Raw genomic sequence first — 55920 nt, forward strand, 5'->3', positions numbered from 1 at the left:
GGCCGGGGCGCTCGAGCTGGCGGACGAGCCGGTGTCGCTGCTGCCACACGCGGTCAGGGTGAGGGCGGCGGCCGCGGTCAGGCCGATACCGGCAATACGAAGCTTGTTCACAAAAATCACTCCAGTGAATGCGGATTTCAGTTCGCTGCGGGGACTCCGCGGAACTCGTTCTCTCGATGGGTATTCGGGGCTCGGGGAGAACCGGATTGGTCCTTCCCGAAGTTTTTCTCAGGCCGCGGTGAACGTGACGTTGTGCCAGCCAGTCGCGCCGTCGGGCACGGTTCCCGCACGCATGTCCGTCTGGGTGTAGCCGGACTTGTCGGTCGCGCGGCAGAACACCTGGTGCACCCCGGTGGGCAGGTCGACCTCGGTCCACCACATCCGCCAGGTGTTCAGGTTGACCTCCTGCGACAGCATGGTTTCCTGCCACGGGCCCTGGTCCACGCGCACCTCGACCTTTTCGATCCCGGTGTGCTGCGCCCAGGCGACCCCGGCGACCCGCGTCTTTCCCTGGGGAACGCTGGCGAACCCGCGGTGCGAGTCGAACCGCGACTCCGTCTTGATCGGCGCTTCCTTGCTCCAGCCCCGCTTGAGCCAGTACGCCTGGCGCGCGGCCCACGTCGTGACCTCGATGTCGACGACCCACTTCGTCGCCGAGACGTACCCGAACAGACCGGGCGTGACGAGACGCGCCGGGAACCCGTGTTCCAGCGGCAGCGGTTCGCCGTTCATCCCGATCGCGAGCATCGCGCCGCGGCCCCGATCCTGGGCCGCCGCGACCGGCGTCCCGGACGTCCAGCCGTCCACGCTCGTGCAGAACAGCTGCTCGGCGCCGGGTTTCACGCCGGCCTCGGCCAGCAGGTCGGCCAGGTCGACGCCGATGAAGTTCGACGTCGACACGTAGTCGCCGCCGACCTCGTTGGACACGCACGTCATCGTGACGGTGCGCTCGACCAGCGGGCGGTTGCGGATGTCGTTGTAGCTGAAGCGGACTTCACGATCGACCATGCCGTGCAGGCGCAGGCTCCAGTCCTCGGTCCGCACCTGCGGCACCGACAACGCCGTGTCCACGCGGTAGAACTTGTCGTTCGGCGTCAGGAACGGCGGGGTGCCGAGCTTCGAGAAGTCGGCGTCGGCCGGGATCATCGGCGCGGTCCGCGCCGGGATCAGCTTGCCGACCGCTGCGCGGGACGCCGTGGCGTCGCGCGACGAGCTGATCAGCTGGCCGCCCAGGCCGGCCGCGCCGGCTCCGACGACCACTCCGGCGCCGCCGAGCAGGAACGCCCGCCGTGACGTGCCGGTCTTCTCGTCCGTGTCCGGCTCACGCCACACGCGTGGCGCGATCCGGTGCAGCAGAAGGAAAACCGCGACGCCCACGACCAAGCTGGCGATCGGGGCCAGCAGCGCGACGACCGTCAGGTCCGGCCGCTGGTACACGGCGAACGCGCCGACCAGGCCGAACAACGCGATGAGCACGGTGCCCGGCACCGGCGACCGTCGCGAAAGGACACCCGCGAGCGCCGCCACCCCCACCATGACCACGGCCATGCTGCCCAGCAGCACCAGCTTGTCGTAGGTGCCGAACGTGCGGACGGCGAAGTCCTTCAGCTCGATCGGGGTGAGGTCGATGGCGCCGTTGCCCACCGCGAGGTAGGGCGAGGCGTTGATGCTGATGAACCCCGCGACCAGGTGCCCGGCCGCCAGCGCGGCGGCGAGCGCGAGGACGCCGGTGAACGCGGCCGCGAAGAACCGCAGCCGGGTCCGCTGCGGCGGAGCAGGACTCTCGGGCGGAGTGGTCAATTTTGTCGCGGCCATGAACAGCATTCGGCGCGGCGTGGCCACCGTATTGGCTCCGACACCTCGCCGAGACCCAAGTCACCCGTTCCGGTGACAGCGGCCACCGGCGGGAAACTCGGACCAATACGCCGGGCGCCGACCGACGAAACACTCGTGACAGCCCGCCAGGCAGCGCACTCCGCCCGCTGCGGAGCGCGGGCTCGGCTTCGGCCGGGAAGGACTCACCATGGCCGCCGCGCGAGCCACACTAACCGCTCTCCGACCACCACCCCACGGCGCCCCCGCCGCACCTCCGACGCCCGAAGAACTCATCGGCCGGGCCGCCCTCGGCGACGAACAGGCTTTCGCCGCGCTCTACGACCAGCTCGCGAGCCCGATCTTTGGCACCGTGATGCAGGTCCTGCGCTCCCGCGCGCAGTCCGAAGAGGTCACGCAGGAGGTCCTGCTCGAGATCTGGCGCAAGGCCGCGCAGTTCGACCCGGCCCGCGCCAAGGTCACCACCTGGGCCCTGACCATCGCGCACCGCCGCGCCATCGACCGCGTCCGCTCCGAGCAGTCCGCCCGCGACCGTGAGGACCGCGTCGAACTGCTGGACTTCCACCGGCCCTACGACGACGTCGCCGAAGCCGCACTGTCCACAGAGGAGCACCACCTCGTCCGCGAGGCCCTGGCCACGCTCACCGAACTGCAGCGGGAATCCATCCTGCTCGCCTACTTCCACGGACTCACCTGCCGAGAGGTCGCCGAAAAGCTCGGCGTCGCCATCGGCACCGTCAAAACCCGCATGCGCGACGGCCTCGTCCGCCTGCGGGACGCCTTAGGAGCAACCCGATGACCACCGCCGAAGTCCACACCCTGACCGGTGCGTACGTCCTCGACGCGGTGACCGACCTCGAGCGCGCCGATTTCGCCCGGCACCTGGCCGAGTGCCCGACCTGCGCCGGCGAAGTCGCCGAGTTCCGCGAAACCGCCGCCAAGCTCGGGGCGGCGATGACCGCCGACCCCGGCAACCGCCTGCGCAGCAGGGTGCTCACCGAAATCGCCACCACCCGGCAGACACCACCCACGGTCCGCAGCGAAACCCGTACACCCCGCTCGTGGCGCACCCGCACCGCCGGCATCGTGGCGGGCGTCGCAGCCGCGGCGGCGGTCCTCGTCGGCGGAATCAGCATCGGCTCCCTGCAGTCGGAACCGGCACCGGCGGCCCAGGTCGCCGTCTCGGACGCACCGGACGCGAACGTGCTCCGCGCGGACGGCACAGCCGGGGGTTCCGCGGTGGTGACCATCTCGCGCCAACGAGGCGAGGCGCTCATCGCCACGCAGAACCTGCCCCCACTCGACGCCGGCCACGCCTACCAGGTCTGGGTCATCGGTTCCCGCGGCGCCCAGTCCGCCGGCCTGCTGCACGCCGGCTCCGGCATCCTCACCGTGCCCCTCCCCGCCGACGCCAACCGCATCGGCATCACCACCGAACCCGCAACCGGCTCACCCCAGCCCACAGCACCAGCCGTCGTCCGGGTCCCCCTCGCCTGAGACAGGACGCGGGGCCGGCCGGCGCCGGTAGACTGGGCGTTCGGCACCGGACGAGGGGCGGCGGGCGTGGACTACGGCGACAAGCTCTTCTGGCTCTCGGTCCTGATCCAGCGGCGGTACGCGCAGATCTGCGCCGAGTACGACCTGACCTCCCTGCAGGCCACGCTGCTGTGCGCGATCAAGGACGAGCCGCGGCAGATGGCGTACCTCGCCGCCGCGCTCGGCATGACCAAGAACGCGCTGAGCCAGCTCGTCGACCGCACCGAGCGGCGCGACCTGGTCAGCCGGGCGAGTTCGGAGCAGGACCGGCGGGTCATCATGCTCAGCGTGACGCCCACGGGGAAGGTGCTCGCCGAGGCCGTGTTCGCCGAGACCACCAAGCGCCTGCCCGACGTCGCGGAGAACCTCGACGCCGACGACCAGCGCGACCTCGAACGTCTCGCCACCGCCATCGTGGACGCCTCGGGCGTCTCGGCGTCCACCTCGTCCTGACCTGCCGCGCGGCCCTCCTCGGCACCCCCCAGGCCTTGCATTGGTTCACGCCATGAACTAATATGGTTCACGGCATGAACCAATGAGAGGTGGACGACATGGTCACGCGGGAAACAGGTGCGATCGCGGTCTTCGGCGCGACGGGACAGCAGGGCGGGGCGGTCGTCGACGCGCTGCTGACCCGGGGAGCGCGGGTGCGGGCCCTCGTCCGCACCCCCGGGTCCGATCGAGCGCAGGCGCTTGCTGCCCGAGGCGTCGAGCTGGCGACCGTGCGGATCGACGACCCGGCGTCGACCGTCGCCGCGCTGGAAGCGGTCGACGCTTTCTATTTCATGACCCCGGAGGCGAACAGCCTCGAGGAGATCGAGGAGGAGGTCCGGGTGGGCACCGCCCTCGTCGACGCGGCGGCCGCGGCGCGCGTCCCCCACGTCGTGTTCAACTCGGTCTTCGGAGCGGATCGCGAAACGGGCGTCCCGCACCACGACTCGAAGCACCGGATCGAGGAACACCTGAAGCTGTCCGGCCTGAGGGCCACGATGGTTCGCCCGACCGCGTTCATGGAGAACTTCGCGACCGTGATGGCGCCGAGCCTGGAGGACGGCACGATCGTGGTGAGGCTGCCGCTGCCGGACGACATCGCCCTGAAGATGATCTCGATCAAGGACATCGGCCAGGTCGCCGCCGCGATCCTGCTCGGCACCGCGGACGTGCCCGGCGGAGCCATCGAGGTCATCGGCGACGAGCCGACGGGCCCCCAGATCGCCGCCGCCTTCGGCGCGCGCGCCGGGCTGCCGTCACGCTACGAGGCCCTGCCGCTGAGCGTCCTCGGCAACGACCTCGACAAGGCGATGTTCCGCCAGTTCGCCGAGGCGTCCGCACACCCGTCGGACCTCGCGGCGGTGAAGGCGATCGAGCCGACCACCCGGGACCTGGCCGAGTGGATCCGCTCCACCGGCTGGACCGCACCCGCGGACCGGGTCCGTTCCTGAGCGCTGCACGCCTGCGGCGGACGGTTCGTACACCCACCGCGCCGAGCTTCCCTTCACGACCGCCGCCGGGTCCGGACCTCCGGTGGGCTCAGACTCATCGGCGCGTCGCCACCGAACCGACCCTCCAGCGCGGGTCGGTCACCAAGACTGGCGCTTCCGGACAAATCGAACGCTCGATCCGGCCCACAAGGAACTATTCGGGCAACACCGTGGATCACACGCGCGGCGGTGACCTCCGCTGCTAGCGTGCCGACGTGAGCAACCCGTTGATCGCGCAGACCCAGGACTCGACGAAGGCCTACTCCGGCATCTCGCTCCTGGAGTCCGCCGCCGACCTGAAGTCCGCGATCGAGAGCGGTGACTGGGCCTCGGTGGCGATGGGCGCGGTCGGCACGGCGCTCGACGCCCTGTCGATGGCCATGGACCCGTTCGGGGCGATCCTCGCCGCCGGCGTCAGCTGGCTGATGGAGCACGTCGGCCCGCTCAAGGACGCGCTCAACGCGCTCACCGGCAACGCCGACGAGATCAAGGCCCAGTCCGAGACCTGGGCGAACGTCGCCAAGGAACTCGGCAGCGTCTCCTCGGACCTGACCGACGCCATCAAAGCCGACCTGCAGTCGTGGTCCGGGCCGGCCTCGGACACCTACCGGCAGCGCGGACAGGACGTGGCCACGACCCTGCAAGCGGCGCAGAAAGGCTGCGAAGGGGCTTCCAGCGGCGTCAAGACCGCCGGCGAGGTCGTGGCCGCGGTCCGCACACTGGTGCGCGACATCATCTCCGAACTCGTCGGCCACCTGATCAGCTGGGCGCTGCAGGTCATCTTCACCCTCGGCATCGGCCTCACCTGGGTCGTCCCCCAGGTCGTCACCGCCGTCGCGAAAACCGCCTCGAAGATCACCGACCTGGTCACCAAGCTCGTCAAGGCACTCAAGGCCCTGGTGCCGCTGCTGAAGAGGGCGGGCACGCTCTTCGAGGACGCGGGCAAGGCGCTCAAGAACATCAAGGTCGGCAAGACCGCCCCGCCGCCCAAGGTCGGCGACATCGGCGGGACCCCGAAGGCGCCACCGGGGAAGACCCCCGGTGGCGACGGCGGCGGCGCCCCCAAGGACCACACGCCACCCCCCGGGAAGCCGGCCGGCGACGACAGCACGTCGGCCTCAGGCGACCACAGCACCCCGAAGGACCCCCCGCCGCCGCCCGGCAAGACCGGTGGCGACGACTCCGTGAAGACCTCGGGCGACCACGGCACCCCGCCGCCCCCCGCGAAGGGCGACCCGCCCGGAGGCGGCGGTGGCGGCGCCAAGGGGCCGGCGGACACGCCGCCGCCCACCCCCAAGCCGGACAACCCCCGCGACACCGCGGTCGGCAAGGACAACCTGGTCTGCAAGTCCGACCCGGTCGACGTCGTGCGCGGCGCCGTCGTGCTGGAGCAGGTGGACCTGCGCCTGCCCGACCCGCTGGTGCTGGAGCGGCTGCACCTCTCGACCTACCGCGCGGGGCAGTGGTTCGGCCCGACCTGGACGTCCACTGTGGACCAGCGCCTCGAACTCGACGCGCGCACCGCGACCTTCTACTGCGCCGACGGCACGGTCCTCGTCTACCCGCTCCCCGCGGCCGGTTCCCCGGTACAGCCGGCGGAGGGTCCGCGCCGCCCGCTGAGCGTCGGCGAAGACGGCACGTACTCGATCACGGATCCCCTGCGGGGCACGGAGTTGCGGTTCGGCCCGCTTCCGGGCCGGGGCGGCGAAACCCTTCCGGTGTCGGCGATGATCGGCGCCGGGCGCGACCGGGTCGACGTGGAGTACGACCGGTTCGGCGCGCCGAAGCTCCTCAGGCACACGGGCGGCTACCTGGTCGAGCTCGACTCGGCCGCCGGGCGGATCACGGCGATCCGGGTGGTCGACCCGAAGAAGAACCTCACCGTGCTCGCCCGCACCTTCGGCTACGACGAGCGCGGCCGCTTGACCCGGGTGATCAACTCCTCGGGCCTGGCCGAGACCTACGACTACGACGCGGAAGGCCGGATCACCGGCTGGCGTGACCGCAACGGCGTCTGGTACCGCTACGTCTACGACGCCGAAGGCCGCTGCGTGCGGACCGTGGGCGACCGTGGGTTCTACGACGGCCAGTTCGCCTACGACCGCGAAAACCGCGTCACCACCTACACCGACTCCCTCGGCCACCGCACCGAGTTCCACCTCAACGAGGCCGACCAGGTCGTGCGCGAGGTCGGCCCGCTCGGCGAGACGACGGTGTCCACGTGGGACCGCTACGACCGCCTCCTGTCCCGCACCGACGCGCTCGGCCGCACCACGGCGTTCGAGTACACCGCGGAAGGCCTGCTCACGGCGATCGTGCGGCCGGACGGGACCCGCGCCGACGTCGAGTCCGGAGTGGACGGTTCACTGACGCTCACGGTCACCGAGGGCGCCCGTACTCACCGGCGGGTGTACCCGGCCGGGACCGCACCCGACCTGCTCGCGGTGCGCTCCACGGCGGACGCCGAGTTCCGGCAGGACCGGCAGTGGCGCGCGGAGGTCGCGCCGGCCCCGGTCGCGGACCCGGTGGAGCGGGACCTGTTCGGCCGTCCGCGCGTGGTCACCGACGCCTCCGGGGCCCGGACCCGGCTCGACTGGACCGTCGAGGGCCGCCGCGCCCTCCGGATCGGGCCGACGGGCCGGCAGGACAAGTGGCGCTACGACGCCGAGGGCAACGTCGTCGAGCACGGCGGCGACCGCTACGAGTACGGTCCGTTCGACCTGACCGTCGCGAAGGTCGACGCCACCGGAGCCCGGACCGCCTACGAGTACGACACCGAGCTGCGCCTGACGCGCGTCACGAACCCCGCGGGCCTGAGCTGGTCCTACACCTACGACGCCGCCGGGCGCACGGTCTCCGAGACCGACTTCGACGGCCGCGTGCTGCGCTTCGAGTACGACGGCGCCGGCCAGCTCGTGAAGTCGGTCGACGGCCTCGGCGCGGCCACGACGTTCACCTACGACGCCCTGGGCAACGTGGTCGAGCGCCACACCGCCGCGGGCGTGACCACCTACACCTACGACCCGGTCGGTTTCCTCGTGCGCGCCACCGAAGGCGACAGCGTGGTGGAGATCGACCGGGACGAGTTCGGCCGCGTCGTGCGGGAAACCGTCGACGGCCGGGCGATCGCCTACGCCTACGACGGGATGAACGTCCGGCGCCGCACTCCGTCCGGAGTGGACAGTGCGTGGAACTACGACGCCGACGGCACCCCGGTGTCGCTGCTCGTCGCCGGGCAGGTGGTCTCGTTCCGCCACGACGAGGCCGGCCGGGAGATCGAGCGCACCACCGGCGCCGGCGCCACCCTGACCCAGGCGTTCGACGCCGAGCACCAGCTGACGCAGCAGACCGTGACCGCGCGCGACACCGCCCGCGTGGTCCAGCAGCGCGGCTACCGCTACCAGCCCGACGGCGGCCTCGTCGGCGTCGACGACGCCCTCTCCGGGCCGGTGCGGTTCCGGCTCGACCCGGCCGGTCGCGTCACCGACGTCGCCGCGCGAAGCGGAACCGAGAGCTACCGCTACGACGCGGCCGGCAACATCGCCGACGCGCAGCTGCCGGCCATCGAGTACGGACCGCGCCGCTACACCGGCAACACGCTGGCCGCCGCGGGCGCCGTCCGGTTCGGCTACGACGCGCAGGGCCGCCTGACCACCCGCAGCGACCCGGGCGGCACCTGGACCTACCGCTGGGGCCCGCTCGACCGCCTCCTCGGCGTCCGGACGCCCCAGGGCGCCGAGTGGCGCTACCGCTACGACCCGCTCGGCCGTCGCACCGCGAAGCAGCGCCTGGCGCCGGACGGCAGCGTGGCCGAAGAAGTCACGTTCGCCTGGAGCGGCCAGCTGCTCGTGGAGCAGGTGCACCGCGACGCCCACGGCCGCGAGCTCGTGCTGACCTGGGACCACTACCCCGCCAGCACGCGCCCGGTCACGCAGACCGAACACCTCGGGACCGGGGTGCGGTTCTTCTCGTTCGTCACCGACCAGATCGGCACGCCGGTCGACATGATCGACGCCCACGGGGTCGTGGCCTGGCACGCCACCACGTCGCTGTGGGGCCGCGTGACGCCCGGTCGCCCGGGCGGCGCGTCGACGCCGCTGCGGTTCCCCGGCCAGTACGCCGACGACGAGACGGGCTTGCACTACAACGTCTTCCGCTACTACGACCCGGGCACCGGGCGGTACCTCAGCCAGGACCCGCTGGGGCTCACCCCGGCGCCGAACCCGATCGCCTACGTGCCCAACCCGTTGCTCGAGGCCGACCCGCTCGGCCTCGGCTGCACCAGCAGCAAGCTGGCCGACGACACCGACACCCCCGCACCACAACCTCACCCGGCGCCGCCGCCGCACGCCAACGCCGGCAACGACGCCACCCACGTCCAGAACTCCAACCCGTCGCCACCACCGCCTCCCCCGCCGCCCCCAGGGCACGGCTCGACCAGCGCACCGCCTCCCCCGCCGGGCCACGGCGACACCGGCGCACCACCGCCACCGCCTCCCCCACCGGGTCACGGAACCGGCGCACCGCCGCCCCCGCCGGGCCACGGCACCACCAGCCCACCGCCGCCTCCCCCGCCACCGCCGGGCCACGGCACCGGTGCGCCCGGCGGCGACCACACCGGCGGTCACAGCGGCACCGGCGGCGACCAGTCGCACTCCGGTGGCAGCCAGAACCAGCACACGCCCGTCGACTACGAGCCCGCGGGCCCCGACCACCCCGGGCACAACCGGCCGCCGAACGACGACCGGCCGTTCGGGGACAAGTACGACGGCTACAAGAACGAGCTGGGGATCGACGGGCCGCAGAAGACCCTGAAGATCCCGGACGACCCGAACGTCAAGCTGAACACCAAGATCGAAGACCTGCCGCCCGGCGTGGCACACGGTTTCGGCCCGGCCGACCACGGCAAGACGGTCGGCCACTACATGGGCTACGACGAGAACGCCGTCGCCGGGGAGTTCGGGCACAACAAGGCCCACGACGCCCTCGACCTCCAGGGCGGCGGCGGGTACAACCACCAGTCCGGCACGATCAACCTCGGTGCGGGCCAGCCCGACAAGACCCTGTACCACGAGATGGGCCACATCAAGCAGGACCAGCTCGGCTACAACGGCTCCAACACCAACCAGTCGGTCATCGAGTACCACAACGTGCTGCACCACGAGAACAAGTTCAACCTGAACGATCCGCCGCGGACCTCGTACACCCTCGACGACATCCCCGGCAAGGCGAACAAGACGAAGCACAGCTGGGAGGATTTCCAGAACGACGTCAACAACCTGCCCGCCGACCACCCGAAGAAGACGCAAACCCAGAACGCGGTCCAGGACATCGAGAACGTCCTGAACACCGACCCGCGTTATGCCGGGCTCTCCGACCAGATCAAGAAGAACCTGGCCAACGAGTACTTCTGGGGCAAGAAGCAAGGGCGGGGTTGAGCGGCACGGCAGCCGAGCGGGTGGCCCGCGATGCGAACGCGGGCCACCCGGGGTTCACGCTTGGTCGAGACGATCCCGGACCGCGCGCTCGACCAGCACCGGCAGGAAGCTGCGAACCTCGGCCTCGTCGAGCCGGCGTCGCTCCGCGGCGACCGCCGCCTCCACATCGTCGCGTCGCCCGGGCCCGTACTCGTCGATGAGCCGCGAAGCCAGCGCTTCGAAGCTCTCGTCCTCGCCCTTGGTGGTCAGTTCGTCCATGTCGGGGTGGTGCGCCATGCCACAGCCTCCGTGCGTCGACGAAACCTGTCCATGGACTGCCCGGCGAGCCCGCGGCTCAAACTCTGGGGAACTCAACGACGCCGCGGCCGGATCCAAAGGTCAGCCCCGGGACGCTCCGAGGAACCGCAGCACGGCCAGGACGCGGCGGTGGTCCGCGTCGACCACGGGCAGGTCGAGCTTGGCGAAGATGCTGTTGATGTGCTTCGCCACGGCGCTCTCGCTGACCACCAGCGCCTGCGCGATACCGGCGTTGGAGCGCCCCTCGGCCATCAGGCCGAGCACCTCTCGTTCGCGCGGGGTCAGCCGCGCGAACGGGTCGCTCTCGCGCCGCAGCAGCAACTGGGCGACGACCTGCGGGTCCAGGGCCGTGCCCCCGTCCGCCACCCGCCGGACCGCCGCCACGAAGTCGGCGACATCGGCCACCCGCTGCTTGAGCAGGTAGCCCACACCGCTGGTGTTCGCCGACAGCAGGTCAGCCGCGTACCGCTCCTCCACGTACTGCGAAAGCAGCACCACCGGCGTCCCCGGCCAGCGCCGGCGGATCTCCATCGCCGCCCGCACCCCCTCATCGGTGAAGCTGGGCGGCATCCGGACGTCGATCAAGGCAAGTGCGGGCCGGTGCTCCGCCACCGCCGCCAACAGCCCCTCCGCGTCGCCGGTTTCCGCCGCGACCTGGAACCCGCCCGTCTCCAGCACCTGGATCAGGCCGACCCGCAACAACACCGAATCCTCGGCGATCACCGCACGCACGGCAGCTCCGCGGTGACGGTGGTGGGCCCGCCGACAGGGCTGCTGACGTGGAAGGCCCCGTCGAGGGAGCCGACCCGCTTGGCCAGCCCGGTCAGCCCCGTGCCGCCGGCGGCGTCGGCACCGCCCAGCCCGTCGTCGGTCACGCGCACTCGCAGCACCTCCCCGACCTGACGGACCATCACCTCCGCACGCATCGCGTTGGCGTGCTTGGTCGCATTGGTCAGCGCCTCAGAGATCACGAAGTACGCGACCGACTCCACGTTGGGCGCCACCCGCTCCTCGAGATCGACCCTCAACCGCACCGGCAGGGGCGTGCGGGCGGCCAGCCCGGACAACGCCGCGTCGAGACCCCGGTCATCGAGCACGGCCGGGTGCAGCCCCCGCACCAGGTCGTTGAGTTCGGCGATCGCCTCCTTCGCCTCGGAGTGCGCTCTCGCGATCACCTCGCGGGCATCACCCGGGAGATCCGGACGGGTGGCCATGGCCAGGCCCAGGTTGACCGCGAGGGACACCAGCCGCTGCTGGGTGCCGTCGTGCAGGTCGCGCTCGATCCGGCGGCGCTCCGCGTCGACGGCCTCGATCAAGTCGGTCCGGCTCACGGCCAGCTGGTCGACCCGCTCCTGAAGCCGCTGTTCTCGGCTGGGCCCGAGCAGGCCTGCCGCGAGCCGCGCCTCGGCCCGGGCAACCGCCCGGACGGTCCAGGGCAGGACGCACAGGACGAGGAGTCCAGCCGCGGTGTAAGCCGGCAGCTGGGTCAGGTAGCCGAACCAGTCCTGGCGGATTCCGGTCGGCAGCGCCCAAGACCAGGCGTAAGCGCTGACGCCCGCCAGGCACGCGGCCGTCACCGTGAGCACCAGCAGCTCCAACAGCGCGAGCAGCGGGCCCAGCAGGAGGTGGTAGCCGATCTTGCGCCACGGCCGCGTCGCCGCGAGCCACCGGGCGGTCGAAGCCCACGTCCATCGTCCCGGCGCGGTGGGGGTGAGCCGGGGGACGTCCACCCCGATGAGGACCCGGTAGCGAGCCCGCTGAACGGCCGTCAGCGCCGGGGTGCCGAGCAGGACCAGGACGGCCGAGAGGGAAACCGTGAAGAGCCAGTTCCCCGTCCTGGCGGTCGTCGTCGCCGCCCACGCCCACACGGGCATCAGCCCCAGGTGCGGCAGCACACCGGCGGCCAGGAAGCCGGTGTCCCGCCGCGCCCGGAGGACCGTGCGTCCCAGTCCGGCCGGAATCGTCATGGCACGACGCTAGGGCACCGGAGGCGGACGGTGCCATGAAGCCTGCACCCGGACCGGTGCGGTAACAGGCACCACCACGAAGTCGGAACCACGGGCTACCGACCTCGGCCGGTTCCGGCGGCAAAGTTCTGCCGCAAGGCTGCCCGACGTTCAGTGGAGGAATTCATGACCGTTCAGACGATGCCCTTGCTGCCCTGCCCGGCGACGTCGCCGGGTGCCCGGCCCAGGTGGGTGCCCGGCGTGCTGGGCGCGGTGGCGGCGGGCCTGGTGCCGTGGGTGTTCGTGCTGGGCCGGACCCTGCCCGAGACCACCCAGGTGCGGCACTGGCCGGCCGTGTGGATCGGACTCGACCTGGCCATGGCGCTCGGCTGCGCGACCACCGCACGGTGGTACCACCGGGGCGACGCCCGCGCCCGCCTGTCGGCCTCGGCGGTCGCGGCACTCGCGGGGATGGACGCCTGGTTCGACGTCCTCACCGCCCTGCCCGGCACCGAATTCACCCAGGCCCTCGTCTGCGCGGTCCCGGAACTGACCCTGGCCGGACTGTGCACCTGGCTCGCCCTGCGCGATACGGAAAGGCTGTCGTGAAACGAGAACTTCGGCGAGGTGACGGACGGCCGTCAACTGCTCGGTGAGGTCTGCGGTGGCAGCGCGAGCCAGTCCTGCCAGGTGATGTCGCGCCCCAGGAAGCGGGGCCGGCGGAAGGGCCAGTCGGCGGAGATCCACTGTGGCACCAACGTGTCGAGCGCACGCTCCGCTTCGCTGCCGACGAGGTCGTCCACCACCCACCACGCCACCTCGCCGTCGGAACCGGTGCGCTCGGGCGGGTCGATGTACACGCAGCCGAGGATCGCGGTCTCCGCTTCGTCCAGCAGCGCATAGTTGAACGACTGGTGCGCGGCTATCTCCTTCTCGTGCCGCAACAGGTCGACGCGGTCCTCCTCGTACGTCATCGTCTCCCTGGGCCAAGACCAGGCCGGACCGAAGATTCCCCACAAGCGCTCCCGGGAGCCCATCACAGCGGGGTAATCGAGAGCGGTGTCCGACTCCCGGATCGGCCGCAGGTGAAGCCCGGTGCCGGGCACGGGCGCGTGGACGGGGTGGACGAAGTCGTCGGGCAGCCAGCTCATAGCCACCAACGCTACACACCTGATCACCGTGTCAACTGCGCGATCATCACACGCGCTCATGCCGCGATGAGGGTCGTGGCCGATCCCCAGGTAAGCTGGAACCTGGCCAGGACCCGGCACAATCGGAGGTTCTCCAGGTGAGTGGTGCGCTGGTGAAGCGAGCCGCGAACGTGGCCGGCGCGCTGGCCATCACCTGGGGTACCTGTTTTCTGATGACCTTGCCGTTCGGTCTCAGTGATCTCGGGTTTTCCCTGATCTTCGCGACCGCACTGACGGCGGCGATCCACCTCGTCGTCGGCGCCGGAATACTGGTCAAGCGAGGCTGGGACGCGCTGAAGAGGCGATGGGCAGCCACCAGCTGACCTACGCACAGGACCGGCCGCGCCTCGTCGTGAGTGTCCGGTCGACTTCCGGCCCGACCGAACCCTCACGACCCCACCCGATGAACCTGGTGGCCACGACACTAAGCGGTCTTGCCCAGCTCTTCGGCTTCGTCGATCAAAGACCCAGCAGTCGTCTCGTAGCGGCTCGCGAACAGTGGCGGGTGGGCCGCCCGGATGCCCTCGACCACCAGCTCGTACGGGAAGTCGTCGAAGTCGCCGTAGTCGTGCAGGAACTCCATGTACCGGCGGCCCTTGCTGTCGTACGGGTGCGACATGCTGTCCGCCGTGCCGTCGAACTCGAGGGGGGTGATGCCGTACAGCCGGCACAGCAGCTTGTTGAACACCGGCGTGGCGCGGACCCACTTGCCGTCCAGGTACACCGAGTTCAGCGCGTGGAAGCGGAACACGTCCCCGCCCACCAGCTCGCGCAGCCTCGGGGAGGCCAGGTGGTTGCGGACGTCCGTCAGCGCGATGCGGCTCGGGACGCCCACCGCCCGGCAGACCGCGGCGTACACGATCGACTTGTGCACGCAGAAACCCCGGCCACGGCTGATGATCGCGCTGGCCTTGAGGCCGGAGCGGCTCAGTGCCGCGCCGTAGACCTCGTAGTGCAGCTTGTCGCGGACCGCGTAGTACAGCGCCACCGCCTTCTCGGTCCGGGTGCGCTCGACGTCGCCGAGCGCCTGCTCGACGAACTCCTGCACGACCGGGTGGTGGTGGTCGAGGAACTGCGTTACCCCGAGCAGGTCTTGCGGAGGCGTCTCGGCCGCCATGTCGTCCTTCTTCCGGTTTCCGGCGCTGTCAGCGCACTCCGAGCATTCTGGCGACCTTGTCCCGCTGGACCTCCGACGTGCCCGAGTAGATCGTGCCGCCGGTGGCGTCGCGCAGTTCCTTCTCGATCCCGAACTCGCTGAGGTAGCCGCGACCGCCGAAGATCTGCACGGCGTTGGTCGCGGACCGGACGTTGGCCTCGCTGGCCAGCACCTTCGCCATGGCCACGTCGACCATCACGTCCTCGCCGGCCTCGAACCGCCGCGCGGTGTCGTAGAACCAGTTGCGGGTGGTCTCCAGGTCGATCTTCATTTCCACGATCTTGGCCGCGATCAGCTGGCAGGACGCGATCGGCGCCCCGAACTGCTTGCGGGTCTTCGCGTAGTCGATGCTCTGCTCCAGGCGGAACTCCATGGCTCCCAGGCTGATCGCGAAGGACAGGAGCACCTCCCACTTCATCACGTGGTCGAGCAGCAGGAAGCCCTTGCCCCGGCGGCCGACCATGTTCGCCGCGGGCACCACGCAGTCGGTGAACGTCAGGTTCCCCAGTGGCGACGTGCGCAGGCCCATCTTGTCGACCGCCGGGCCGGCCTCGAACCCCGGCGTGCCCCGCTCGACGGCGAACACGCTGATGCCGAGCGGGCCGGTGCCCGGCGACGTCCGGGCGTACACCAGGACGACGTCGGCGACGGGGCCGTTGGTGATGAAGCACTTCCGGCCGTTGACGACGTAGTCGTCGCCGCGGCGCTCCGCCGTGGTCTGCATGGCGGCCGCGTCGGAGCCACCGTGCGGCTCGGTGATCGCGTGCGCGCAGATCACCGAGCCGTCGACCACCCGCGGCAGGAACCGGTCCTTGACCTCCTGGCTCCCGAAGCGCTGGATCGGCACGCCGGTGCTGACCAGCTGGGTCGAGATGGAGAAGTTCAGCCCGCCGTCGCGGCAGTGGTAGCCGAGGCCTTCCAGCGCGTGCATGGTGGTCGGCAGGTCGTGCCCGCCGCCACCGTGCTCGGTGCCGAAGGGCAGGCCGAACAGCCCCGACGCGCCGATCTCCGGCCAGAGCCCGCCGGCGAACTCCGCCTCGCGGTCGCGCCGGAGGTGGTCGGCGCCCCACGCCCGGAAGACTTCGGTGTAGCCGTCCCGCAGCGCCCGCTGCTTGTCGGTCCACTGCTGCATCGGGGGAGCTCCGGGTCAGTAGTTGGAGTACTCGGACTCGAGGTCGTGCGATTCGTCGCCGATCAGGGCCGGCGTGAACATGCAGACCAGCACCATGTCCTCGTGCGGCGAGGCGATCAGGTGGTGCGGGTCGTGCTTGTCGAGAGCGTAGATCGTGCCGACCTCGATGACGTGCTCGTCACCCGCGGAGTCGATGACCTTGCCGCTGCCGCCGATGCAGTAACACGCCTCGAGGTGGTTCCGGTACTCCAGAGCCGAGTCGGTGCCGGCCCGTACGACGGTGTGGGTGACGGTGTAGCCCATGCCGTCGCGCAGCGTGAGGAAGCGGTGGCTCAGGCCGTTGCCCCACTCGACGCCTTCGGTCTCGGAAAGTTTACGAATGATCACGGTTCAGGCCGCCTTTCCCAGAGAGTCCACATCGGACCGGCCGGCCGCCGAGTGCCGCTCGACGAACCGGGTGATCGAGGTGAGGGTGGTGAAGTCCTGCTCGACGAGCTCGACCTCGTCCATCGGGATCTCGAACTCGGCCTCCAGCCAGGTGATCACCCGCAGCAGGCCCAGGCTGTCGATCACGCCGTTGGCGCGCAGGTCGTAGTCGGCCTCCAGCTCCTCGGGGCCGACGCCCGGCAGGAACTCGTCGAGGACGTAGTGCTTGATCCGTTCGGAACAGCTCATGTCAGCTCCCGTTCAACAGGTCTCGGAGGACGGCTTTGCGGTCGGTCTTGCCCGTCGACGTCGTGGGCAGCGGGTCGTCGACCACGCGGATCGTGGTGGGCAGCGCGGCCCGCACCAGCCGCTGACGGCAGAACTGCCGCAGCGCGAGCACCCCGAGCGGCTCGGTCGTGTCGCGGCGGACGACCGCGTGGATGACGAGCCCCGCGACGTCGTCGGGCACCGCGACCACCGCCGCGCCGGCGATCCGCTCGTGGCCGAGCAGGACCTGCTCGATCTCCTCGAGGTTGACGCGCACGCCGCGGACCTTGACCTGGGAGTCGTTGCGCCCCACGAGGGTGAACACGCCGTCGGCGTCGCGGTGGACGAGGTCACCCGACCGGAAGTAGACCCGGCCGTCGGCGCGTTCGACGAACTTGTCCGCGCCGCCGCCGACGGCGTACCCGGCCGTCTGGAACGGCGTCGACACGAGCAGCTCACCGGTGGCCGGGCCGTCGGCGGCCACGCCGTCGGCGTCGAGCACGAGCGCCTCGACGCCGGGAAGCGGACGGCCGATCGGCAGCGGGCCCGCGGCGGTCAGGTCGCCGGTGATCTCGTGGATGAAGCTGTCGTTGGTCTCGGTGGCGCCGTAGACGTTGTGGTACCGGGCGTTCGGGAACAGCCGCGGCAGCTCCGGCAGCAGCTTCGCCGGCATCTTGTCCCCCGTCACGATCACGTGCCTCACCGTCTCGAACGGCTCGCCGTCGTAGGCGTCGGCCAGGAGCCGGTAGAGCATCGGGACGGACTGGACGACCTCGACGGACTCGGTGCGGATCAGCTCCGCGAGGTACTTGCCGTTGGTCGCCCGCTCGGGCTCGACCAGCACCGCCGTACCGCCGGCCTTGAACGTCGCGCGCAGGTCGAGCAGGCACAGGTCGAAGTTGAACGGCGCGTAGTTCAGCACCACGGTGCCCGGCCGGAGGCGGAACTTCGTGATCGCCCACTCGGTGAACCGTTCCACCGCCTGAAAGCTCAGCGGCACCACCTTCGGCAGCCCGGTGGAGCCGGAAGTCGTGAAGATGAACGACGTCGCGTCGGGGCTGACGTCGGGACCGGTGATGCCGTCGAGCCCGCCGAGGTCGCCGTCCGGCGGGACGGTGGCGGTGTCGATCTTGTGCACCCGCAGCCTGCCGGCGTCCGCGCCGGGCTCCGTGGTCAGCACGTCGGTGCAGTCCGCCTTCTCCAGCAGCTCCTGCAGCGCCGTCGTCCCGAGTTCCGTGGAGGGCAGCATGAACGGGCGGCGCGCGAGCAGGCAGGCGACGATCAGCGCGACGGTGCGCGGTGTCTTCGCGGCGTGCAGCGCGACGCGGGCGTCGGACGGCAGCTGCAGCGCCGTGAGCCCGTTGTAGGCCGACATCGTCATGGCGCACAGTTCGGCGTTCGACACCCGGTCGCCGCCCATGACCAGCGCGGTCGACTCCGGCCGGTTGCGGGCGAAGTCGGCCAGACAGCCGAGCAGCGAACGCGAGTACGGCACCATGGTCTCCAACTCAACCGGGCGCCCAGCGACCACCATCGCGCGCCAACCAGTCACCCCAGCTCCCCCACGGGGAGTCCACTTCGAACTCCGGCGGTGCCCGGCCCGGGCACCGCGTGGACACCACCGTAGCTTCGGGCCGGAGTGAGTGGCTTCTCGCGCAGTGCGGCTCCACTCGGCCCGGTGAAGTCCCGTGCAGACAAGGAGCCTTCTCCCGCGTTGCCGATCCGGAAGAGCACGTATTGAGACGGCTGCCACAAACAGGCGGAGCACTCTGGTGGTCGACGAGCTCTACGCGAGCCCAGGACAGAAACCAGCGGCAAGACGGAGCACGATGACTGAGCCAGGTGAGTTCCCGTCCAACGCGATCGACGCGCCGGCATGGCGCGACGCGTTGTCGGAGTCGATCGAAGACGTCGTCGCGACGCAGGTCGCCGATCTGCGGGAGGGATTCGACACCTGCCTGCGGGAGCTGCGTGCCACCCGGCGGGAGCTCGAGGACCACGCCGCTTACTGCGCGCAGAACGAGCTGCCGGTGGACGGTCTGGCCCTCGCGCACATGACGACGTCCGCGGAGCAGGTCTGGCTGCGGCTCACCAGAGCGCAACGCATACTGGACGAAGTGTCCATTGCGGACTCGGCGGCGCAGCTGTCGGCCGCCGAGGCGGTGCTGCGGTTCGGCCTGTCCACGCTTTCCTACGTGCGCAACGGTCTAGAGTGGACGGCCAAGTCCTACGGCCAGTCGCGGCAGGTGCAGTTCTTCGGGACCCAGCAGGAGTCCTGGCCCACGATGAACTACGACCGCAACGGCGCGCACGCGTCGGTCACCCGGGTGGAGCGCCAGCTGCTGGGCGTGCTCGGCCTGTCGGGCGAGGACCACGGCATCGGCGTGACGTCGTCCGGCATGGCGGCGTACACCTGGATCGAGGCGTTCCTGCTGCGTTACCGGCTGAACGCCGGCGACAGCATCCTCCTGGCGCCCTACATCTACTACGAAGTGGCACAACAGCTGACCGCGCTGCCGCACATCAGGTCGGAGCGGGCCGGCGGCTACCTGGTCGAGGAGATCGTCGCCGACGTCGTGCGCCACCGGCCCAAGGTGGTCTTCGTCGACCCGCTGGCCAACAACGTGCGGCAGCGGATGTTCGACCTGCCGGAGCTCTACCGGCGCCTGCGCGAGGTGGTGACCGATCGCCTCACGGTCGTCGTCGACGGCACGATGATCGGCGCGTCACTGCAGACGGAGCTCTTCGCGAGCGACGACCGGCTCGAGATCATCTACTACGAGAGCTGCACCAAGTACCTCCAGCTGGGCATGGACTTCGCCCTCGGCGGGCTCGTGGTATACCCGGCGGAGCTGACCGAGCTGTTCGACATGCTCCGCCGCAACACCGGCGCGGTTCTGGCGCGGCACAACGCCGAGCTGTTCCCCCGGTACGAGACCGCCCTGCACCGGCGCCGGATGCGCCGGATCTGGGCGAACGCCGAGCACCTGGCCGAGTTGCTGCTGGCCGACCCCCGGGTCGCCGCGGCGGGTGAGGTGCACCATCCCGCGCTGGCGCACCACCCGGACGTGCGGCTCGCGCACAGCCTGCCCTACGGCAGCGGGATCGTGACGTTCCTCTACCACGAGCGGGACCGCAACGACTGGAACAACCTCAACGCGGTGGTCGACCAGATCCTCGTGCACGCGGAGAAGTCCGGGGTGCAGGTCACCAAGGGTGTCAGCTTCGGGTACTCCGTGCCGCGCGTCTGGGCGCAGGACGTGGGAACGACCGCGGCGGAGCGCAAGTACGTGCCGGCGACGGACGACGAACCGCTGTTCCTCCGGCTCTACATCGGCGACCGGGCCATCCAGCTCGAGGGCCTGGCCGACGCCATCGCTTCGGCGATCGCCGGCTGAGCAGCCGATGCCCGCGGGCGCCGGGCGCACCCGCGCCCGGCGCCCGCCCGCGCCGATGCCGCGAGGTGACGTTCCAGGGGACGTTCCTCAACCTGCCGTGGTCGTGGGGGTCGTGAGGTCAGGCGTGCATGTCATCGGTATCGCCTCGGCGACGCCGCTACCCCTCCGACCGCACCGAAGCGGAGTGGGCGCTGCTGCTGCCTTTGCTGCCCCGGCGCGTCGACTGGCGTGGCGGCCGCAAGGGCCTGGGTGGCCGCCCGGAGAAACACTGCCGCCGGATTGTCGTCGACGCCATCCGCTACCTGGTCAAAGAAGGCATCACCTGGCGAGCCCTGCCCGCCGACTTCCCACCCTGGTCCACCGTCTACAAGTACTTCCAACGCTGGGCGGACCTGCTCGCCCTCGACGACCTGCACGACCGGGTCCGGATGACCGACGACCGGCCACCGTGGCCGACCGCAGCGATCATCGATTCGCAATCGGTGAAAGCCGCCGAAACCGTTCGTGATCGTCACCGACGCCTCGGTCCAGGACCGCGACGCCGCCCGCCCGCTGCTGCGGCTGCCGGGCAACCTGTTCGACCACATCAGCCTGATCTGGGCTGATGGTGGCTACGGCGGTGTGCCCTCCAGGGCGGTCAGGCGTCGACGGGCTCGCGGGTGGCGAGGAGCCTGCTCGGCAGGTTGCGCAGCAGGACGACGCACACGACCGCGACGGCCGCGACCACGGCCATGACGAGGAACGCGGACGTGCCGAGGCCGGCGTACGCGACGGCGCCCAGCACCGGCCCGACGATGAACCCGATGTCGGACACCAGGCCGAAGGCGCCGAACGCGCGCCCGAGCTGGTGCCTCGGCACCAGGTTCACGCCCTGCCGGGCCACCAGGTACAGCACGGGCTCGGCCGTCATGAACAGCAGCAGTCCGGCGCACATCGCCACCACGCCGTCGAACAACCCGACCGCGGTCAGCCCGATCGCCTCGGCGCCGAACGCGTACGCCGAGATCACCAGCAGCGGCCGGGACTCCACGAACCGGGCGCACGTCATGGCCACGGCCATGAACACCGCCAGCCCGGCGGTGTAGATCACCGACGTGTAGGCGACGCCGTTGCCCGTCACGTCGTCGAGGTGCAGGGGAACCACCGGCTCGAGTGCCGCGAACAACGCGTTGTTGACCAGGTCGACGACCGCGAACAGGCCGACCAGCACCACCAGCGTCCGCACGGCGCGACCACGGCCGGCCGGCACCGGCGGCGACGCCACGGGCTCCGGGGCGACCCGCAGGCCCAGCAACAGCACGCCACCGGTCATGGTCACCGCCGCGCCGGCCAGGAAGACGCCCGTGAAGCCCAGGAACGGGTGCAGCAGGCCGACGACCGCGGGCCCCAGCACCATCCCGGCCGTGCAGCAGCCGCCGAACCAGCCCATGACCCTGGCCGTGCCGAACCGCGACTTGGCGCCCAGTGAGCTGGCCAGCTGGTACAGCACCGGCATGGTGATGCCCTCCGCCACGCCCCACGCGAGCCGCCAGCTCAGCACCTGCCAGCCCGAGGTGGCGAAGGCCAGGCCGACCACCGTCACGGCCGTCAGGGTCAGGCCGACGAAGCCGATGACCTGCGGCCGGGACGCGCGGTCGACCAGGATGCCGCCGATGGGCTGCGCCAGCGCCTTGGCCAGCGCGAACCCGCTGAACGCCGCGGCCACCTCCAGCGCCGACATCTGGAACCGGCCGGTCAGTTCGGGCACCAGCGGCACCAGCATCGTGTACGCGACGTTCATCATCCCCGCGGACAGCAGCAGGGCCGCGATTCCGGACTGCCGCGGGGCGGTCACGGACACTGCGCCAGCCCTTCGTATCCGGCCACGGTGACCAGGCCGTCGTGCACGGCCGTCAGCCGTGGGCCGTAGACCTCGGCGTCGCCCGGCTCGGCCGAGTACCACAGGCCCCACAGGTGGAGGCCGCCGAAGCCGTGCTGCTTCTTGAACCGGTCGTTGCCCCGGCCGAACTCGACGATGTCCCAGCCGCGGTCGACGCCCTGCGCGAGGATCTCGTACAACATGAACGGGTACGCGCTGACCTCGCCGTACACGGACGGGTCCGTGCCGCCGGCCCACAGGTACAGCCGGCGGTCGTACTCCAGCGCGACGAACGCGCCGATCGTCGCGCCCTCCCACTCGGCGCGGATCACGCTGGCGTACGGCGTGGCCAGCACGGCCGCCAGCGTCGGGGCGTCGTACAGCCCGGGCCAGCCGTGCTTGACCGCCGAGCCGTTGCACAGCTCGAGCACCCGGTCGATGTGCGCGGCCGCGGCGGGGCCGGTCTCCTCGACCAGCTTGACGTTCTTCTCCGTGGCCCGGCGCCAGCGGCGGCGCCAGTCGGTGCGCTTCCGGCGCGGCACCTCGCCCATCACCGGGTCCGGGCCGCTGCCCGGGTTCTTGTAGTACGCGGTGTCCAGCCGCGCGAAGACGTCCGGCCGGCGGACGGCGGCCCACTGGCGGGCCGGCTCGGGCGGCAGGTTGAACACCAGCACGCCGGCCGCGCCCAGGTCCCGTGCCTGCGCGCGGGCGTCGTCGACCAGGGTCGCCACGGCGGCGCTGTCGCCGGCCAGGTACGCGGGGCCGTAGACCGAGTAGACGGAGCCGATCGTGAGGACCGGGCGGTCGAACACCGGCCCGCTCTCGGTCTCGTCCTCGTAGCCCTGCCAGAACGGGGAGTGCTCGAGCAGGTAACGCGGTGCGCGGCCGGGGTCGATCACGCGCTGCCGCTCGATGGTCGCCCGCGTCCACGCGTCCAGCCACTCTTCGGTGTCGAACACCGTGCGCGGATAGGGCTGGGCCCCCAGGTTCCGGGCGAGCGTCATCGAAGCTCCTCCGTGCGGTGAACATTCCTCACCCGACGGTAGGCCCGCCCGGCATCCCGGGCGAGGGTTGACCACCAGGAGTGCATTCTCGGAGAAGCGACGACGACCCGCACGGCTGAAGATGCCCAGCAGATCGGTGGCCTGCGACGCTGGGCGCATGACGCGCTCCATAGCCTGGCAGGACGGTGCCATCACGGCCGTCGACCAGTGCGCGCTGCCGCACGAGTACCGGATGCTGCGACTGTCCACTGTGGATGAAGTCATCGACGCGATCCAGCGCCTGGCGATCCGTGGCGCGCCCGCCATCGGCGTGGCCGGCGCCCTTGCCGTGGCGCTCTCGGCCCGTGCGCACACCCGCGACGGCGTCTGCGACGAGATCGCGGTCCGGGCCGAGGCACGGCGGATCGCCGACGCGCGGCCGACCGCGGTCAACCTGAGCTGGGCGGTGCGCCGGGTCCTCGGCAAGCTCGACGGCGGCGCGGACGCCGTGCTCGCCGAGGCCGGCACCATCCTCGTCGAGGACGAGGAACGCAACCGTGCCGCGGCGGGCGAGGCCGCGAACCTCGTGCGGCGGTTGTGCGGGCCGGAGCCGCTGCGGCTGCTGACCCACTGCAACACCGGCCGGCTGGCCACGGTCGCCTGGGGCACCGCGCTGGGCGCCATTCGCCTGCTGGCCGGTGAAGGACACGTGACCGAGGTGCTGTTCGGCGAGACCCGGCCGCTGCTGCAGGGCGCGCGGCTCACGGCGTGGGAGCTGGCCGAGGCGGGCATCCCGCACCGGATGCTGGTCGACTCCGCCGGGCCGGCCGCGCTGGCCGCCGGCATGGTCGACTGCGTGCTGGTCGGCGCCGACCGCGTGTGCGCCAACGGCGATGTCGCCAACAAGATCGGCACCTACTCGCTGGCGCTGGCCGCGTCGCGGGCCGGGGTGCCGTTCGTGGTCGTGGCCCCGGAGTCCACTCTGGACACGACGTTGCGGAGCGGCGCGGACATCGTCATCGAGGAGCGCTCCCCGGCCGAGGTCACCGCGTTCGGCGGCGTCGAGGTCGCCCCGCCGGGCACCCGGGTCTTCAACCCCGCGTTCGACGTCACGCCGGCCGAGCTGGTGACCGCCGTGGTCACCGAGTCCGGCCTGTTCCGTCCTAACGGGACGGTCGAGGAGCGGGCCTCATGAGCGGCGCGGAGCTTGCCGGGACCGCGGCCGGACTCTACGCGCGCGGCTGGCTGGAAGGGACCGCCGGGAACCTGTCGGTCCGGCTGTCCGGTGACAGCGCGTTGATCACCGCCAGCGGCGTCAGCAAGGGAAGGATCACCGCGGCCGACGTGGTCGAGGTCGGCATCGCCGACTCGCGGCCGGTGCGCGAAGGCGCGCCGCGCCCGTCCGCCGAGACCACGATCCACACCGCGCTGTACCGGTTGTCGCCCGGCTCGCACGCCGTCGTGCACGCGCATCCGCCCTACGCCACCGCGATCGCGATCCTGTCCGCGCGGCGCGGCGCCGACACCGTGACGTTCACCGACCTCGAGATCATCAAGGGCCTCGGGCTGACCGACCCGTCCAAGGTGGTCGTCCCGGTGTTCGAGAACCACGCGCACGTGCCCGCCATCGCCGACGACGTCACCGAGCGGCTCACGGCCGACGCGCCACCCGTCATGCTCATCGGCAACCACGGCGCGACCACGTGGGGGCCGACGCTGGAGATCGCCCGCAACCGCATGGAGTGCCTGGAAGCGTTGTGCCAGCTGACGTTGCTGGTCGACCGGACCGCTGCCTGACAAGGAGAACACGATGACCCTGCTCCAGGTCATGCCGGCGAACGACGCCGCGAACGTGCTGGTGCGCACCGAGGACCTCGCCGAGATCGCCGCGGAGCTCGCCCCGCACGGCATCCGGCTCGAGCGGTGGGCGACCGTGCCGCTCGCGGACGGGGCCGGGCAGGAGGAGGTGCTCGCCGCCTACGCGTCCGAAGTGGAGCGTGTGTCGGCGGAGGGCTCGTACCCGCTCGTCGACGTCGTGCGGATGGTGCCGGACGACGCCGACCCGGACTGGCCCGCCAAGGCCGAGGCGGCCAGGACGAAGTTCCTCGACGAGCACACCCACGACGAGGACGAGGTGCGGTTCTTCGTCGAGGGCAGCGGGTGCTTCTACCTGCACCTGGCCGGCAAGGTGTACGCCGTGGTCTGCACCGCCGGCGACCTGATGTCCGTGCCGGCCGGCACGACGCACTGGTTCGACATGGGCACCAAGCCGTACTTCTGCGCCATCCGGTTCTTCCAGGAGGAGGACGGCTGGGTCGCCGGCTTCACCGGCAACCCGATCTCCGCCGGGATGCCGACGCTCGAAGAGCTCGTCGCACCGGAGCCGAGCTCGTGACCCTGGCGGTCGTCCTCGACATCGAGGGCACGGTCAGCCCGCTGTCGGCCGTGCACGACGTGCTGTTTCCCTATGCGCGCGAACGTCTCGAGAGCTGGGTACGCCAGGAGCGGCCCGGCACGCCGGACGTCGTCGACGGTGTGCGGGCGACGCTGGGCGGGCACGCCGGTCTCGACGACGTGGTGCGGACCCTGCTCGAGTGGCACGACGGCAACGCGAAGCACAGTCCACTCAAGACACTGCACGGACTCGTCTGGGAACGGGGTTTTCTCGACGGCGAGCTGTCCGGTGTGGTGTACCCGGACGTGCCACCGGCGCTGGCCGAATGGCGCCGGCGCGGGACACGGTGCTGGATCTACTCCTCCGGCTCGGTGCTCGCCCAGCGGCTGTGGTTCTCCCGCAGCGACCACGGGGATCTCCGGGGTTACCTGGACGGCCACTTCGACACCCTGACCGGCGGACCGAAGCGGGATCCCCTTTCCTACCAGCGCATCGGGCGGGCGATCGGCACGCCGGCCCGCGACGTCCGCTTCCTGTCCGACAGCCGGGCCGAGCTGGACGCCGCCAGGACCGCGGGCTGGGAGACCATCGGCGTGCGCCGGCCGGGCTGCACCACCGACTTCGGCACGCACCGGGCGATCGCCGACTTCACCGAGTTCGGCCCCGCACGGGAGGTGGCCTGATGAGCGAGGACCCGCTCGTCGGAAAGTTCGCCCCGTTCCGCAGCACGATCTTCGCCGAGATGACCGCGCTCGCCCACCGCACCGGCGCGATCAACCTCGGCCAGGGGTTCCCGGACAGCGACGGGCCGCCGGAGCTGCTCTCCGCCGCCGCGGAGGCGGTGCTCTCCGGGCACAACCAGTACCCGCCGCTGCCCGGGGTGCCCGCGCTGCGCACCGCCATCGCCGAGCAGCGTGCCGCCGACTACGGCACGCCGTACGACCCCGACACCGAGATCCTCGTGACCGCGGGCGCGACCGAGGCGATCGCCGCCGCCGTCGCCGCGCTGGTCCCGGCCGGTGACGAGGTGCTGGTCTTCGAGCCGTACTACGACTCCTACGGCGCGGCCATCGCGCTCGCCGGCGCCGTCCGCCGGACCGTGCGGCTGCACCCGGTCGGCGACCGGTTCACGTTCGACCCCGGCGAGCTGGCCGCCGCGGTGACGCCGCGTACGCGGGCGTTCCTGGTGAACACCCCGCACAACCCGACCGGAACGGTGCTGTCGGCCGCCGAGCTGGCGGTCATCGCCGAGATCTGCGAGCGGCACGACCTGATCGCCATCACCGACGAGGTCTACGAGCACCTCGTCTTCGACGGGGTCCGGCACATCCCGCTGGCCTCGCTGCCCGGGATGGCGTCACGGACGCTCACGATCTCCTCCGCCGGCAAGACCTTCAACGCCACCGGCTGGAAGGTCGGCTGGGTCTGCGGGCCGGCGCCGATGGTCGCGGCCGTGCGAACGGTGAAGCAGTACCTCACGTTCGCCGGTGGCACGCCGTTCCAGCACGCCGTCGCGGCCGTGCTACCCGACCGGCACCGGTGGCTGGACGGCCTGCGTACCCGGCTGACCGCCGCCCGCGACACCCTGCGGGACGCGCTCACCTCGACCGGCTGGCGGTGCTTCGCGTGCCAGGGGACGTACTTCCTGCAGGTGGACGCCAGGTCGGTCGGTTACGGCGACGGCACGGCACTGTGTCACGACCTGGCCACCCGGGCCGGGGTGGTCGCCATCCCCAGCGGGGCGTTCTACGCCGACCCGGCGAGCGGCCGGGAGCTCGTTCGCTTCGCGTTCTGCAAGAGTCCCGCGGTGATCGCCACCGCGGCCGGCAGGCTGGCCGGATTCGCCGCCGGCGCACATCGGGAAGGAGCGGCGTGATGGGCAACTCACCAGTCGGGGTGATCGGTGGCAGCGGACTGTACGAACTGCTGGAGGACGCCTCGTACGTCGACGTCTCGACGCCTTACGGTGAGCCGTCCGATTCGCTGGTGCGCGGGGCGGTCGGCGGCCGTGAGGTGGTGTTCCTGCCCCGGCACGGCCGCGGCCACCGGCATCCGGCGCACGTGATCAACTACCGGGCCAACATGTGGGCGTTGCGGTCGCTCGGGGTGCGGCAGGTGCTCGGGCCCTGTGCCGTCGGATCGCTCCGGGCCTCGCTCGGCCCGGGGACCTTCGTCGTGCCGGACCAGGTGGTCGACCGGACTTCCGGGCGGGTCTCGACGTACTTCGACACCGGCGCGGTGCACGTCGGGTTCGCCGACCCGTACTGCCCCGACGGGCGTGCGGCCGTGCTGAAGACCGCCGGGGAGCTGGACCAGGCCGTTGTCGACGGCGGAACCATGGTGGTGATCAACGGGCCGCGGTTCTCCACCCGCGCGGAGTCGGTCTACTACGCTCGGCAGGAGTGGGCGTTGATCAACATGACCGGGTTGCCCGAGGCCGCGCTGGCGCGTGAGCTGGCCATGTGCTACACGTCCATCGCGCTCGTCACCGATCTGGACGCCGGGCTCGACGAGGGGAGCGCGGTGGAGCAGGAGTCGGTGTTCCGCGTGTTCTCGGAGAACATCTCGCGGCTGCGGGAGCTGGTGTTGCGGACTGTTGCTTCACTGGGTGCGCAGGAGGACTGCCGGTGCGCACACGCGCACGACGGGCTCGAAATCCCTACAGACCTGTTCTGAGGAGAAGGTGTTGGACTACAGCCAGTTCGTCAAGGGTTTCGACATACCGGACGGCTCCGTGCCGGCCAAGCTGAGCTTCGAGGACATCGAGATCCGGGCGATAACCCGCGCGGACCTGTCCGAGGACGTGCGCGGAATCAACGCCAGTCTGGACATCATCCGACGGACTCGGGGTGGAAACTGGCCCACCGAGGCCGTCACCGAGGAGTTCAACTACGTCGATCTCGTGTGGCACGAGTGCGAGTTCCGGGACATGGGGTCCTTCGCCTACTGCATCTGGGATGCGAACGGCCGGTACCTCGGCTGTTGTTACCTCTACCCCATGGGGCGGCGGACAAAGCTGACCGAGGAACTCCTCGAGCACGACGTGGACGTCAGCTGGTGGGTCACCCCGGATGCGTACGAGAAGGGGTACTACGAGAAGTTGTACCGCGCGCTGAAGCAGTGGATGCCGGAGCTGCCGTTCAAGCAGCCCTACTACTCCAACAAGCAGATTCCTGAAGCCTGAGCGAATCGGCCCCACCCCTCCTCGGCTCCGCCGGTGGAGGAGGTGGGTCCGTCTCGTGATCGGCAGTCGGCCAGCCACCCCATCGAAGCTACTCGCATGGTCAGTCGTCGCTCAGGGCGACGACGTCGGAGACAGCCGGTCTGGCCGACGTTGGACGATCGTCAAGATCGACACCGAATCGCCCCTACCCCAGGCAGCAAAAAAGCCCAGGTCGTTGACCTGGGCTTTGCTCCCCCGCTTGGACTCGAACCAAGAACCCTCCGGTTAACAGCCGAATGCTCTGCCAGTTGAGCTACAGGGGAATGTCGCTCTTTTCCGGTGCCGCGCTCTCGCCCGACCAGAAGAACTTTAGACCATCCCCGCAACCCGGTTCGCACCACCCCCCACTTAGCGCAACCGCCCCCTGCCGGCCGTTTTCCTGGACAATGGACAGTCGGACGACCTACCGACGAGAGGCGTGGACACGGATGAAGAAGTTCCTGCTGGGAGCGGGCCTGGGGTACGTGCTGGGCGCCAAGGCAGGCCGGGGGCGGTACGAGCAGCTCGTGCGCACCTACCGCCGGGTCGTCGACCATCCGATGGTCCAGGGCGCCGCCGGGGTGGCGCGGGCCAAGATCAGTGAAAAGGCCGGGCGCCGGCGTTAGACCTGGGCGACGACGAACACGCGGCGGAACTCGAACCACGTCGTGCCGTCGGGGCGGGTCGGGTACGCCTGGTCGAGGCGGGGGGCCAGTTCTTCGCGGAACTGGTCCCAGGCCTCGTCCGAAAGGGCCGCGCGGACCGGCCGCAACGCCGTTCCGGTGATCCACTCCAGTACCGCCCGCGAGCCGCGCAGGGGCTGGACGTACGTCGATTCCCAGGCGTCGACGCCGCAGCCGGCGTCGGCCAGGAGGTCGGCGTAGAAGACAGGGCTCGACACCGCGTCGTCCTCGCGCAGGACGACGTCGGCCAGCCGGGACGACCAGGCCGGGGACGCCGCCAGCTCGCGGGTCAGCGCGTGTGACGGCGCGTCGAAGTTGCCCGGGACCTGCACCGCGAGCCACGCGCCGGACGGCAGCCGGCCGGCCCAGCGCCGCAGCAGGTCGCGGTGCTCCGGCACCCACTGCAGGACCGCGTTCGACACGACGACGTCCGTGTCCGGCGCCGGCGTCCAGTCGTTGACGTCGAGCACGGTGGCGTCCAGGCCGCGGGCACGGGCGGCCGCCACCATTTCGGGTGAACTGTCGCTGCACTCCAAGGCGGCGTCGGGCCAGCGTTTCCCCAGGTCGACGGTCAGGTTCCCGGGGCCGCAGCCGAGGTCGACGACCCGCCGGGGCAACACCGCGCCGATCCGGGACGTGAGGTCGTGGAACGGCCGGGCCCGCAGGTCGGCGTAGTCGAGGTACTTCTCCGGATCCCACACGGTCGCCTCCCGAACAAACAGTACGCCTGTACTGAGTACGAGCGTACTGCTATTCGGCGGCGTGGGCCAGCTTCGCGGCGACCTGTTCGGCGATGGCCGCCACCAGCGTGACGTCGGTGCCCGGGTCCGGGCGGACCTGCAGGACGGTGCCGTCGCGGCCGGGGACCTTGCGCTGGACGAACCACGCGCCGCCACCGGGGTCGATCTCCTGACGGTGGCGCGACCGCACCGAACCGTCGACGCGCCGCCGCACGTGGTGCGGCACCTTGGCGGGCTCCGGCAGGCCGAACCGCACCGGCGCGAGGTCGGTCAGCACGACGGCCGACCCGGCGGTGCCGGACTCCGCCGACTCGGTCAGCGTGAAGACGCCGTCCTTCCAGGCCGCCTTGCCGATCAGGTGCCAGCCGACGCGCCGCGCGCCGCCGGAACCGTCCGGGATCCACAGGCCGAGCGGCGTGACGACCAGGTGGCCGCCGCCCTCGACCGGGGCGCTGTCCACGACGTCCTCGCCCGCGTCCAGCGCACCGGCGAAGCCGTCAGGGGTGTGGTCGCCGAGCAGCCGGCGCAGAAAACTCATGACTCAGCCCCACGCGCTGGCGGACGCCTGCTCGCCCAGCGACTTCTTGTACTGCTCCAGCGCGACGAGGTCGCCGAACAGGGCGCGGTAGTCGTCCGGCGCCTCGACCGGCGACAGCCGCTGCAGCTTCCCCTTGATCTCCGCGATCTGGCGCCCGACCAGGCTTTCCTGCAGCCGGGCGAGGATCGAGGAGATGTAGCGGGAGTCGACTTCGTCCTTGGCCTGCAACGGTTCCACGGCCAGCTCGGAGAGCACCCGCCGGACCGTCCCTTCCGGACAGTGCGGGGCGGCCGCGTCCAGCAGCGCCGGGCCGGTCAGGCCCGAACCCGCGCCGCCCGCCTTGAGCACGGCTTCGTGCACCGCGACGTACACCGGGTGCGTGAACGCCTCCAGCGGCAGCGCGTCGTACTCCGGCCCGGCGATCGCGGGCTGCTGCAGCGCGGCTTTGAGCGCCTCGCGCTGGATCGCGAACCGCGGGTCCTTCGGCGCGGGGCGGGCGACGTCGGTCTCCGGGGCCTTCACCTCGGGGGCGCCGACGCGCGCCGGCTGGCGCAGGGGCGCGCCGCCGCGCTTGTCGGTCGCGCCCGCGCTGCCGCGGACCCGGTTGACCACCTGCGCGACGTCCTGCCAGCCCACCCACCAGGCGAGCTTCGACGCGTAGCCGTCACGCGCGGCGCGGTCCTTGATCGACGCCACCATCGGCACGGTCTTCTGCAGCGCCGCGACCTGGCCGTCGACCGAGTCGAGGTCGTAGTTCTTGAGCGTGCTGCGGATGACGAACTCGAACAGCGGGGTCCGCCGCGCCACCAGGTCCTTCACCGCGCTGTCACCCTTGGCCAGGCGCAGCTCGCACGGGTCCATGCCGTCCGGTGCGACGGCGATGTAGGTCTGCCCGGCGAACGTTTGGTCGCCTTCGAACGCCTTGAGCGCCGCCTTCTGGCCCGCTTCGTCACCGTCGAAGGTGAAGATCACTTCGCCGCGGAAGGCGTCGTCGTCCATCATCAGCCGGCGAAGCACCTTCATGTGGTCTTCGCCGAACGCCGTGCCCGAGGACGCCACGGCCGTCGGGACGCCCGCCGCGTGCATCGCCATCACGTCGGTGTAGCCCTCGACCACGACGACCTGGTGCCGCTTCGCGATCTCGCGCTTGGCCAGGTCGAGGCCGAACATGACCTGGGACTTCTTGTAGATCGGCGACTCGGCGGTGTTGAGGTACTTCGCCGAGATCCGGTCGTCGTCGAACAGCCGCCGCGCGCCGAAGCCGACGACCTCGTTGCCGACGTCGCGGATCGGCCAGACCAGGCGCCGGTGGAAGCGGTCCATCGGGCCGCGCTGGCCCTCCTTGGACAGCCCGGCCGTCAGCAGCTCCTTGACCTCGAAACCGCGCGTGAGCAGGTGCTTGGTCAGCTTGTCCCAGCCGCCGGGGGCGTAGCCGCAGCCGAACGTCTTGGCCGCGGCGGCGTCGAACCCGCGCTCGGACAGGAAGTCCCGCGCGGTGCGCGCCTCGTCGGTGACCAGCTGCTCGGCGTAGAACTCCTGGGCGGCGCGGTGCGCCTCGATCAGCCGGCTGCGGCTGCCGCGGTCGCGCTGGATCGTCGCGCCGCCGCCTTCGTAGGTGAGCCGGATGCCGACGCGGTCGGCCAGCCGCTCGACGGCCTCCACGAACGTGATCAGGTCGATCTTCTGGACGAACTTGATCACGTCGCCGCCCTCGCCACAGCCGAAGCAGTGGAAGGTGCCGTGCGTCGGGCGGACGTTGAACGACGGGGTCTTCTCGTTGTGGAACGGGCAGAGGCCCTTCAGGCTGCCTCCACCGGCGCGGCGCAGCGCCACGTACTCCCCGACGACCTCGTCGATCCGGTTCCGCTCGCGCACCTCCGCGATGTCGCTCTCCCGAATCCGTCCTGCCACGCCACCCACTCTAGCCGCGCCGTTTGCGGCACACTCGGGGCATGGCCTCCACGCCCACCGCCCAGGACACCCTCGCCGCGCGGTTCGCCGAGCACCGCGGTCACCTGATCGGCGTGGCCTACCGGCTGACCGGCACCCGCGCCGACGCCGAGGACGCCGTCCAGGAGTCGTGGCTGCGGCTGGCCGGGCTCGACGACGCCGGCCGCGACGCCATCCGGGATCTGCGCGGCTGGCTGACCACGGTCGTCGGCCGGATCTGCCTCGACCGGCTGAAATCGGCCGCGGCGCAGCGGGAGCGCTACGTCGGCCAGTGGCTGCCGGAACCGGTGGTGACGCCGTTCGGGCAGCCGGTGAGCGAAGACCCGCTCGAGATCGCGGTCCGCGACGACGGGCTGCGGATGGCCGCGCTGGTCGTGCTCGACAAGCTGACCCCGGAGCAGCGCGTCGCGTTCGTGCTGCACGACGCCTTCTCGCTGCCCTTCGCCGAGATCGCGGACATCCTCGGCTGCTCCGCCGAAGCCGCGCGCCAGCACGGCTCCCGCGGCCGCCGCGCGCTGGCCGACGCGGACCCGGCGCCGCGCGTGCCGCTCGACGACCAGGCGAAGATCCTCGAGAAGTTCGTCACCGCGCTGCTCGCGGGCGACATCGGGGCGGTCGTCGAGCTGCTGCACCCGGACGCGGTGCTGGTCGGCGACTCGAACGGCAAGGGCCGCACCACGCGCCAGCTCATGCTCGGCGCCGACAAGATCGCCCGCTTCTTCGTCGGCCTCATGCGCAAGTACGAGCCGGAGAGCGTCAGCCGCGGCGCGCCCGTCCTGGTCAACGGCGACCTCGGGTTCTACCTGCCGCCGATGCCGGGGCGCGAGGGCTTCCTGGCGCTCGACGAGCACGTCCAGGCCATGAGCGTGCGCGACGGGAAGATCGTCGCGATCTACGACGTCGTCAACCCGGACAAGCTGACCCGGATCACGCGTCCCGGCGGCGCACCTTCGTGATCCCGGCGGCCAGCAGGAGCAGGGCGAAGGCACCGAAGTAGGCCAGCGCCCAGCCCTGGCCCAACGGCGAGTCCGACAGCACGGTGGCGTTACCACCGTCCCGCCCGGCGTTCGCCTCGCCGGTGCCGGTGAGGAACTTCGTGACGGCGTTCAGCGGCAGCCAGCGGTGGATCGCCATCCCCACCCGGGGGATCAACGTGACGACGTTCTCCGCCATGAGCGGGTACACGACGAGCAGCGCGACCACGCCGGCGGTGTGGCGCACGAGCAGGCCGGCGCCGACCCCGCAGACCGCGGCCAGCGCGAACACCGGGCCGGTGCCGGCGACGATCGTCCAGTCCGCCGGGCTGTTCAGGGCCAGGTCGGCCTCCGGGGCGAGGACGCGCGCGGCGAACCAGGCAGTGAAGGCGCCGGCCTCGCCGATGACGAAGCCGTACCCGGCGGCGACCGCGGCCTTCGCGACCAGCACCGGCGTCCGGCTCGGCACCGCCTGGAAGGTGCCGTGGATCGTGCCGGACTGGTACTCGCTGGTCACGGCGAGCCCCGCCAGCAGCAGAACGGCGACCATGGCGAGCTGGTAGCCGAACTGGGTGCTCGCGACGGTCGGCGGCAGCCGGGACTCGGTGGCCGTGAGCGCGGTGAGCACGGCCGGCGCGACCAGCGCGACGACCGCGAAGAGGCCGCACACCCAGGGCGTGGCGATGCTGAAGAGCTTGATCCGTTCACTGGCGACGAGGTGCATGCCGGAACGGTCCCGCGGAGGGCCCCTCCGGCGCGTCCGACCGGGGTCTGGTTCCCGGGGTCCTACGGGAGCGGGACCCGGCAGGCGTCGCCGGAGGTGAAGCCCTGGTCGGCGATGCCGAGCGCGCTGTTCATCCGGGCGCGGGAGTTCTCCAGCCCGATCTGGTAGGTCAGCTCGAGGACGCCTTCGCGGCCGAACTCGCGCTCCAGCTCGGCGACCTGCTCGTCGGTGACCGTGACCTGCTCCCCGGACATCGCGTCGGCGTAGGCGATCGCGAGCCGTTCCTGGACACTGAACGCCGGCGACGTCGCGTAGTCGTCGATCTTCTTCAGCCGTTCGACGTCCAGGCCGTCGTGCTTCTGCAGCATGGTGCCGAAGTCGACGCACCACGAGCAGCCGATCCGGGTGGCGACGCGGTAGACGGCGAGCTCGCGGACGTTCGCCGGGAGCTTCGTCGACGCGCGCTGCACCATCAGCTCGTGCACCGTGTTCGCGCGCAGCAGGCCCGGGTGGTGCGCGCCGACGGCCATCGGCTCGGGCACCGCGCCGTACTTCCTCCCGGCGACGCGGTAGAAGAGCTTGAGCAGCGGGCCGGCGTCGGTGGTCTTCTTCGCTTCGATGCGGGGCATGTCCGTCTCCTTCGTCTCGGTCAGGAACGGAACGAGACGGCGTCCGCCGATGTGACGCGCGGCGAGGTGACCCACGCCACCAGCATCGTCACGGCCGCCGCGCCGAACACGACGGCCAGCCCCGGCGCGGCCAGCCCGCCGGTCGTGACCAGGGCGAGCCAGCCGAACACCGCGGCGCCGGCCAGCCCGCCGGCCTGCCGGGCGAAGGTCAGCGAGCCCATCGTGACGCCCATCAGCTCGCGCGCGGCCCGCGTCTGGCCGAGCACGGTATAGGCGGACGTGCAGACGGTGAACGCGGCCCCGACCGCGAACAGGCCCGGCACGAGCAGCCAGCGCACTCCCCCGGCGGCCACGGCGATCGCGGCGAGCCCCGCGACCCCGAGGGCGCAGCCGAAGCGGCCCCAGGTCGTCATGTCGGGTCGTTTCCTTGCCAGGGCGGAGAAGGAGACCGAGAGCGCGAGCTGCCCGGCGGTCATCGCGACGAGCAGCAGGCCGGTCCCGGCCGCGCCGGCGCCGAGGGCGGTGACCAGCGCGACGTAGGTGAACGTGCCGTAGAGCGCGGCGCCCGCGAGGCCGTTGACGACGACCGCACGCGCCAGGACGGCGTCCGCGAACACCTTCGGCGAGATCAGCGGGCTCGGGGTGCGTTTCTGCCGTCGCACGAACAGGAATCCCGCCACCGCCGCGACCACGACGAGCACTGGCGTCCACAGTGGACTCCGGGCGAGCGCGTCGACGGTGCCGAGCGCGACCACCGCGGCACCCGCGACGGTCAGGAGTCCGCTGCTCGCGACGTCGAAGCTTTCCTTGGTGTGGCGTGGTTTCGAGGCCAGGCCGCGCAGGCCGAGCAGCAGCGCGGGCACGCACAACGGCAGGTTGACCAGGAAGATCCACCGCCAGCCCGGTCCGGCCGCGAGCAGCCCGCCCAGCGGCGGCCCGCCGAGGGTCGCGGCCGCGAACACCGCCGTCTGCCAGCCCTGGCGGCGCAGCAGCTCGTCGCGGTCGAACAGCTCGCCGAGCGCACTCATCGCGTTGACGATCAAGCCGCTGCCGCCCAGCCCCTGCAGCGCGCGGGCGGCGATCAGCGAGCCGACGTCCGGCGCGGCGGCGCACCAGGCCGAGCCCGCCGCGAACACGAGGATCGACACCACGAAGGAGACGCGGCGGCCGTGAAGATCGCCGAGCCGGCCGTGCAGCGGCGTCGCGACGGTGAGCGTCAGCAGCCCGGCGGCGGTGACCGCGACGAGCCCGGTGCGGGCGTGCAGGTCGGCGCCGATCGAGGGCAGCGCGGCGGTGACGACCAGCCCGTCCAGCTGGGCCATGGCCATGCCGAGCAGCAGGCCGGCGAAAGCGAGGTTGCGAGGCGCAATTGCGTGCATAAAGCACACGTTATAACGTGCCTTATGCACACATCAAGCCCGGGTGACGGCGGTCCCGCGCTGTTCCGGCTGGTCCGGCACTGGGCCCGGCAGCAGGCACCGGACGTCGTCCAGCGCTTCGCCGCCGACGCCCCGCCGACCTGGACGGCGCCGAACCTCTTCGTCATCCAGGCGATCGACGGGGCCGCGAGCGGCGAGGTGACCGTCGCGGACGTGGCCCGTCAGCTGGGCATCGACCGCTCGGTGGCCAGCCGGATGGCCAGCGAGGCCGTGCACGACGGTTTCGTGACGCGCGAAACGTCGACCCGCGACGCCCGGCGCGCCGTGCTGACCCTCACCGAAGAGGCGAAGGAGTTCCTCGAGACGTCGCGGGCCTACCAGCGCCAGGCGTTCGAGGCGCTGGTAGGCCACTGGCCGGAAGAGGATCGCGAACGCTTCGCCGGCTACCTGAGCCGGCTCGCGGGCGAGGTGCTCGGCTAGCCCATCTCGTTCAGCGCTTCCCAGGCGTGCCACGCCCGGGTGACGCCGAACTGCGCGAGGAACCGCAGGGCCGCGCGGACGTCTTCCGGCGTCGCGCCGCCGCGCCGCGCGCGGCCGACGTGGATGCGGAAGGTGTCGCGCAGCGTCTGGTAGTGGACGTCGACGCTGAGGCTGACCAGGCCGCGCTCGCGTTCGGTGAGCGTGCCGGGGCCGTGCCCGGTCCGCATCCGCGACTGCAGGTCGAAGTACTCGGCGAAGTGCGGGTCCAGCTCGGCCAGCCGGGTGCGCGTCGGCTCCGGCAGCGGGGTCGGCGCGGCGTCCGGGCCGGTCGACACCAGCTCGTCGGCCAGCAGTTCGGCGTCCGGTGTCTCGATGCCCAGCTCGGCTTCGAGCTGGGCGATCCGCTCGATGGCCGCGGAGGCCGCGTGGTAACCGCAGTCGTACGAGACGAACCGCAGCAGCGCGCGGATGTCCGAAGTGGACACTCCGGCGGTGATCCCGGCCCGGACGTGGGCGGTGAGCGCCAGGCCGAGGCTGCCCTGGCAGACGTCGGCCGTGACGGCCAGGAAGGTCTTCTCGCGGTCGGTCAGCTCCGGGACCTCGCGGAGGAACCGCGCGGAGGCGCCGACCATCTGCGCGAAGACGGGGTCGAGCGCGGCCAGCCGGTCAAGGCTCGCCGGGGTGGCGGTGGTGGTCAAGGTGGTGCTCCCTCAGTAGCTGGACGTTCGTAGCGCTACAGCTGTAGTGCGAGTGACGCTACACCTGTAGCGCAATAGGTGTCCAGCTACACTGGGACGACCATGAACGAGACCTCCCGCCGCCGTCCCAACGCCCGTGGCCAGGGCGAACTGCTCCGCGACGAGATCGTCGCGGCCGCGGTCCGGATGCTCGGCGAGCTGGCCGACGACGAAGCGCTGTCGCTGCGGGCCGTCGCGCGGGAGGTGTCGATCGCCGCGACGTCGGTGTACCTGCACTTCCCGGACCGCGACGCGCTGGTGCTGGCCGCCATGCAGCGCTGCCACGACGAACTGGTGCGCACCGGCGACGAGGCCGCCGATGCGGCGCCGGACCCGGCGGCCGCGTTGCGCGCCCGGATCCTGGCGCAGGCCGGGTGGGCGCAGGCGCACCCCGGGCTCTACAAGGTGCTGCACGAAAGCAAGGTCCACCGGAGCCACGGCATGCCGTTCAAGGGCGTCATGGTCGCCCGGACGACCGAAGCGATCCGCCGGTGCATGGAAGCCGGGCAGGCGCCCGAGGACGACCCGGCGATCGTCGCCATCGACCTGCGGACCGCCGTCAACGGCATGCTGGCGCAGCGGATCAACGAGCCCGACCTGCCGTGGCCGCCCGCGGTCGAGCAGGTCGACCGGTTCCTCGTGAAGCTGGTCGGCCTGAAGCTCTGACTTGTGTTCATGCTCCGGACGGGCTTGGGTGGGCCGGTATGAGCCAGGCGTACCCGGCGGTGACCCCGCGGATGGTGGTGAGCGACCTCGTCGCGGCCGTCGCGTTCCTGCGCACGGTGTTCGGCGCGACCGGCGAGGTGGAGAGCGGCCGCCCCGCCGACCTCGACATCGGCGGTTCGCGCGTGCTGGTGTCCGCCGAAGGCGAGCGGGAGCTGTTCCCCGCGTTCCTCTACATCTACGTCGCCAACGCGGACGCGACGTACCGCCGAGCCCTCGACTGCGGCGCGACAAGCCTGGAGGAACCAACGGACACCCCGTACGGCGACCGGCGAGCAATGGTCCGAGACCCGTTCGGCAACGTCTTCCAGATCGCACATCCCCGCGCCTGAACGGTTTCGCCGGGGTTTCCGGGAATCGGTGACTGTAACGCGGCACCGGCCGTCCAGCGACTGTGCGACGTGACCTCGGAATTCGGGCCGTACCGGATCGAACGGCTGATCGCGCGCGGCGGGATGGGCGAAGTGCTGCGCGCCTACGACACCCGGCTCGACCGGGTCGTGGCGTTGAAGGTGCTGTCGCCCCACCTCGCGGCCGATCAGGACTTTCGCGAACGCTTTCGCCGCGAAGCACATTCGGCGGCCCGGCTCCGCGAGCCGCACATCGTTCCGATTCACTCTTTCGGGGAAATCGACGGCCGGCTCTACCTGGACATGCAACTCGTCGAAGGCGAAGACCTGGCGACGCGGCTGAGCACGCGCGGGCCGATGGATCCCGCCGAGGCCGTCGCCGTCGTCGGCCAGATCGCGCAGGCCCTCGCGGCCGCGCACGCCGAGGGCGTGATCCACCGGGACGTCAAGCCGTCGAACATCCTCCTGACCCCCAGCGGGTTCGCCTACCTGGTGGACTTCGGGATCGCGCGCTCGCAGGAAGCGGCGACCGGGCTGACCGGCACGGGCGCGGCGATCGGCACGCTCGACTACATGGCGCCCGAGCGGTTCACCGGTGCCCGGCCCGACCAGCGCGTCGACGTCTACGCCCTGGCCTGCGTCCTGCACCAGTGCCTGACCGCCACCAAGCCCTTCGCCGCGACGACCGCGGCGTCCCTGCTGAACGCCCACCTGAACCAGCCACCGCCCCGACCGAGCCTGCTGCGGCCCGGCACGCCCACGGCGCTCGACGGCGTGGTGGCCCGGGGCATGGCGAAGAGCCCGGACGACCGCTACCCCACCGCCGCGGCGCTCGCGGCGGGAGCCCTCGCCGCGCTGGGCTCGCGTAGCGACTTCGCCGCTCCGCCTCCGGAAACCCGGACGTTCACCCGGGTCGAGCCGGCCGCCGCGCCCCGGCGCACGGCGGCGCTGGTGATCGCGCTGACGGTCGTCCTGCTCAGCGGCGTGGGAGCGATGCTCGCTCTGCCCGGCCTGACCTCGCGGACTCCGGCCGCCGCACCGACGTCGGCACCCGCGCCGGTGACCACGTCCGTCCCGGTCCGGGTCACCACTCCGGCGACCACGGTTCCCGTCGCGGTGACGACGGCCGAAGCAAGCCGGCCGTCCCCCGGCGACCTCTCCGGGTTCGTCGTGCACTACTACGGGCTGATGCCGGACACCGACTCCGGCTGGGAGCTGATCGGCCCGAACCTGCGGCTGCGCACGCGGGACAGCTACGACAAGTTCTGGAGCAGGTTCAGCGGGGCCGAGGTCGTCGGCACGCCGAGCGTCGACGGCGGCTCGGTGACCGCGCGGATCAAGTTCCGGTACGCCGACGGGCGCCCGGACCTCACCGAGACGCACGTCCTCGGCGTCGCGATGTGGGACGGCCACCTGTGCATCGACTCGGATTCGGTGGCCAAGAACCGCTGAGCTACTCCCCGGTGCTGCCGTCCACCGACTCGCGGATGAGGTCGGCGTGGCCGTTGTGGCGGCTGTACTCCTCCACCATGTGGACCAGGATCCAGCGCAGGTTCGGCTTGCGGCCGTCCGCCCAGCCGCGTGCGGCGACCTGCGAGAGGTCGCCCTGCTCCAGTGCCTTCGTGAGCAGCTCGCGCGAGCGTGCGACCGTTCCCTCCCACAGCTCGCGCAGCTGGTCCGGGGTGTCCTCGACGGCGGAATCCCAGTCCCAGTCCGGGGCGGCCGCCCAGTCCACCGAGTTCCACGGCTCCGCCCGTTCGGCGCCGGTCAGGACGCGCGAGAACCAGTGGTCCTCCACGTAGGACAGGTGCTTGAGCATGCCGCCCAGCGTCAGCGGGGACGGGCCGACGGTCGCGCGCAGGCCCGCCGCGTCGAGGCCGGCGCACTTCCACGCGAGCGTCGCGCGGTGGTACTCGAGGAACCCCAGCAGGGTCCCGGTTTCGTCGGCGTCGACCGGCGGTTCGGCCCGGCCCTGCTCGTCCACGATGGTCATGGGCGCGCACTCTACCGATTTCACCGGCGTTGTCCGCTGGGTTTTCAGGGCGTCAACGCGCGGACGTCCCAGATCCAGACGCCGCCGACGAACTCGGCCGGTTTGCGGAGCAGCAGCTCCACTGTGGACTTGAGCGCTTCCTGGTTCTGGCGCGGGCCGACCACCAAGACGTCCGCGTTCCACTTGCGCAGGTCCGCCAGCGCCTGGGTGCGGTCGGACTCGGTGACGTCCGCGGTCTGGCCCGTGCGCTCGACCTCGGCGAACAGGTCCGACGTCGGGAGCGGGACGGCGCCGTAGCGCCCGCGGCGGTCGTCCGCGGACGTCGGGCCGACGAAGTAGCCCTCGGGCATCGGGTAGCCGAGGCCGGCGTCCACCTGCCAGTGCAACGGTTCCGCTTCCCCGGTGCTGGGCAGCGGCACCGGCACGAGCGAGCCGCCGGGGGCGATGTACTGGCGCCAGATGCCGTCGGCGAAGAACGGCGGCGACAGCGGGCGCTCGTGCGTCACCAGCTCCGTCGGCGCGATCGGCAGCAGCACCGCCACCACCGCGCCGACCCAGACCAGGCGCAGCGGGACGCGCTGCTTTTCTTCCGTGGCCAGGGATTGCTCGGCCGCCGCCGTCCAGACGCGGTGCGTCGCGATGGCCAGGAGCCCGCCGACCACCGGGATGCAGCCCATCGCGAGCCGGGATTCGAGCAGCGAGTCCAGCAACGGCAGCTGCCCCAGCCACTTCCACAGCCCGGGGACGCCGGTGTCCTGGTGCGCCACCGTGATCTCGACGCCCAGGGAGAGGAACGCCATCAAGTACATGGTGATCGCGAACGCCCGCGCCGTGATGTCACGCCACAGCCAGATCGTCAGCACCACCATGAGCACGATCAGCGGCCAGCCGAAGAACGCGTTCTCCTCGGTGCGGTTCATCGAGACGTCCGCGGCGGACTCCGGCCAGCCCGCGATCGACTGCGTCGCGAACCGGGTGAACGCCGCCGTGTCGTTGCCCGCCGGGCCGTGCAGCAGCGAGTGGAAGCTCTGCGGCCCGAAGAACTGCCAGTACAACGGGAATCCCGCGATCAGCAGGGCCACGACGGCACCGACGCCGACGCCCCTGGCCAGCGGCGCGAGCATGCCGCGGATCTCGGCGCGGTGCGGGACCAGGTAGGCGACCACGAACACCAGGAACGTGAGCCCGAAGATCGCCAGCGGCTCTTCGCCGAGCAGGATCTGCCACGCGACGAGCAGGCCGAGCACGACGCCGTTGCGCACCGGGCGTTCGCCGTGCGCGATCTGGATCACCTTCAGGGCGATGAACGGCAGCACGAACAGCACGACGAAGTTGGGGTGCGCGTTGCCGTGCGAGATCATCGGCGGGGCGAACCCGCAGAACGCGGCGCCGATCGCGGCGGCCGTGCGGTTGGGCACCAGGTGCCGCGAGAACACCCAGTACCAGCCGATCGCGGTGCCGGCGAGCCCGGCGGTGAGCACGATCGCCCAGGTCAGCGTGGCCCCGAAGGTCAGCGTGATCGGCGCGAGCGGGATGTTCAGCCCGAACATCGCCGCGTTCGCCGCCATGTTCACGCCGTACGGGTAGTTCTGCAGGTCCGTGGTGAACGGGTTCTGGAAGTGCAGGACGGACTTCGCGACGACCGTCGAGTACCACTCCCACTGGCTCTGGTCCGACGCGCCGTTCCACAGGTAGCCGCGCTTGAGGTCGAACCACAGCCCGTTGTAGAGCAGGATCGTGAACAGCAGGAAGCCGCCCATGATCGCGGAGTCCTGCCACTCCCAGCGTTTCGGGCCTGCGGGCGGGGCTTCGGGAGCGGGCGGAACGAGCTCGGGAACGGCTTCGGACTTCAAGCTCACGGCTCGACCACCCTGGCGAAGAAGTAGAGGGCCCCGGTGCCGGCGTGCCGGACCAGCACCAGGAACGGACGGTCCACCGTCACGGCGACGGGGTCGGACGTGATCATCGAGGTGAGGCGCATGGTCAGCGCCGTCGCCGCGGCCCCTTCGAAGCCCTGTTCGTCGACCCGCAGCACGGCCTGGTGCAGCACCTCGGACACCGTGAGCCGCGGGTCCGGGGAGAGCCCGCTCAGGTCGGCCGCGCCGGTGAACATCGTGCGCACGCCCAGGCCGCGCAGCACGCCGGTCAGCGTGCTGGCCACGTCGAGGGAGATCTTGGGGAGCGCCAGCTCGACACGCGTCGACCGGATCTCGCCGAGCAGGCCGGTCAGCGCCGCTTCGTCGAGCGACGCCTCCGCCTCGGCGAGGTCGCCGTCGGGCAGCAGCACCACGGTCTGCAGGCCGCCCGCCGCGACCAGCCGCACCGCCTGCCAGCCGCCGGTGTGCGCGTAACCGACGTTCTCGCCGAGCCACATGGTCGGGACGTCGCGGGTGCCGGACGGCGCGTGGAACGGCGCGTCGGTGGTGTTGGCCTCGCGGAACGGCAGCTTCCACGCGGACTTCAGGTACAGCGCGTTGACGAGCACGGCGGCGATGCCGGCGTCGATCGAGCCCGGCGGCAGCAGCTGCGGGATCAGGCCGTGCGTGGTGCGGCCGACGTCGTCGTTGATCAGCGCGCGGGCGCGTTCGGGGTCCTCCTCGAACCGCGCGCTCTCGACGTTCGCCCCGGGCCACCCGGCCAGCTCGGTCTTGAACCCGTCCTCGAGCGGGAGGGTGTCCGCGGCCCACAGCGTGTTGGCGACGGCGAGCTCGGGCGGTTCGGCGCCCCGGCCCTCCTCGACGAGCTCCGTGGCCGCCCGCAGCAGCTCGGCCTGTGCGGCCGGCTCGCCGAGCAGTGCGACCAGCTCTTCGCGGGTGGCCCCCCGGGCGGCGAGCGCGGCCAAGGTCAGCGCGCCGGCCACCGAATACGGCGAGAAGCAGGAGTTCCCGCCCTCGGCGCCGAGGGCCCCATGGACGGCGAGGGCGAACCGGAGGTGGCTGTCCGTGGCCATGCGGGCGAGACTACCGGAACCCGTCACCCCACCGGGCGGCCACGCGAAACTCCCCCGACGGGTGACAAATCCGGCACCGGCCGCGTGCCACGGTCACCTGGCTCGGGTGCGGGAAAGCCCGGTACACGTGACCAAAGGCCCGGTTCCCGTGATGGAAGAGTCAACTCACGTGATCGAAGGGTCGACACACGTGATTGAGCAGTCGACACGCGTGATTGAAGGGTCGACACGGCGGGACCGGGGCCTGCGGCCGTGTCGGCGTCTCAATCACGCGTGTCGGCGTTCTGATCACGCGTGTCGGCGTTTCCGTCACGTGGGGAGGGCTCAGTGGTGGCGGGTCACGTGCCAGGAGTGCCAGACGTGGGCTTGGGCGTCGGTCAGGGAAGCCACCTGGTCGACGACCACGCGCAGCAGGCCCGCGTCGTCCTTCGCGGTCTGCCACGCCGGGACGAACAGCGGGTCGAGGGACTCCGGGGCGCGCCGGGCCAGGGCGTGGACCAGCTCGCCCAGCAGCTCGCGCTGGCCTTCCTGCATCGCCAGGCGGCGCCGGTCGCTCATCACGTACCGCAGTGCCAGGGCCTTGAGCAGGGCCACCTCGGCGGCGACCTGCTCGGGTACGGCGAGTCTGGCCCGGTAACGGCTCAGCGGGCCGTCGCCGAACTCCGCGCGGGTGCCGGTGACGGCGGCCGTCGCGAAGCGGCCGACGAGCTCGCTCGTCAGGCGTTTCAGCGCGACCTGGGCGCCCGGCGAGCCGTCCGGCCCCGCCTCGATCACCGACGCCACCACCGGCAGCGCCAGCAGTTCCTCGGCTGCTCCCTCCAAAGTGGACACCGACTGCCCGGAGAAGTGCTTGGCCGCGGCCTCCGCGACGGCGGCCCGCTCCTCAGGGTGCGCCAGCACGCGCAGCTTGATCCGGCCGGCAAGCACGCCGTCCTCGACGTCGTGCACCGAATACGCGACGTCGTCGGCCCAGTCCATGATCCGGGCCTCCAGGCAGGTCTCCTCCCCCGGCGCGCCTTCCCGGACCCAGGCGAAGACCTCGGCGTCGTCCGCGTAGACGCCGTACTTGCGACGGCCCGGCTTGCGCGGCCACGGGTACTTCGTCGTCGCGTCGAGGCAGGCGCGGGTCAGGTTGAGCCCGGCCGTGACGCCGCCCTCGCCGACGAGCTTCGGTTCCAGCCGGGTCAGGATGCGCAGCGTCTGCGCGTTGCCCTCGAACCCGCCGCACGCGGCGGCCACCTCGTCGAGCGCGCGTTCGCCGTTGTGCCCGAACGGCGGGTGCCCGATGTCGTGCGCCAGCCCGGCGGTGTCCACCAGGTCCGGGTCGGCGCCCAGCTCCTCGGCGATGCCGCGGCCGATCTGGGCGACCTCCAGCGAGTGCGTCAGCCGGGTGCGCGGCACGCCCGTGACCTCGGCGCCCTCCCCCGGCCCGACCACCTGGGTCTTGCCCGCGAGCCGCCGCAGGGCCGCGGAGTGGAGCACGCGGGCGCGGTCGCGGGAGAACGCGCTGCGCCCGTCCGCGCGCGCCCCGGCCAGCGCGGCGCCCTTCGCCGCCTCCGGCCGGAGGCGGGCGGTGTCGTGCTCGGAGTAACCGTCGTTCACCCGGCCAGCTTAGGCGCGGGTACCGACAAAACGCTCAGCCCAGGAAGGTGGCGAAGAGATCGTCGGCCGGGGTCTTCGTCAGCCGGTAGTACAGCAGCGCGCCGGTCTCGCGGACGATGTAGCGGACCTGCGTGACGCGCTCCTGGACGATCGGCCCGCTGTGCGTCGGCGCGGTCCAGGCGTCCAGGCCCAGGTCGTCGGCCATCGTGCGGGCCCGGAACGAGTGCCACGGGTCGCTCACCAGCACCGCCGTGTGCCAGTCGCGGGCCTCGACCTGCTCGGCGACCGCGCGCAGGCTGCGCAGCGTGTCGCTGCCTTCGCCGACGGCCAGCGTCGCCGTCGGCGGCACGCCGTGACGGGTGAGCCACAGCTGCCCGGCCCGCGCCTCGGTGAAGTTGTCCTCGGCCTTCTTGCCGCCCGCGGTGACGATCGTCTTCGCGACGCCCGCGTCGTAGAGCTGCTTCGCCTTGGTCAGCCGCGCGGCGTAGATGTCGGACGGCTTGCCGTTGTACTGGGCCGCGCCCAGCACCACGATGACGTCGGCCTGCGTCCGGTCGTTGTCCCGGGCGACCTGCCAGATCCGGAACGCGGTGCCGCCGACGAGGGCGAGCAGCACGAGGACCGTGCCGAGCGCGATCCGGCGCGCCCAGCTCGCGCGCGTCGGTTTCGTGCGTTCAGCGGTACCCACCCGCCCCATCTTGTCAGAAGGTCACCGGCCGCTCACAGCCAGCCGCGCTCCTCGGCGACGCGGACCGCTTCGGCGCGGGTCCGGGCGCCGGTCTTGCCGATCGCGGCGGACAGGTGGTTGCGGACGGTGCCTTCCGACAGGTGCAGCGCGCGGGCGACGTCGGCGACCGTGCTGCCGTCCCGCGCCTCGCGCAGGACGTCCAGCTCGCGGGCGGTGAGCGGGCTCGCGCCGGTGGCCAGCGACTCCGCGGCCAGCGCCGGGTCCACCACCCGGAGTCCACTGTGGACGCGCCGGACGGCCTCGACGAGCTGCTCGGGCGGCGCGTCCTTGACGACGAACCCGGCAGCCCCCGCGGCCATCGCGCGGGCCAGGTAGCCGGGCCTGCCGAACGTGGTGCAGATGATCACCCGGCACGACGGCAGCGCGGCCCGCAGGTCGGCCGCCGCCTCCAGGCCGTCCTTGCCCGGCATCTGCACGTCCAGCAGGGCGACGTCGGGCTTCAGCTCGCGCGCGGCGGCGACCACCTCGTCGCCGGAGCCGACCTGCCCGACCACCTCGATGTCGGATTCGAGGCCCAGCACGGTGGCCAGTGCCCCGCGCACCATGGCCTGGTCGTCGGCCAGCAGTACCCGGATCAAGCGAGTCCTCCCGCGGGTTCGGCGCGCACGGCCGGCGCGGCCGCTCGCGGTTCGGGCAGCGGGATCTCCGCCCGCACCACCAATCCTCCCCCGGACCGGACGGACGTCCGCAGGGTGCCCCCGGCCGCGGCCAGCCGCTCGGTGAGCCCGCGCAGGCCGTTGCCCGGCACGACCTCGGCGGCCGTGCCGTCGTCCTCGATCTCCACCCAGTTCTTCCCCAGGTGCACCTTCACCTGCTTCGCCCCGGAGTGCCGCAGCACGTTCGTGACGGTCTCGCGCAGCACGTAGCCGAAGACGTTCTGGAACTCCGGCGCCACGTTGTCCACCGCGTGCGGCAGGTCCGTGTCGATCTCCGCGGCCCGCAGCGCCGCGCGGGCGCCGACGAGCTCGGCCGACAGCGACACCTCGCGGTACTCCGACACGGTGGCGCGGACGTCGGACAGCGCGCTGCGGGTCAGGCTCTCGACCTCGCGGATCTCCTCGACCGCGCGCGGGATGTCGCCCGCGCTCTCCAGCACCCGCCGGGCCAGCCCCGCCTTGACGGTGATCGTGGTGAGGCTGTGCCCGAGCAGGTCGTGCAGGTCGCGGGCGACGCGCTGGCGCTCGTTGGTCACGGCCAGCGTGGCGATCTCCTTGTTGGCCAGCTCCAGCCGCCGGATGGCGCGGATCAGGTTGGCCATGAAGAACATCGCCAGCGTCACCGAGCCGACCGTGATCAGGTCGCCGTAGTCGTTCTGGAACCGGCTCTGGACCAGCAGGATCAGCGCCCCGACGGCCAGCGCCGCGAGATCGACGATGACCGACCACGCGGCGGGGGCGAGGAACACCATCACCGCGGTGCCGTAGAGCAGGATGAACGGGTTCGCGTGGACCCCCGCGACCACGCCGAGCCCCAGCACGACCATCACGATCCCGAAGCCCAGCTTCAGCGGGCGGACCTGGCGGAAGAAGAACGGGAACAGCAGGTAGCAGGCGGCGTAGGCGTAGACCAGGAGCCAGCTGAGCACGACCGGCACGGTCACGACGGGCGCGGCCACGAGCGACTTCGTGATCGGGATGAGGAACGGCAGCAGGAAGACCACGCCCATGATCGGCCAGCGCACGGTGTCCGGGCCCTGGTTCTTCCCGTCGGGCAGCGGGTCGTCCCACCACCCTTCCCGCGTGTTCAGCCCGAACCGGCGGTTCGTGTCGTCGCTCGCCATCGCCGTTCCTCGTCCCCTCCGGCCCTCAGACGCGGGCACTGTCCTTACGGTAACGCCTGATCACCAGGGCCCCCAGCACGACCGTCCACGCCGCGAGCACGCCCACGGCGGTCGGCAGCGACACGACCATGTCGGTGGTCACCGCGGGCCGCGCCAGCTGCAGCACCCAGTACGTCGGCATGATCTGGGCGACGTCGTGCATCCAGCCCGGCATCGTCTCGATCGGGATCCACAGCCCGCCCAGGAAGCCCATGCCGAGGGTGACCAGCATGTTGATCGGCTGCATCGACTCCGGCGTGCCGAACTGGCCGAGCAGCAGCCCGAGCAGCACCAGCGGGATCGTGCCGAGCCAGACGCCGGCGAAGATCCGGACCCAGCCCGCGGCGTCGAGGTGGACGCCCTCGCCGAGAATCGCGAGCGCCGGCACGAGAATCAGCGCGGGCAGCCCGACGAGCAAGCCGGAGATGCCCTTGCCGGCCAGGTAACCCGTCCCGGTCAGCGGGGTCAGGCGCAGCTGCCGCTGCCAGCCCGCGGCCCGCTCCAGCGCGAGCCGGGCGCCGCTGTTGGTCGCGGCGGCGAACGCGCCGAACGTCATCATGTTGATCATGATCACGGCCACGATCTGCGCGTGCTCCGGATCGGACGACTTGGTGAAGACGTTGGCCTGCAACAGGAACATCAGCACCGGGAAGGCGACGACGAAGATCAGGAACCGCGGCGCCCGGAAGTTCCGGCGGATCTCGGTGGCCAGGTAGGTGGCGTTCATCGGACGGACTCCGCGGTTTCGTCGGCGGTCAGGGACAGGAAGGCGCCTTCGAGGCCGACGGCGCTGATCTCGATGTCGTACACGGCGGGAACGGCGGCCTTCAGCGCCCACAGCGTCGCGTCGGAGTCGCCGCTGGAGATGGCGACGCGGTCGCCGCGCAGCTCGAACTCCTTGACGCCGGGCAGCGCCGCGATCACGGCTTCGGTGGCACCGGGGACGGCGGCGCGCAGGCTGCGGCCCCCGGCCAGCGCGCGGACCTCGGCGACCGACCCGTCGGCGACGATCCGGCCGCGCCGCATCAGCACCACCCGGTCGGCGAACTCCTCGGCCTCTTCGAGGTAGTGCGTGGCGAACACGACCGTGCGGCCGGACTCGGTGAACGAGTACATCGACTGCCAGAACTCCCGGCGGGTACCGACGTCCATCGCGGCGGTCGGCTCGTCGAGGATGAGCAGGTCGGGGTTGCTGACGAGCGCGACGGCGAAGCGCACGCGCTGCTTCTGCCCGCCCGACAGCTTGTTGGCGCGGCGGCCGGCCAGCTCTTCGACCCCGGCGGCGCGCAGCGCTTCGGCCACCGGCATCGGCTCGCGGTGCAGCGCCGCGACCATGCCGACGGTCTCGGCGACGGTCAGGTCGTCCATCAGCGCGCCACCCTGCAGCATCGCGCCGATCAGGCCGGCGCGGACGGCGTCGATCGGCTTGCGGCCGAAGACGCGCACCTCGCCGCTGTCCGGCGTGCTGAGGCCGAGGATCATGTCGACGGTGGTGGACTTGCCCGCGCCGTTGGGGCCGAGCAGGGCCACGACCTCGCCCGGGGCGATGGTCAGGTCGACGCCGTCGACCGCGTGGACGTCACCGTAGTGCTTCCGCAGGCCGGTGAGGTGGATCGCGGCCCCCGCCGCCACCGCCTGGATGTCTGTTTCTCGCATGCCCCCAGGCTGCCGCCCGGGAGGCCCGGGTCCCCAGACCGTGCGTCACGACCTGACCGTGACAGGTGTCAGGGGTACTGTGCCGATCGTTACTGATCCGACCGGCAGCCACGGCGGAAATGGATCCCTACAGCGAATCAGCTGCGGTCCGTATCCGCCTTCTTTCGGCCGGATCAGTAACCGGACCCCGGGTGGTTCAGCAGCCGATCAGGCGGCCGGCCAGGTAGGACTCCAGCTTGTCGATCGCGACGCGCTCCTGGGCCATGCTGTCGCGGTCGCGGACCGTGACGGCGTCGTCCTCGAGGCTGTCGAAGTCGACCGTCACGCAGTACGGCGTGCCGATCTCCTCGTGACGGCGGTAGCGCTTGCCGATCGAGCCCGCGTCGTCGAAGTCGACGTTCCAGTGCTTGCGCAGCAGCTCGGCGACGGCCTTCGCCTTCGGCGTGAGGTCGGCGTTGCGCGACAGCGGCAGCACCGCGGCCTTGAACGGCGCCAGCCGCGGGTCGAGCTTCAGCACCACGCGGGTGTCGGTGCCGCCCTTGGCGTTCGGGACCTGCTCCTCGAAGTAGGCGTCGACCAGGAACGCCATCATCGACCGGCCGACACCCGCGGCGGGCTCGATGACGAACGGGCGGTACCGCTGCTTCGACGTCGGGTCGAAGTACGACAGGTCCTGACCCGAGTGGTTCGAGTGCGTGGTCAGGTCGAAGTCGGTGCGGTTGGCGATGCCCTCCAGCTCGCCCCACTCCTGGCCGGCGTTGAACGCGAACCGGTACTCGATGTCGACGGTGCGCTTCGCGTAGTGCGAGAGCTTTTCCTTCGGGTGCTCGAAGTGGCGCAGGTTGTCGGCCTTGATGCCGAGGTCCGTGTACCACTTCGTGCGCTCGTCGATCCAGTACTGGTGCCAGGTCTCGTCCTCACCCGGCTCGACGAAGAACTCCATCTCCATCTGCTCGAACTCGCGCGTCCGGAAGATGAAGTTGCCCGGCGTGATCTCGTTGCGGAACGACTTGCCGATCTGGCCGATGCCGAACGGCGGCTTCATCCGCGAGGTCGTCTGGACGTTCGAGAAGTTGACGAAGATGCCCTGCGCGGTCTCCGGGCGGAGGTAGTGCAGGCCCTCTTCGGACTCCACCGGGCCGAGGTAGGTCTTCAGCATCATGTTGAAGTCCCGCGGCGCGGTGTACTGGCCGCGCGTGCCGCAGTTCGGGCAGGGGACGTCGGACAGGTCGTCCTCGGTCGTCTCCTTGCCGCTGCGCGCCGAGTACTCCTCGGCGAGCTGGTCGGCACGGAACCGCTTGTGGCACGAAAGGCACTCGATCAGCGGGTCGGTGAACACGTTGACGTGCCCTGAGGCGACCCACACCTGGCGCGGCAGGATCACCGAGGAGTCGAGGCCCACGACGTCGTCGCGGGCCTGGACCACGGTCTTCCACCACTGGCGCTTGATGTTGTCCTTCAGCTCGACCCCGAGCGGCCCGTAGTCCCACGCCGAGCGGGTACCGCCGTAGATCTCTCCGCTGGGGAAGACGAAACCACGGCGTTTGCACAGGCTGACTACGGTCTCAATGGTGTTCGTGGGCACTCCACGCTCCGGAAGCATGCGGGGACGGTTATCGGACTAGAACCTCAAGGGTATCCGCCGGGGTCCACCGCTTTCCGCCCAGGTGAACCTACGGCCGCGACACCAGTGACGCCGTCACCACGCGGTTGTCCTCGTAGCCCTCCTTGCCGCCGACGTACTCGCCGCCGCAGGTGACCAGGAGGAGCTTGTGCGGGCCGTCCGGGGAGAACAGCTGCTCCGACCGCCCGGCCAGCTCGGACTTGTGGATGGTCTCGGCCGCGTCGACCTTGTAGACCCAGGCGCCGCCCGCGGCGTCGGTCAGCTTGACCTCCTGGCCCGGCTTGACCTGCCACAGCTCGTTGAACGGGCCCTTCTTGCCCTTCCAGTTCACGTGCCCGGACAGCAGCGCGACGCCGTGGTCGGCGCCCAGTTTCGCGCCCCACCAAGCGGCTTCGTCGAGTCCCTCGGGGATCTTCAGCGCGCCGTCGGCGTCCAGGTCCTCCTGGACGAGCTTCGCCGCGCCGCCACCGGGCAGCGCGAGCTGCGCCGGTGCCTGGCCGGTGTCCTGCGGGGTGCCGTTGCTCTGCGCGGACGTGCCGGTCGCAACCGGCGTTCCTGTGCCGTTCGCGCGGGCAGGTTCATCCTTTCCGGTGAAGACGAGCAGGGTGGCGACCAGCGCCGCGATCACGAACGCGCCGGCCACGCCGACGATCCACCAGCGGCCGGGGCCCTTCTTCCGCTCCGCCGGGTTGTGCTCCTGCATGCGCCTGCGCTCCTTCGCTCCGTGACCAGTGCACAGACACACATGCCGCGGCGGGCGGAGGAGGTTGCACCGAACTCGGTCAGCCGGTGGGGCGGGTCACCAGGGTCGCGGTGACCAGGCGGTTCTGGTCGTAGCCCTCGGTGCCGCCGACGTAGTCGCCGCCGCAGGTCACCAGCACCAGCCGGTGCGGGCCGTCCTGGCCGAACCAGCGGGCGGCCTGCGCGGGCAACGTCTCCTTCGGCAGCGTCACGACGTCGTCGACGCGGTAGACCCAGCGACCGCCGCGCGCGTCGACCACGCTGACGTCGTCGCCGTCGCGCATCCGCCACAGCTCGTCGAACGGGCCCCGCTGCCCTTCCCAGTTCACGTGCCCGGACAGCAGCGCCGCGCCGCGGTCGGCGCCCAGCTTGGCGCCCCACCACGCCGCCTCACCGAGGCCGCGCGGGATCGGCAGCACGCCCGTGTCGGTGAGCTCGGTGCGGACCAGCCGCGCGGTGGCGCCGCCGGGGAGGCGGACCGTGCCCGGGCGCTGCTGCGCGGTGGACGAGCTGTCCGCGGGCAGCACGGCCGGGGCCGCGTTCTCCCCCGGCAGCGTGCCGGGGGCGGGCGCGGCGATCGACACCGGCTCGGGCGGCAGCCACGTCAAAACGACGACACCGGCCGCGAAGGCGGCCACGGCCAGGGCCCCCGCGACGGCGGCCAGCCCGCTGCGCAGCACCTAGTCCGTCCCGGACTTGCGCCGCCTGCCCAGCAGCAGGGCGACGCTCCCGAAGAACACGCCGCCGAAGAGCAGCCCGATGCCGAGCGGGACGCGCGAGCCGTCACTGCCGGTGTCCGGCGCGGCCGCGCCGAGGTAGCCGGCCGGGACCTGGGTCGGCACGGCGGGCTGCGTCGCGGTGGCGCCGCCGCCGGTGCTGCCGGCGGACTTCGCGACGAACCCCTTCGGGATCGAGCAGCTGACGCCGCCGAGCACGATGTTCGTCTGGACGTCCTGCAGCGCGGCGCCCTGCGCGTCCTTGACGTGCGTGGTGATCTCGGCCCGCCAGCCGGCGACCGCGGTGTAGTCGCCGCCGCGCCAGCCGTCCTGGCGGATCAGCTGGTCGAACGCGGCGACGCGGGTCAGCTTGAGGTCCGAGACCGTGGTGTCCTTGCTGGCGTTGGTCAGGTCGCCGGGCGGGCCGAGCCGCAGGTTCTTCAGCTGCAGGCCCGCGTTGCCGCCGGGCATCGGGACGATGCCGAGCGCGCCGCCGGCCTGGCGCACCCACAGCCGTGTCACCGTCGACGTGCCGGTGAGCTTCGCCGGGCTGGTGCAGTCCACCGCGGTCTTGGCGCCTTCGAGCACGAGCACGGTGTCGTCCACCGCGTTGGCCCCACCCTGCCAGGTGTCGCGCAGTGCGTAGTTGGTCTCGGCGACGGCGGTGGGCACGGTGGTCGCCTGCAGCGCGGCGACGACGTTGTGGTCCCGGCTCGCGACCCCGGCCGGGTACGGGTTCTGCGACCCGCTGTAGCGGCCGAGGTCGATCGCGTAGTGCCCGCCGAACGTGGCACGCTCGCCGTCGTCCTTGGGCACGGTGACCCGGTCGGTGCCGAGCTTCGACTGGCCGGGCAGCAACGGCGAGCGCTGGGTCTCGGTGATCAGGGAGCCGCCGTGCTGGCCTTCGCCGCCGATCCGGACCGATGCCACGTTCGCGAACGAAACCGGCCCGGTCTTCTCGTCGACCGCCTGGCTCTGCGCGCCGGCCACACCCACCCCGGCCAGCGGGAACAGGACGGCCGTCAGTACGGCTGCCTTCGTTGCGAAACGGGTCATGTCTCCCCACTGCGTCTGCTCGGGCGGGTCGCCAGCGTACGAGAGGCGACAAAACGCTCCGCGACAACCTTGCACCGTCGGCCACTACATGCGAAGCCGAAGAGCCAATATCCCACGAACTCACCCGAATGGACCAATGGCACCCGCCGGACCCCGCAGAGACGGTGACGGAGCCGGGGCCCGGACGGGGGAACACTAGGATGGGCCACGCCGTTATCGGCAATGACTACGGAATTCATGGTCTCAGGCGGCGACGAGGCGGAGGCGGTTATGGCGACGGTGGCGGGCAGCGGCGTCGCGGACGAGGCCGGACCGCACACGCACGAGCCCGAACGGGACCGCGCGGCGCCGTCCGTGCCCCCCTCGAAGCACCCCTCGACCGCTGTGCTGGCCGACGCGGGCGACCTGCTGCGCGCGCTGGCCGCCCCGGTCCGGATCGCGATCGTGCTGCAGCTGCGCGAGGCCGACCGGTGCGTGCACGAGCTGGTGGACGCCCTCGACGTCGCGCAGCCCCTGATCAGCCAGCACCTGCGGGTGCTCAAGACCGCCGGGGTGGTGCAGGGCGAACGCCGCGGCCGCGAGGTCGTCTACCGGCTCGCCGACGACCACCTGGCGCACATCGTCGTCGACGCCGTCGACCACGTGCAGGAAGGAAAGCAGTGATGACTCCCGTCGCGCCGCGCGGGCAGGCCCCGGTACCCGGGCGCCGATCGACCAAGCAGCGGGCCGCGGTCGTCGAGCTGCTGAGCACCGTCGACGACTTCCGCTCGGCCCAGGAACTGCACGACGAGCTGCGCAAACGCGGCGACGGCATCGGCCTGACCACCGTGTATCGCACCCTGCAGTCCCTGTCGGAGGCCGGCGAGATCGACGTCCTGCGCACCGATTCCGGCGAGGCCATCTACCGCCGATGCTCGGCGCACCACCACCATCACCTGGTCTGCCGCCTGTGTGGGCGCACGGTGGAGGTCGAGGGCCCGGCGGTCGAGCGCTGGGCGGAGAAGATCGCGGCGGAGCACGGCTTTTCGGAGATCTCCCACACGGTGGAGATCACCGGCACCTGCGCGGAGCACTAGTACTCATACGGGTCCTTGGGGGCCGGGACGGTCGCGACCGAGGCCGCGGTGAAGTCCGGTGTGTAGCTGTTGGCTCGCGTGGCCGTGCCCGGCACCACCTGGCCGGTCACCTGGATCCAGGCGTCGCTCGCGTACCGGGCCGCTTCGGTGCCGGTGAGGCGGACCGTGACCGGGAAGGCGTCGGCCGCGCAGCAGCTGATCACCAGGCGGGCCAGCAGGGTCCGGCCCTCCGCGTGGACGACGAACCCGGTCAGTGAAACGGTGCGCCCGTCGAGCGTGCCCGCCTTGTCCCAGCCCGCGCGGCTGACGAACTCGTTGACCGACAGGGGCACGACGTTCCCCGCGGGCAGCGGCGGGAAGGCCGCCGCGTTGGCCGCGGCCGCGCTGGCCGGGACGCGTGCCTCGGTCCGGATCACCGAGTCGGCGCCCAGGGCTGGTGGCGCGACCAGGAAGACGGCCAGCACGGGAACCAGCAGCAACCAGGCGGGCCGGGCGGAGTGCGTGTGGTCGTGGCTGTCGTGGCTGTCCTTTGCGGGCACTTTCGCGGGCGCTTTCGCCCGCGCGGCCAGCAGATCCCGCACGACCGCGACGGCACCGAGCACCACCATGACCGCCCCGCCGGCGATGATCCACGGCTGCTGCGCCGGTTTGACGTACCGCAGGTAGTCGCCGTTGACGGCGATCTTGACCAGCGCGCCGCCGAGCAGGATCAGCAGGATGTTCTGGGTCTCCCGTTTCACGCCGGCACCACGTCCTTTCCCGGTTGCGCAAGCAGGATGCTCTGCCGCCGAGTGGTCGCTTCGCCACCGGAAGCCGATACACCGCCGACCACGAGTCCCGCACGGCCCGCGACCCGACCACCGCCGAATCGCCTTTTCGCGGCCAGGAGCGCAGCCGCCCGCCGCCGACCGCCGGACGCCAGGCTCAACGGCCGGACCTGTTCCGGCGGTGCACCAACAGACACGAGACCCACGCCGACTCGCCTCCTCGCCGCCAGAAGCGCGGCTGGGTGCGGTCGTCGGCCGCTCGAAGCCGAGCTTGGCTGCCGGGATCGCCGCTCGGGATCGGGTCGGTGCTCGATCACAAGCCGCCAGGAATGCTCGTGGACGGGTTGCCTGTTCGGGTTCATGCCAGACCCACCACCAGTCCGGTCACCACTGCGCACGCGGCCGCCACCACGAAGGTCACCGGGGCGAAGCGGACCGCGAACGACCTTCCGAACGTGCCCGCCTGGAGGGCGAACAGCTTGACGTCGACCGCCGGGCCGACGACCAGGAACACCAGCTTCGGCAGCAGGGGCAACGCCGTCAGGGACGCTGCCACGAAGGCGTCCGCTTCGCTGCACAGCGCCAGGACCACGGCCAGCACCGCCATCACCACGATGCCCAGCACCAGCTGGTCCCCGAGCACACCGAACCACTTCGCCGGGACCAGCACGTTCAGCGCCGACGAGATCAGCGCGCCCAGCACCAGGAAACCGCCCGCCTCGACCAG

The 55920-nt window shown here is 71.4% G+C and carries 58 protein-coding genes and 1 tRNA gene (1 of these 59 only partly in view); 24 read left to right on the plus strand and 35 right to left on the minus strand.

Annotated elements, in window-relative coordinates; all coding sequences use genetic code 11:
• Positions 1 to 228: 228 nt before the first annotated feature.
• Positions 229 to 1815, minus strand: a complete 1587-nt coding sequence (locus VA596_RS43650; RefSeq protein ID WP_323335756.1) for a molybdopterin-dependent oxidoreductase — start codon at positions 1813 to 1815, stop codon at positions 229 to 231.
• 208 nt (positions 1816 to 2023) lie between these two features.
• Here VA596_RS43650 and sigK point away from each other — a divergent pair, with 208 nt between their 5' ends.
• The 5 genes from sigK (at position 2024) to VA596_RS43675 (ending at position 10288) form a co-directional block, all read left to right on the plus strand.
• Positions 2024 to 2632, plus strand: coding sequence for an ECF RNA polymerase sigma factor SigK (gene sigK / locus VA596_RS43655; protein ID WP_323335758.1), 609 nt, complete (start codon positions 2024 to 2026; stop codon positions 2630 to 2632).
• On the plus strand, positions 2629 to 3330 hold the full coding sequence (locus tag VA596_RS43660) for an anti-sigma factor (protein WP_323335760.1): 702 nt from the start codon (positions 2629 to 2631) through the stop codon (positions 3328 to 3330). Before sigK ends, VA596_RS43660 begins: the two co-directional genes overlap by 4 nt.
• A 66-nt stretch (positions 3331 to 3396) precedes the next feature.
• Positions 3397 to 3822, plus strand: coding sequence for a MarR family winged helix-turn-helix transcriptional regulator (locus tag VA596_RS43665; RefSeq protein ID WP_323335762.1), 426 nt, complete (start codon positions 3397 to 3399; stop codon positions 3820 to 3822).
• Between the two features lie 98 nt (positions 3823 to 3920).
• Complete coding sequence (locus VA596_RS43670) at positions 3921 to 4811, plus strand: NmrA/HSCARG family protein (RefSeq protein WP_323335764.1); 891 nt, start codon at positions 3921 to 3923, stop codon at positions 4809 to 4811.
• Between the two features lie 254 nt (positions 4812 to 5065).
• Positions 5066 to 10288 carry an RHS repeat-associated core domain-containing protein gene (locus tag VA596_RS43675; protein WP_323335766.1) on the plus strand — a complete coding sequence of 1741 codons (5223 nt, stop codon included), beginning with the start codon at positions 5066 to 5068 and terminating at the stop codon, positions 10286 to 10288.
• A 54-nt stretch (positions 10289 to 10342) separates the two neighbouring features.
• Here VA596_RS43675 and VA596_RS43680 read toward each other — a convergent pair whose 3' ends face one another.
• The 3 genes from VA596_RS43680 to VA596_RS43690 form a co-directional block, all read right to left on the minus strand.
• On the minus strand, positions 10343 to 10564 hold the full coding sequence (locus tag VA596_RS43680) for a three-helix bundle dimerization domain-containing protein (RefSeq protein ID WP_323335767.1): 222 nt from the start codon (positions 10562 to 10564) through the stop codon (positions 10343 to 10345).
• A 102-nt stretch (positions 10565 to 10666) separates the two neighbouring features.
• On the minus strand, positions 10667 to 11317 hold the full coding sequence (locus tag VA596_RS43685) for a response regulator transcription factor (protein ID WP_323335769.1): 651 nt from the start codon (positions 11315 to 11317) through the stop codon (positions 10667 to 10669).
• Entirely contained in the window at positions 11305 to 12552 is a 1248-nt protein-coding gene (locus tag VA596_RS43690; protein WP_323335770.1) for a sensor histidine kinase, read from the minus strand. The genes VA596_RS43685 and VA596_RS43690 overlap by 13 nt, the downstream gene beginning before the upstream one ends.
• Before the next feature lie 165 nt (positions 12553 to 12717).
• Here VA596_RS43690 and VA596_RS43695 point away from each other — a divergent pair, with 165 nt between their 5' ends.
• Complete coding sequence (locus VA596_RS43695) at positions 12718 to 13140, plus strand: hypothetical protein (protein ID WP_323335772.1); 423 nt, start codon at positions 12718 to 12720, stop codon at positions 13138 to 13140.
• A gap of 32 nt (positions 13141 to 13172) precedes the next feature.
• Here VA596_RS43695 and VA596_RS43700 read toward each other — a convergent pair whose 3' ends face one another.
• The gene (locus VA596_RS43700; protein WP_323335774.1) at positions 13173 to 13682 is read right to left on the minus strand and encodes a GNAT family N-acetyltransferase; all 510 of its coding nucleotides are present in this window, start codon (positions 13680 to 13682) and stop codon (positions 13173 to 13175) included.
• A gap of 137 nt (positions 13683 to 13819) precedes the next feature.
• Between VA596_RS43700 and VA596_RS43705 the strand changes: the two genes are divergently transcribed.
• A complete protein-coding gene (locus tag VA596_RS43705; protein WP_323335775.1) occupies positions 13820 to 14044 on the plus strand; it encodes a hypothetical protein in 225 nt (74 codons plus the stop codon).
• 101 nt (positions 14045 to 14145) lie between these two features.
• On the opposite strand, the gene VA596_RS43710 is transcribed toward VA596_RS43705, so the two are convergent.
• Genes VA596_RS43710 through VA596_RS43730 form a run of 5 tightly spaced genes read right to left on the minus strand, consistent with a single transcriptional unit; the run spans position 14146 to position 18254 of the window.
• Positions 14146 to 14838, minus strand: a complete 693-nt coding sequence (locus VA596_RS43710; RefSeq protein WP_323335777.1) for a transglutaminase-like domain-containing protein — start codon at positions 14836 to 14838, stop codon at positions 14146 to 14148.
• Positions 14839 to 14866: 28 nt separating this feature from the next.
• On the minus strand, positions 14867 to 16009 hold the full coding sequence (locus tag VA596_RS43715; RefSeq protein ID WP_323335778.1) for an acyl-CoA dehydrogenase family protein: 1143 nt from the start codon (positions 16007 to 16009) through the stop codon (positions 14867 to 14869).
• A gap of 15 nt (positions 16010 to 16024) precedes the next feature.
• Positions 16025 to 16396 carry an ectoine synthase gene (locus VA596_RS43720; RefSeq protein ID WP_323335779.1) on the minus strand — a complete coding sequence of 124 codons (372 nt, stop codon included), beginning with the start codon at positions 16394 to 16396 and terminating at the stop codon, positions 16025 to 16027.
• 3 nt (positions 16397 to 16399) lie between these two features.
• Positions 16400 to 16684 (minus strand): acyl carrier protein, encoded by a 285-nt coding sequence (locus VA596_RS43725; protein WP_323335781.1) that lies wholly within the window; start codon positions 16682 to 16684, stop codon positions 16400 to 16402.
• Position 16685: 1 nt separating this feature from the next.
• On the minus strand, positions 16686 to 18254 hold the full coding sequence (locus tag VA596_RS43730) for an AMP-binding protein (protein WP_323335783.1): 1569 nt from the start codon (positions 18252 to 18254) through the stop codon (positions 16686 to 16688).
• A gap of 277 nt (positions 18255 to 18531) precedes the next feature.
• On the opposite strand from VA596_RS43730, the gene VA596_RS43735 reads away from it, so the two are divergent.
• Together VA596_RS43735 and VA596_RS43740 are read left to right on the plus strand one after the other, a co-directional pair.
• Positions 18532 to 20100 carry a PLP-dependent transferase gene (locus VA596_RS43735; RefSeq protein WP_323335784.1) on the plus strand — a complete coding sequence of 523 codons (1569 nt, stop codon included), beginning with the start codon at positions 18532 to 18534 and terminating at the stop codon, positions 20098 to 20100.
• A 128-nt stretch (positions 20101 to 20228) separates the two neighbouring features.
• A complete protein-coding gene (locus VA596_RS43740; protein ID WP_323335786.1) occupies positions 20229 to 20705 on the plus strand; it encodes a transposase in 477 nt (158 codons plus the stop codon).
• A 32-nt stretch (positions 20706 to 20737) separates the two neighbouring features.
• On the opposite strand, the gene VA596_RS43745 is transcribed toward VA596_RS43740, so the two are convergent.
• A complete protein-coding gene (locus VA596_RS43745) occupies positions 20738 to 21934 on the minus strand; it encodes an MFS transporter (RefSeq protein ID WP_323335788.1) in 1197 nt (398 codons plus the stop codon).
• Positions 21931 to 22962 carry a GNAT family N-acetyltransferase gene (locus tag VA596_RS43750; protein WP_323335789.1) on the minus strand — a complete coding sequence of 344 codons (1032 nt, stop codon included), beginning with the start codon at positions 22960 to 22962 and terminating at the stop codon, positions 21931 to 21933. Before VA596_RS43750 ends, VA596_RS43745 begins: the two co-directional genes overlap by 4 nt.
• 157 nt (positions 22963 to 23119) lie before the next feature.
• Here VA596_RS43750 and mtnA point away from each other — a divergent pair, with 157 nt between their 5' ends.
• From mtnA to VA596_RS43785, 7 genes are read left to right on the plus strand one after another with little or no spacing between them, the layout of a single operon-like run.
• Positions 23120 to 24136, plus strand: coding sequence for an S-methyl-5-thioribose-1-phosphate isomerase (mtnA, locus tag VA596_RS43755; protein ID WP_323335791.1), 1017 nt, complete (start codon positions 23120 to 23122; stop codon positions 24134 to 24136).
• Entirely contained in the window at positions 24133 to 24738 is a 606-nt protein-coding gene (mtnB, locus tag VA596_RS43760; RefSeq protein ID WP_323335794.1) for a methylthioribulose 1-phosphate dehydratase, read from the plus strand. Before mtnA ends, mtnB begins: the two co-directional genes overlap by 4 nt.
• Before the next feature lie 13 nt (positions 24739 to 24751).
• Positions 24752 to 25336 (plus strand): 1,2-dihydroxy-3-keto-5-methylthiopentene dioxygenase, encoded by a 585-nt coding sequence (locus VA596_RS43765; protein ID WP_323335796.1) that lies wholly within the window; start codon positions 24752 to 24754, stop codon positions 25334 to 25336.
• On the plus strand, positions 25333 to 26019 hold the full coding sequence (gene mtnC, locus VA596_RS43770; RefSeq protein ID WP_323335798.1) for an acireductone synthase: 687 nt from the start codon (positions 25333 to 25335) through the stop codon (positions 26017 to 26019). Before VA596_RS43765 ends, mtnC begins: the two co-directional genes overlap by 4 nt.
• Positions 26019 to 27212, plus strand: coding sequence for a pyridoxal phosphate-dependent aminotransferase (locus VA596_RS43775; RefSeq protein WP_323335800.1), 1194 nt, complete (start codon positions 26019 to 26021; stop codon positions 27210 to 27212). The genes mtnC and VA596_RS43775 overlap by 1 nt, the downstream gene beginning before the upstream one ends.
• A complete protein-coding gene (locus VA596_RS43780; protein ID WP_323335801.1) occupies positions 27212 to 28012 on the plus strand; it encodes an S-methyl-5'-thioadenosine phosphorylase in 801 nt (266 codons plus the stop codon). The genes VA596_RS43775 and VA596_RS43780 overlap by 1 nt, the downstream gene beginning before the upstream one ends.
• Positions 28013 to 28022: 10 nt before the next feature.
• Positions 28023 to 28520, plus strand: a complete 498-nt coding sequence (locus VA596_RS43785) for a GNAT family N-acetyltransferase (RefSeq protein ID WP_323335803.1) — start codon at positions 28023 to 28025, stop codon at positions 28518 to 28520.
• A gap of 229 nt (positions 28521 to 28749) precedes the next feature.
• On the opposite strand, the gene VA596_RS43790 is transcribed toward VA596_RS43785, so the two are convergent.
• Positions 28750 to 28822: transfer RNA gene (locus VA596_RS43790), tRNA-Asn, on the minus strand.
• 165 nt (positions 28823 to 28987) lie between these two features.
• Between VA596_RS43790 and VA596_RS43795 the strand changes: the two genes are divergently transcribed.
• Complete coding sequence (locus VA596_RS43795) at positions 28988 to 29164, plus strand: hypothetical protein (protein ID WP_247054991.1); 177 nt, start codon at positions 28988 to 28990, stop codon at positions 29162 to 29164.
• Here VA596_RS43795 and VA596_RS43800 read toward each other — a convergent pair.
• From VA596_RS43800 to dnaG, 3 genes are read right to left on the minus strand one after another with little or no spacing between them, the layout of a single operon-like run.
• On the minus strand, positions 29161 to 29922 hold the full coding sequence (locus VA596_RS43800) for a trans-aconitate 2-methyltransferase (protein WP_323335805.1): 762 nt from the start codon (positions 29920 to 29922) through the stop codon (positions 29161 to 29163). The genes VA596_RS43795 and VA596_RS43800 overlap by 4 nt on opposite strands.
• Positions 29923 to 29971: 49 nt before the next feature.
• On the minus strand, positions 29972 to 30499 hold the full coding sequence (locus VA596_RS43805) for a hypothetical protein (protein WP_323335807.1): 528 nt from the start codon (positions 30497 to 30499) through the stop codon (positions 29972 to 29974).
• Positions 30500 to 30502: 3 nt separating this feature from the next.
• Positions 30503 to 32419, minus strand: a complete 1917-nt coding sequence (gene dnaG / locus VA596_RS43810) for a DNA primase (protein WP_323335808.1) — start codon at positions 32417 to 32419, stop codon at positions 30503 to 30505.
• 32 nt (positions 32420 to 32451) lie between these two features.
• On the opposite strand from dnaG, the gene VA596_RS43815 reads away from it, so the two are divergent.
• Positions 32452 to 33405 carry a sigma-70 family RNA polymerase sigma factor gene (locus tag VA596_RS43815; RefSeq protein WP_323335810.1) on the plus strand — a complete coding sequence of 318 codons (954 nt, stop codon included), beginning with the start codon at positions 32452 to 32454 and terminating at the stop codon, positions 33403 to 33405.
• On the opposite strand, the gene VA596_RS43820 is transcribed toward VA596_RS43815, so the two are convergent.
• The 3 genes from VA596_RS43820 to VA596_RS43830 all read right to left on the minus strand — a co-directional run bounded on the left by VA596_RS43820 (position 33377) and on the right by VA596_RS43830 (position 36155).
• Positions 33377 to 34147 carry a hypothetical protein gene (locus VA596_RS43820; RefSeq protein WP_323335812.1) on the minus strand — a complete coding sequence of 257 codons (771 nt, stop codon included), beginning with the start codon at positions 34145 to 34147 and terminating at the stop codon, positions 33377 to 33379. The two genes, VA596_RS43815 and VA596_RS43820, sit on opposite strands and share 29 nt — an antisense overlap.
• Positions 34148 to 34209: 62 nt before the next feature.
• Complete coding sequence (locus tag VA596_RS43825) at positions 34210 to 34776, minus strand: carboxymuconolactone decarboxylase family protein (protein ID WP_323335814.1); 567 nt, start codon at positions 34774 to 34776, stop codon at positions 34210 to 34212.
• Between the two features lie 20 nt (positions 34777 to 34796).
• Positions 34797 to 36155, minus strand: coding sequence for an MFS transporter (locus VA596_RS43830; protein WP_323335816.1), 1359 nt, complete (start codon positions 36153 to 36155; stop codon positions 34797 to 34799).
• Between the two features lie 24 nt (positions 36156 to 36179).
• Between VA596_RS43830 and VA596_RS43835 the strand changes: the two genes are divergently transcribed.
• Positions 36180 to 36635 carry a MarR family winged helix-turn-helix transcriptional regulator gene (locus tag VA596_RS43835; protein WP_323335818.1) on the plus strand — a complete coding sequence of 152 codons (456 nt, stop codon included), beginning with the start codon at positions 36180 to 36182 and terminating at the stop codon, positions 36633 to 36635.
• Here VA596_RS43835 and VA596_RS43840 read toward each other — a convergent pair.
• Complete coding sequence (locus VA596_RS43840; RefSeq protein ID WP_323335819.1) at positions 36632 to 37333, minus strand: carboxymuconolactone decarboxylase family protein; 702 nt, start codon at positions 37331 to 37333, stop codon at positions 36632 to 36634. The genes VA596_RS43835 and VA596_RS43840 overlap by 4 nt on opposite strands.
• Positions 37334 to 37435: 102 nt before the next feature.
• Here VA596_RS43840 and VA596_RS43845 point away from each other — a divergent pair, with 102 nt between their 5' ends.
• From VA596_RS43845 to VA596_RS43855, 3 genes are all read left to right on the plus strand, one after another.
• Positions 37436 to 38038 carry a TetR/AcrR family transcriptional regulator gene (locus VA596_RS43845; RefSeq protein ID WP_323335821.1) on the plus strand — a complete coding sequence of 201 codons (603 nt, stop codon included), beginning with the start codon at positions 37436 to 37438 and terminating at the stop codon, positions 38036 to 38038.
• A 38-nt stretch (positions 38039 to 38076) separates the two neighbouring features.
• The gene (locus VA596_RS43850; protein WP_323335823.1) at positions 38077 to 38427 is read left to right on the plus strand and encodes a VOC family protein; all 351 of its coding nucleotides are present in this window, start codon (positions 38077 to 38079) and stop codon (positions 38425 to 38427) included.
• Positions 38428 to 38496: 69 nt separating this feature from the next.
• A complete protein-coding gene (locus VA596_RS43855; RefSeq protein WP_323335825.1) occupies positions 38497 to 39897 on the plus strand; it encodes a serine/threonine-protein kinase in 1401 nt (466 codons plus the stop codon).
• A 1-nt stretch (position 39898) separates the two neighbouring features.
• Here the strand turns inward: VA596_RS43855 and VA596_RS43860 are convergent, their stop codons facing one another.
• The 13 genes from VA596_RS43860 to VA596_RS43920 form a co-directional block, all read right to left on the minus strand.
• Entirely contained in the window at positions 39899 to 40438 is a 540-nt protein-coding gene (locus tag VA596_RS43860) for a DinB family protein (protein ID WP_323335827.1), read from the minus strand.
• A gap of 44 nt (positions 40439 to 40482) precedes the next feature.
• Complete coding sequence (locus VA596_RS43865) at positions 40483 to 42198, minus strand: glycosyl transferase (protein WP_410171974.1); 1716 nt, start codon at positions 42196 to 42198, stop codon at positions 40483 to 40485.
• Positions 42199 to 42293: 95 nt separating this feature from the next.
• Positions 42294 to 43388, minus strand: a complete 1095-nt coding sequence (locus VA596_RS43870) for a serpin family protein (protein WP_323335831.1) — start codon at positions 43386 to 43388, stop codon at positions 42294 to 42296.
• Positions 43389 to 43712: 324 nt separating this feature from the next.
• Entirely contained in the window at positions 43713 to 44990 is a 1278-nt protein-coding gene (locus VA596_RS43875; protein ID WP_323335832.1) for a deoxyguanosinetriphosphate triphosphohydrolase, read from the minus strand.
• Between the two features lie 34 nt (positions 44991 to 45024).
• Positions 45025 to 45678: a YdcF family protein gene (locus VA596_RS43880; RefSeq protein ID WP_323335834.1), complete on the minus strand. Its 654-nt coding sequence runs from the start codon at positions 45676 to 45678 to the stop codon at positions 45025 to 45027.
• 32 nt (positions 45679 to 45710) lie between these two features.
• On the minus strand, positions 45711 to 46316 hold the full coding sequence (locus VA596_RS43885) for a response regulator transcription factor (protein ID WP_323335835.1): 606 nt from the start codon (positions 46314 to 46316) through the stop codon (positions 45711 to 45713).
• Entirely contained in the window at positions 46313 to 47518 is a 1206-nt protein-coding gene (locus tag VA596_RS43890; RefSeq protein ID WP_323335836.1) for a sensor histidine kinase, read from the minus strand. Before VA596_RS43890 ends, VA596_RS43885 begins: the two co-directional genes overlap by 4 nt.
• A gap of 25 nt (positions 47519 to 47543) precedes the next feature.
• Positions 47544 to 48284, minus strand: coding sequence for an ABC transporter permease (locus tag VA596_RS43895; RefSeq protein WP_323335838.1), 741 nt, complete (start codon positions 48282 to 48284; stop codon positions 47544 to 47546).
• Positions 48281 to 49213 carry an ABC transporter ATP-binding protein gene (locus VA596_RS43900; protein WP_323335840.1) on the minus strand — a complete coding sequence of 311 codons (933 nt, stop codon included), beginning with the start codon at positions 49211 to 49213 and terminating at the stop codon, positions 48281 to 48283. The genes VA596_RS43895 and VA596_RS43900 overlap by 4 nt, the downstream gene beginning before the upstream one ends.
• A gap of 196 nt (positions 49214 to 49409) precedes the next feature.
• Positions 49410 to 50798 (minus strand): glycine--tRNA ligase, encoded by a 1389-nt coding sequence (locus VA596_RS43905; RefSeq protein ID WP_323335842.1) that lies wholly within the window; start codon positions 50796 to 50798, stop codon positions 49410 to 49412.
• A gap of 88 nt (positions 50799 to 50886) precedes the next feature.
• Positions 50887 to 51540, minus strand: coding sequence for a class F sortase (locus VA596_RS43910; RefSeq protein ID WP_323335844.1), 654 nt, complete (start codon positions 51538 to 51540; stop codon positions 50887 to 50889).
• A gap of 79 nt (positions 51541 to 51619) precedes the next feature.
• Positions 51620 to 52258 (minus strand): class F sortase, encoded by a 639-nt coding sequence (locus VA596_RS43915; protein WP_323335846.1) that lies wholly within the window; start codon positions 52256 to 52258, stop codon positions 51620 to 51622.
• On the minus strand, positions 52259 to 53350 hold the full coding sequence (locus VA596_RS43920) for an LPXTG cell wall anchor domain-containing protein (protein ID WP_323335848.1): 1092 nt from the start codon (positions 53348 to 53350) through the stop codon (positions 52259 to 52261). It lies immediately after the preceding gene.
• 222 nt (positions 53351 to 53572) lie between these two features.
• On the opposite strand from VA596_RS43920, the gene VA596_RS43925 reads away from it, so the two are divergent.
• A complete protein-coding gene (locus tag VA596_RS43925; RefSeq protein WP_323335849.1) occupies positions 53573 to 54013 on the plus strand; it encodes an ArsR/SmtB family transcription factor in 441 nt (146 codons plus the stop codon).
• Positions 54013 to 54426 (plus strand): Fur family transcriptional regulator, encoded by a 414-nt coding sequence (locus VA596_RS43930; protein WP_323335851.1) that lies wholly within the window; start codon positions 54013 to 54015, stop codon positions 54424 to 54426. Before VA596_RS43925 ends, VA596_RS43930 begins: the two co-directional genes overlap by 1 nt.
• Here the strand turns inward: VA596_RS43930 and VA596_RS43935 are convergent.
• Both VA596_RS43935 and VA596_RS43940 read right to left on the minus strand, forming a co-directional pair.
• Positions 54423 to 55166: a TIGR03943 family putative permease subunit gene (locus VA596_RS43935; RefSeq protein WP_323335852.1), complete on the minus strand. Its 744-nt coding sequence runs from the start codon at positions 55164 to 55166 to the stop codon at positions 54423 to 54425. The two genes, VA596_RS43930 and VA596_RS43935, sit on opposite strands and share 4 nt — an antisense overlap.
• 385 nt (positions 55167 to 55551) lie before the next feature.
• Positions 55552 to 55920 carry the final stretch of a permease gene (locus VA596_RS43940; RefSeq protein ID WP_323335854.1) on the minus strand. The gene runs 648 nt beyond the window's last position, so only the last 369 of its 1017 coding nucleotides appear in the window; its start codon lies beyond the right edge, outside the window; its stop codon occupies positions 55552 to 55554.

The organism is Amycolatopsis heterodermiae, from assembly GCF_034929455.1.
In the GTDB taxonomy this organism is placed as follows: Bacteria; Actinomycetota; Actinomycetes; order Mycobacteriales; family Pseudonocardiaceae; genus Amycolatopsis; species Amycolatopsis heterodermiae.

Bases quoted from the DNA above. Each gene is read 5' to 3' on its own strand.
- VA596_RS43650 (WP_323335756.1), bottom strand. From the start codon at position 1,815: ATGGCCGCGACAAAATTGACCACTCCGCCCGAGAGTCCTGCTCCGCCG.
- sigK (WP_323335758.1), top strand. From the start codon at position 2,024: ATGGCCGCCGCGCGAGCCACACTAACCGCTCTCCGACCACCACCCCAC.
- VA596_RS43660 (WP_323335760.1), top strand. From the start codon at position 2,629: ATGACCACCGCCGAAGTCCACACCCTGACCGGTGCGTACGTCCTCGAC.
- VA596_RS43670 (WP_323335764.1), top strand. From the start codon at position 3,921: ATGGTCACGCGGGAAACAGGTGCGATCGCGGTCTTCGGCGCGACGGGA.
- VA596_RS43680 (WP_323335767.1), bottom strand. From the start codon at position 10,564: ATGGCGCACCACCCCGACATGGACGAACTGACCACCAAGGGCGAGGAC.
- VA596_RS43690 (WP_323335770.1), bottom strand. From the start codon at position 12,552: ATGACGATTCCGGCCGGACTGGGACGCACGGTCCTCCGGGCGCGGCGG.
- VA596_RS43695 (WP_323335772.1), top strand. From the start codon at position 12,718: ATGACCGTTCAGACGATGCCCTTGCTGCCCTGCCCGGCGACGTCGCCG.
- VA596_RS43700 (WP_323335774.1), bottom strand. From the start codon at position 13,682: ATGAGCTGGCTGCCCGACGACTTCGTCCACCCCGTCCACGCGCCCGTG.
- VA596_RS43710 (WP_323335777.1), bottom strand. From the start codon at position 14,838: ATGGCGGCCGAGACGCCTCCGCAAGACCTGCTCGGGGTAACGCAGTTC.
- VA596_RS43715 (WP_323335778.1), bottom strand. From the start codon at position 16,009: ATGCAGCAGTGGACCGACAAGCAGCGGGCGCTGCGGGACGGCTACACC.
- VA596_RS43725 (WP_323335781.1), bottom strand. From the start codon at position 16,684: ATGAGCTGTTCCGAACGGATCAAGCACTACGTCCTCGACGAGTTCCTG.
- VA596_RS43735 (WP_323335784.1), top strand. From the start codon at position 18,532: ATGACTGAGCCAGGTGAGTTCCCGTCCAACGCGATCGACGCGCCGGCA.
- VA596_RS43740 (WP_323335786.1), top strand. From the start codon at position 20,229: ATGTCATCGGTATCGCCTCGGCGACGCCGCTACCCCTCCGACCGCACC.
- VA596_RS43750 (WP_323335789.1), bottom strand. From the start codon at position 22,962: ATGACGCTCGCCCGGAACCTGGGGGCCCAGCCCTATCCGCGCACGGTG.
- mtnA (WP_323335791.1), top strand. From the start codon at position 23,120: ATGACGCGCTCCATAGCCTGGCAGGACGGTGCCATCACGGCCGTCGAC.
- mtnB (WP_323335794.1), top strand. From the start codon at position 24,133: ATGAGCGGCGCGGAGCTTGCCGGGACCGCGGCCGGACTCTACGCGCGC.
- VA596_RS43765 (WP_323335796.1), top strand. From the start codon at position 24,752: ATGACCCTGCTCCAGGTCATGCCGGCGAACGACGCCGCGAACGTGCTG.
- VA596_RS43775 (WP_323335800.1), top strand. From the start codon at position 26,019: ATGAGCGAGGACCCGCTCGTCGGAAAGTTCGCCCCGTTCCGCAGCACG.
- VA596_RS43780 (WP_323335801.1), top strand. From the start codon at position 27,212: ATGGGCAACTCACCAGTCGGGGTGATCGGTGGCAGCGGACTGTACGAA.
- VA596_RS43795 (WP_247054991.1), top strand. From the start codon at position 28,988: ATGAAGAAGTTCCTGCTGGGAGCGGGCCTGGGGTACGTGCTGGGCGCC.
- VA596_RS43805 (WP_323335807.1), bottom strand. From the start codon at position 30,499: ATGAGTTTTCTGCGCCGGCTGCTCGGCGACCACACCCCTGACGGCTTC.
- VA596_RS43815 (WP_323335810.1), top strand. From the start codon at position 32,452: ATGGCCTCCACGCCCACCGCCCAGGACACCCTCGCCGCGCGGTTCGCC.
- VA596_RS43820 (WP_323335812.1), bottom strand. From the start codon at position 34,147: ATGCACCTCGTCGCCAGTGAACGGATCAAGCTCTTCAGCATCGCCACG.
- VA596_RS43825 (WP_323335814.1), bottom strand. From the start codon at position 34,776: ATGCCCCGCATCGAAGCGAAGAAGACCACCGACGCCGGCCCGCTGCTC.
- VA596_RS43830 (WP_323335816.1), bottom strand. From the start codon at position 36,155: ATGCACGCAATTGCGCCTCGCAACCTCGCTTTCGCCGGCCTGCTGCTC.
- VA596_RS43835 (WP_323335818.1), top strand. From the start codon at position 36,180: ATGCACACATCAAGCCCGGGTGACGGCGGTCCCGCGCTGTTCCGGCTG.
- VA596_RS43845 (WP_323335821.1), top strand. From the start codon at position 37,436: ATGAACGAGACCTCCCGCCGCCGTCCCAACGCCCGTGGCCAGGGCGAA.
- VA596_RS43850 (WP_323335823.1), top strand. From the start codon at position 38,077: ATGAGCCAGGCGTACCCGGCGGTGACCCCGCGGATGGTGGTGAGCGAC.
- VA596_RS43860 (WP_323335827.1), bottom strand. From the start codon at position 40,438: ATGACCATCGTGGACGAGCAGGGCCGGGCCGAACCGCCGGTCGACGCC.
- VA596_RS43865 (WP_410171974.1), bottom strand. From the start codon at position 42,198: ATGGGCGGCTTCCTGCTGTTCACGATCCTGCTCTACAACGGGCTGTGG.
- VA596_RS43870 (WP_323335831.1), bottom strand. From the start codon at position 43,388: ATGGCCACGGACAGCCACCTCCGGTTCGCCCTCGCCGTCCATGGGGCC.
- VA596_RS43890 (WP_323335836.1), bottom strand. From the start codon at position 47,518: ATGGCGAGCGACGACACGAACCGCCGGTTCGGGCTGAACACGCGGGAA.
- VA596_RS43895 (WP_323335838.1), bottom strand. From the start codon at position 48,284: ATGAACGCCACCTACCTGGCCACCGAGATCCGCCGGAACTTCCGGGCG.
- VA596_RS43900 (WP_323335840.1), bottom strand. From the start codon at position 49,213: ATGCGAGAAACAGACATCCAGGCGGTGGCGGCGGGGGCCGCGATCCAC.
- VA596_RS43910 (WP_323335844.1), bottom strand. From the start codon at position 51,540: ATGCAGGAGCACAACCCGGCGGAGCGGAAGAAGGGCCCCGGCCGCTGG.
- VA596_RS43920 (WP_323335848.1), bottom strand. From the start codon at position 53,350: ATGACCCGTTTCGCAACGAAGGCAGCCGTACTGACGGCCGTCCTGTTC.
- VA596_RS43925 (WP_323335849.1), top strand. From the start codon at position 53,573: ATGACTACGGAATTCATGGTCTCAGGCGGCGACGAGGCGGAGGCGGTT.
- VA596_RS43930 (WP_323335851.1), top strand. From the start codon at position 54,013: ATGACTCCCGTCGCGCCGCGCGGGCAGGCCCCGGTACCCGGGCGCCGA.